We start from the raw sequence: 57,671 nt of genomic DNA, 5'->3' as shown, positions 1-57,671 counted from the left end.
GCTGGACCGTCATGACCGATTCCCGCATCGCCTCGTTGCAGCAGGCCTGTCCCGGCCTGAAGCTGAAGACCGACCCTGCCGACCTGGAGCATTACGGGCGCGACTGGACCCGGCGCTGGACGCCGGCGCCCTTGGCTATCGCGTTGCCGGCCACGGTGGAAGAAGTGCAGGCAGTGATGCGCTGGAGCGCGGCCGAGGGCGTGGCGGTGGTTCCGTCCGGTGGCCGCACCGGCCTGTCCGGCGGCGCGGTGGCGGCCCATGGCGAGCTGGTGCTGAGCCTGGAGCGGATGAACAAGGCGCTGGACTACGACGCCGTCGACCGCACCCTGGTGGTGCAGGCCGGCATGCCGCTGGAGGCGCTGCACAACGCCGCGCTGGAGCACGGCCTCATCTATCCGGTGGACTTCGCTGCGCGCGGCTCGTGCTCGATCGGCGGCAACATCGCCACCAATGCCGGTGGCATCCGGGTGATCCGTTACGGCAATACCCGTGAATGGATCGCCGGACTGAAGGTGGTCACTGCCACGGGCGAACTGCTCGAGCTCAACAAGGGCCTGATCAAGAACTCCAGCGGCTACGATTTCCGCCAGCTGCTGATCGGCTCGGAAGGCACGCTGGGCGTGATCGTCGAGGCCACGGTGAAACTTACCGACCCGCCGCCGGCCAGCAACGTGATGCTGCTGGCGCTGCCCAGCTTCGACGTGCTGATGCAGGTGTTCGCCGCCTTCCGCGCGCGACTGCAGCTGCAGGCCTTCGAATTCTTCACCGACCGTGCGCTGGAGCACGTGCTGTCACACGGCGCGCAGGCACCGTTCGATGAAGTACACCCCTATTACGTGGTGACCGAATTCGCTGCCGGCGATGAAGCGCAGGAAGCTGCGGCAATGGCCGCCTTCGAAGACTGCATGGGCAATGGCTGGGTCAGCGACGGGGTGATCAGTGCCAGCGATGCCCAGGCGGCGCAGCTGTGGCGCCTGCGCGAGGGCATCACCGAGGCGCTGGCGCGCTACAAGCCCTACAAGAACGATGTCTCGGTGCGGATCTCGTCGATGCCGGCGTTCCTGGCCGAGACCCAGGCGCTGATCGGCGACGCCTACCCGCATTTCGATGTGGTCTGGTTCGGCCATATCGGTGACGGCAACCTGCACATCAATGTGCTCAAGCCGGATGACACCAGCGATGCCGACTTCGTGACCCAGTGCGAGCACGTGACCAAGCTGCTGGCGCAGGTGCTGGCGCGCTTCAATGGCAGCATTTCGGCCGAGCACGGTATCGGCCTGGTCAAGAAGGGCTACCTGGACAGCACCCGTGGCCCGGCCGAGATCGGGCTGATGAAGGCGGTCAAGCGCGCGTTCGATCCCGAAGGGCGGCTGAATCCCGGCAAATTGTTCGACCTTTGACACGGGCAAAGACTTCACCCAGCCGTTACGCTCCATCCACCCAATCGATGAACTCCCTGACCATGATCCGTCCGCTTCTGCTGCTTGCCCTGTTGTCCCTGCCGCTGGCCGGCTTCGCTTCGAGCTTTGCCGGCACCTCGGCCGGGTCGGCGACGGGCGCCTCTTCGGGTTCCTCGGGCAGCAGCTCGGGCGATGACAAGGTGGTGCTGGCTGCACGCGATGATGCGGCGGCTTTTGTCGCCAGCGATGGCCAGATCCGTGGCGCACGCCTGCAGGCGGCACTGGTGCATCTGCGCGAGCACGATGCAGCTGCACAGCAGCAGAGTGATATGGAACTGGCCCGCGCGCTGCTGGCGCGTTGATCCGGGCAGCATGACCTCCGCGTCATCGCTTTCTGTAGAGCCGAGCCATGCTCGGCTGAATGCGAAGCGCAGACGGGCGATCACAGCAGCCACGCATGGCGTGGCTCTACTGCTGATCGCTCACGCTGCGCATGCGGCTGAGCGCCTGCAGCTGGACCCGACCGGGCTGAGCCCGGCGCAGCAGCAGGTGGCGACGCAGACACTGCGTGATGTGCAGTCGCTGCTGCCCGACGGCCTGCTGCGTGCATTGCCCGCGCAGGTGCAGGTCGGCTGGCGTGACGACCTGCCCGCGAACGTGCATGGCCGCGCCTTCGCCGGGCGCATCGCGCTGCGCCGCGACCTGCTGGATGACGATGTGGCCGGTGCCCGTCGTGCCCGCCGCAGCGCGCTGGTGCACGAACTGACCCATGTTGCTGACCGCAACAGTGCGCACTGGTCGCGCAGCGCCCGCTGGCGTGACCTTGCCGGTTGGCAGCGCAAGCCGTGGCATCTGGGCCGCGGCGACAATGCCTTCCGCGACCGCAGCCCCGATGCCTACGAGCTGACCGACCCGGCCGAGTACCTGGCGGTGAACGCCGAACACTTCGTGCTGGATGCAGAGTTCGCGTGCCGCCGCCCGGCACTGGCGCAGTGGTATCAGGCGCACTTCGGTACGCCGCCATCGTTGCCTGCGCCGCACTGCGCTGGCACCGTTCCACTGCTGCAGGCCGATGCGGAAGAGGGCGCGGCGTCGCTGCTGCAGCTTGATCCGTCGCGTGTGTACGCCGTGGACTATCTGTTCGCCGAAGGCAGTGCGCAGCCGATGAGCCGTTGGGGCCACAGCATGCTGCGGCTGGTGATCTGCCGTCCCGGCCGCGCACCGGGTCCGGACTGCAGGCTGGACCTGGAGCATCACCGGGTGCTGTCCTTCCGCGCCTTCGTCGGCGACGTGCAGATTTCCAACTGGCGCGGCCTGACCGGTGGCTATCCATCGCGCCTGTTCGTGCTGCCGCTGCAGCAGGTGGTGGACGAGTACACCAAGGTCGAGCTGCGCGGACTGGCCTCGCTGCCGCTGCAGCTGGACCGCAGCGAGATCGCCAGCCTGCTCGAGCGCACTGCACAGGTGCACTGGAGCTATGACGGCCGCTATTACTTCGTCAGCAACAACTGCGCGGTGGAGACGGCAAAGCTGCTGCAGGCAGGTGTTCCACGTCTGGGCGAAGCCGGCCTGGCGCAGCTGAGCCCGCGCGGGTTGCGGCGCCGGCTGGCGCGGCTGCATGCCCTGGACGAGCAGGTGCTGGCCGATTCCGCGCAGGCCCAGGCGCAGGGCTACTACTTTGCGTCTGCGCGCGACCACTACCAGCAGTTGTTTTCGGTTGCCGCCGCGCAGATGGCATTGCCGGCGCGCGATGTGCGCGCATGGCTGGCGCTGCCGGCGCAACAGCGGGCGCCGTGGTTGCTGCGCGGTGATGTGCGCGCCAGTGCCGGCCTGCTGCTGTTGGAACAGGCGGCGCAGCGGCGCGCGGAACTGCGCGCACGCGACGCATTGAAGCGGCGGTTGCTGGCTGACCCTGACAGCAGCGCCACCCGTTCACTGCGCGCTTTGCTGGAACAGAGCGGGCAGTGGTTGCGGCCCGGCCAATTGCTGGCCGACGCCGGCTACGGCCTGCCGCAGGCGGAAGAACAGGCAGAGGTGGCACGCGCAGTGGCCGTCGCCAGCGCACAGGCCATACCCGCCTGGCAGGCACTGCGCGTGCAGCTGCGCGCGCAGTTGCCGCCATCGCAGCGACGTGAGCTGGATGACATCGACAACAATCTGGCGGCGTTGGGTGCGCGCGTGCGTGAGCAGGCGGCTGAAATACCTCCTACTGGCGCGGCAGCTCGATGACGAAGCGACTGCCTCCGGCCGTGCCCGGCGTGCAGTAGACCTGGCCGCCGTGCGCATCGGCGATGGCCTTGACCACGGCCAGGCCGAGGCCGCTGCCACCGCCCAGGCGCGATCGTGAGCCGTCGCCGCGCATGAACGGATTGAAGATGTCCGCGTGCAGGGCCGGGTCGATACCCGGGCCTTCGTCCTCGATCGCCACCTGCACATGGGCCACGGTGTCATGCACGGCGATGCGTACCTTGCCCGGGTTGGCATAGCGGCGCGCGTTCTCCAGCAAGGCCAGCAACGCCTGCCGCAACCGCGTCGGATCGCAATGGGCGGGGTGCTCCTCGCGGCTTGTCTCCAGCTCCAGCACGAAGCCGGCACTGCGGAAAGCGGGATCGACCAGGGTCATCACCGAATGCACTTCGGCCACCACATCGGTGCGGGCGCGGCGCACATCAAGGCGGGCATTGTCGGCCAGGCTCAGCACCCGCAGGTCCTCGATCAGCCGTGACAGGCCCTCGACCTGCGCCAGCAGACTGCGGAACTGCGACTCATCGGGCTGGAACACGCCTTCGGCCAGGCCCTGCAGGCGGCCGCGCAGGATCGTCACCGGCGTGCGCAGTTCGTGGGCGATGGCCGCGTGCCACATCACCCGTTCGCTTTCCATGTGCTGCAGGCGGCGCGCCATCGCGTTGAAGTCGTCCACCAGCGCTGCGACCTCGCCGGGGGAGTTGGCCTCGGCCGTGGCGCGCGCGCCGAGATCGCCGCCCGCCAGCGCACGTACGCTGTCCACCAGTGAATTGAGCGGCGACAGGATGCGATGGGCCAGGCGGAACGAGGCGGCGATCGCCAGCGCCAGTCCGGTCAGGATCACCCCGACCATCCACGCCAGCTCGGGTCCAGTCGGCAGCCAGCCTTCCGGCTCTTCGGCGCTGGCCGGGAAAAACTCGATCAGCACCGCATACAGCAGCCACGAAGAGAGGATCACCATCACGATGACGCCGACGACCATCAGCGACATCGACACGATGATGTGCCGGCTGAGCCCGGAGCGGCGCATCAGCGGTCGGCCATCAGTCGGTAGCCGACACCGCGCACGCTGGCCGGAATCTGGGTGAGGCCCACTTCGTCCAGTTTGCGCCGCAGCTTGCTGACATGGCTGTCCACGGTGCGTTCCAGTGCTTCGCTTTCCGGCAGGCATTCGTGCATCAGCTCGCTGCGGCTGAAGATCCGTGACGGCGCCAAAGCCATGCAATGCAGCAGCTTGAACTCGGTCAGGGTCAGCAGCAGCTCGTGACTGTAGCCGTCGCCTTCCACATGCACGGCGTGGGTGGCGGTGTCGATCAGCAACGGGCCGACGCGCAGGGCACTGGGCGCATCCGCCCGCGGACTGCGCAGCGTACGCCGCAGTACTGCACGCACGCGCGCCGCCACCTCGGCGGGGTTGAACGGTTTGACTACATAGTCATCGGCGCCCATCCGCAGTGCGGTCAGCTTGTCCAGATCCTGGTCCAGCGCGGTCAGCATGATGACCGGCGTTTCGCCCCGCTGGCGCAGCTGGGTCAGCACGCTCCAGCCATCCAGCCGCGGCAGCTGCACGTCCAGCAGTACAAGGTCCGGGCGCATGCTGCGATGCATGTCCAGGGCAATCTGGCCATCGGCCGCACGCAGGGTACGCAGGCCCTCGCGTTCAAGGTAGGCGGCAAGGATGTCGGCGATCTCGGCTTCGTCCTCGACGATCAGGACCAGCGCCGCGAGGGCAGGGGAGGCATGCATGGCAAGGCGAGGCCGGAAGGTGCTTGCCCTCCATCGTATCTCCACAGTTCCTCCATCGAAACCCCATCATCGGCACGCACACTGCGCGCTTCATGATTCGTCAGCCGCGTCTGCGGCACTGTGCACAGCAATGAGAACCTTCAGGACTCCGGTCGCGCTGGTCGCGACCTTCGCCTTGGCCATGACGGCCTGCTCCCGCCCCGAACCCACCGTCGAAGCCGTGCCGCGCGTCAGTGTGGTCACCGTCGGCCCGCAGGTGGTGCAGCGCGATGATGAACTGCCCGGTCGGGTGGCGGCGGTGCGCACCGCGCAGATCCGTGCGCAGGTCGGCGGCATCGTGCAGCGCCGGATGTTCGAGCAGGGCGCGGAAGTACACGCCGGGGAGCCACTGTTCCAGATCGACCCGGCGGCGTTCCGCGCCGACGTCGATTCGGCGCTGGCCGCCCTGCAGCGCAGCGAGGCCGCCCTCGGCCGCAGCCGTTTGCAGTCACAGCGGCTGCAGGCGCTGGCCGCTGCGCAGGCGGTCAGCCAGCAGCATCGCGACGATGCCAGCGCCGAGCACGAGCAGGCCCGCGCAGCGGTCAACGAAGCACGCGCGATCCTGGCGCGACGCCAGCTCGACCTGCGCTATGCGACGGTCAGTGCACCGATCGATGGCCGCATCGACCAGGCATTGGTGACCGAAGGCGCGCTGGTCGGCGTCGCCGATGCCGAGCCGATGGCGGTGGTGCAGCAGATCGACCAGGTCTATGTGGACGTGCGCCAACCCGCATCGCAGCTGCAGTCCCTGCGGCGTGGTGCGGTGGACGGCGAGCTGCCGGTGACGATCATCGGCGCGGCGGGTTCGCCGCTGCCCGAGCGCGGCCGGCTGTTGTTCTCCGGTGTCAATGTCGATGCACGCACCGGCGATGTGATCCTGCGCATCCTGGTCGACAACCCTGAGCGGCAGCTGTTGCCGGGCATGTATGTGCGTGCCAGGGTGCCACGCGGTGCGCCGGCCAGCGCGCTGCTGCTGCCACAGCAGGCGGTGCTGCGCAGCGCCGGTGGCCAGGCCTATGCCTGGGTCATCGCCGCCGATGGCAAAGCAGTGATCCGCACACTGGAGGTGGACGGCAGCGTCAACCGGCAATGGCTGGTGCGGCATGGCCTGAAGGCGGGCGAGAAGGTCGTGGTGGAAGGCCAGGAGCGCCTGCAGGAAGGCGTGCTGGTCGACCCGCGCGACTGGCAGGTCCCCGTTGCCAGCGCCAGTGCACCGCCGACATCCGCAAGCCAGGGCTGAGCCCTTCCAGGAACCTACGACATGGCTCGTTTCTTCATCGATCGCCCGGTGTTTGCCTGGGTGCTGGCGATCTTCGTCATCCTGGCCGGCGTGCTGGCCATCCCGCGGCTGGCGGTCGAGCGCTACCCGGCGGTCGCACCTCCCAGTGTCAGCATCTATGCCAGCTATCCCGGCGCCAGCCCGCAGACGTTGAATGATGCGGTAGTCGGGCTGATCGAGCGTGAGCTGTCCAGCGTCAAGCACCTGCTGTACTTCGAATCGTCGGTGGACACCTCCGGCGAAGCGTCGATCACCGCGACCTTCAAGCCCGGTACCGATCCCGAGCTGGCACAGGTGGACGTGCAGAACCGGATCAAGGCGATCGAACCGCGCCTGCCACGCAGCGTGCGCCAGAACGGCCTGTTCGTGGAGGCTGCCGACTCGGGGTTCCTGATGCTGGTGGGCCTGCGCTCACCCGATGGCAGCGTCAGTGAAGCGGCGCTGGGCGATTTCATGGCGCGCAACATCATCGAAGAGCTGCGGCGCATCGACGGCGTCGGCCGCGTGCAGTTGTTCGGTGCCGAACAGGCGATGCGGATCTGGCTGGACCCGACCCGGCTGACCGGCTACGGCCTGACCATGGGCGATGTGGCCAGCGCGATCGAGCAGCAGAACCTGGAGATCTCGCCGGGTCGTATCGGCGATTCGCCAGGTGTTCCCGGCCAGCGCATCACCGTGCCCTTGAGTGCCGAAGGCCAGCTGTCCACCCCCGAGCAGTTCGCGGCGATCGTGCTGCGCGCCGGTGCCGATGGTTCGCGGGTGCTGCTGGGTGACGTCGCCCGGGTCGAACTGGGTGCGCAGAGCTATGCCTGGGGCACGCGCGAAGACGGCTATCCGGCGACGGCCGCCGGCGTGCAGCTGCGCCCCGGTGCGAACGCAGTGCGTACCGCCACGGCTGTGCGCGAACGCATGGCCGACCTGCAGCCGCTGCTGCCGCACGGTGTTGAGTCCAGCATTCCGTTCGATACTGCGCCCTTCGTCAAGGTCTCGATCCAGAAGGTGCTGCAGACCCTGATCGAGGCGATGCTGCTGGTCTTTGCGGTGATGTACCTGTTCCTGCAGAACTGGCGCTACACGCTGATCCCCGCCCTGGTCGCGCCGATCGCACTGCTGGGCACCTTCGCGGTGATGCTGGCGCTGGGTTTCTCGATCAACGTATTGACTATGTTCGGCATGGTGCTGGCGATCGGCATCATTGTTGACGATGCGATCGTGGTGGTCGAGGGCGTGGAGCGGATCATGGCCGAAGAGGGCCTGCCGCCGCGCGAGGCCACGATCAAGGCGATGCGTGAGCTGACCGGTGCGGTGATCGGCATCACCCTGGTGCTGACGGCGGTGTTCATCCCGATGGCGCTGGCCAGTGGCTCGGTCGGTGCGATCTACCGCCAGTTCAGTGTGGCGATGTCGGTGTCGATCCTGTTCTCGGCACTGCTGGCGCTGAGCCTGACCCCGGCGCTCTGCGCGACGTTGCTGCGGCAGGGCACGCGTGGTCACCATGGCCGCGGGGGTGTGTTCGGTGCGTTCAACCGTGGCTTCGAGCGGATGACCGGGCGTTACCAGCAGGGCGTGGCGGCGGTCCTTCGGCGCAGTGGCCGGGTGATGGGCCTGTTCGCTGCCTTGCTTGTGGCGCTGCTGATTGGCCTGCATTGGTTGCCGGGTGCGTTCCTGCCGGAAGAGGACCAGGGCTATTTCATGACCTCCATCCAGCTGCCGGCCGAAGCAACCGCCGAACGCACGCTGGCGGTGGTCGAAGCCTACGAGCAGCACGTCGCCTCGCGGCCGGCGATCGCGTCCAACCAGGCCATCCTCGGCTACAGCTTCTCCGGTTCCGGCCCGAGCGCCGCACTGACCTACACCATGCTGAAGGACTGGGGTGAGCGCGGCGGCAGCACTGCAGCGGACGAAGTAAAGGCGGCACAGCAGGCGATGGCGACGGTCTCGGAAGGCGAGGTGATGAGCGTCATGCCGCCGGCCATCGACAGTCTTGGCCGTTCCTCCGGGTTCTCGTTGGCGCTGCAGGCACGTACCGGGCAGGGCCAGGCCGAGCTGCGCGCCGCCCTGCAGCAGCTGCTGAAACTGGCGGAAGCCAGCCCGTTGCTGGCCGAAGTGCATGCCGATGGCTTGCCGGCGGGCAGCAATGTGCGGCTGGACATCGATCGCGCCAAGGCGGAGGCGATGGGTGTGGCGTTCGCCGACATCAGTGCAACGCTGTCGGCGGCGATGGGCTCGCAGTACGTCAACGACTTTCCCAATCGCGGGCGCATGCAGCAGGTGATCGTGCAGGCCGATGCGCCGCACCGCATGCAGCTGGAGGATGTGTTGAAGCTGTATGTCCGCAACAGCGAGGGCGGCATGGTGGCGTTGTCCGAGCTGGTCACCGCGCACTGGACCGAGGCGCCGCTGCAGCTGCAGCGTTACCTGGGGTTCCCGGCATTGAACCTGTCCGGCGCACCCACCAGCGGGGTCTCCACCGGTCAGGCGATGATCGAGATGGAGCGCCTTGCACAGCAGCTGCCCGCGGGCTTTGCCCTGCAGTGGACCAGCCAGTCGCTGCAGGAGCGTGAGTCCGGCGCCCAGGCGCCGTGGTTGCTGCTGCTGTCGATGCTGGTGGTGTTCCTGGTGCTGGCGGCGCTGTACGAGAGCTGGTCGATTCCGCTGGCGGTGATGCTGGTGGTGCCGTTGGGCCTGCTCGGCGCCGTTGCTGCAGTGCTCCTGCGCGAGATGCCCAATGATGTGTTCTTCAAGGTCGGCATGATCACGGTGATCGGGCTTTCGGCGAAGAACGCGATCCTGATTGTCGAGTTCGCCCGCCAGCTGCAACAGCAGGGACGCGGTCTGGTCGAGGCGACCATCGAAGCGGCACGCCTGCGGCTGCGGCCGATCGTCATGACCTCGCTGGCGTTCGCGCTGGGCGTGGTGCCGCTGATGCTGGCGCAGGGTGCTTCAAAGGAAACGCAACAGGCCATCGGTACCGGCGTGTTCGGCGGCATGGTCAGTGCGACCGTGCTGGCCGTGTTCTTCGTGCCGGTGTTCTATGTGGTGGTGCAGGGGGCGCAGCAGTGGCTTGCGCAGCGCCTGCGCCGACGCCGGCCGACGCCGGGAGGAAGCGTGGATGGAAAGCAGGTGGATGGAAAGCAGGAGCCCTGAGGGCCTGTACGAGGCGCAGCTGCGCGTGTTGGAGCAGCAGCTGTGGGACGCGCTGCTGGACGGTGACCATGGTGCAGCAACGGCACTGCTGTCACCGGTGTTGTTCATGATGGACGGGCAGGGCGGCCGGATGCTCGACCTGCCCTGGCTGAGGGACTGGCAGCAAGGCCGCCTGCAGATTCTTGCGCTGCAGGTGCATGCGGTGGAAACGCTGCTGTGTGGCCACCTGGCGTTGTTGTCCGGCGATGTTCAGCTGCATGTGCACTGGCTGGGACGCGAACACGTGCAGCGCTTTCGCCTGTTGCGCGTCTGGACAAGTGCTTCCAGTGCCAGCGGCGCGCAGCTGCTGTCGATGGCGGTGCTGGCAGGCTGAACACGGTCATGCAGCTTTCAGGCCCCGTTTGCGTGCAGATGGTAGGGTCCAAGATCTCTGTAGTTTCGACAAGGAGTCGAGCCATGCGTGTAATTCCCAGTCTGTTGGCGGCTTCCCTCGGCCTTGCGCTGAGCGCCTGCCAGCCGGCGCAGACGCCGGCCTCCGATGGCGCAGCCGATGCGGTCGCAACGCCGGCACCGGAGCCTGTGGCCGCCGCTGTTGATGGCGGCGGCAACGAAACCCTCTATCGCTGCGGCGACCTCGACGTGCGCGCGACCTTCAACGGCGAAGACGCAGCGACGGTTGTGATCGGCGAGCGCAGTTTCGCGATGTCCTCCCAACGCGCCGCCTCCGGAGCGGAATATGCCGATGGCAAGGGCAACAGCTTCTGGACCCGTGGCAGTGACGAAGCGCTGCTCAGCCTGAAAGGCGAGGCGGACCGTGAGTGTGGCGCGGTGGAAGCGACCGAAGGCGATGGCAGTGCCGGCAACGCCGCGTTCCGTGCCACCGGCAACGAGCCGGGATGGCTGGCCGTCGTCGATGGTGATGCACCGGGCCTGCAGGTGGAGGTCGACTACGGCGAGCGCCGCTTCGCAGTCGCCAAACCGACCGAGGGCGCAGACGGCTGGGTCGGCAAGGCCGCCGATGGCACCGACATCAAGCTGAGCTTCCAGCGCACCACCTGCCAGGACGACATGAGCGGTGAAGCGTTCGAGGCCAAGGCGATGTTGACCGTGGGCACGCGCCAGTACCACGGCTGCGGCAACTTCGGCGCGAAGTAACGCGTGGTTCCGCGGATCGGTAGCGCCGGGCCATGCCCGGCGTTGATCGGTCAGACCTCACAGGGCTTCAAGTCCAGCTCGAACACCAGGTCGTAGCGGCTGTTGATCCCGATCAGCGCCGTGCGGATCGCACAGTCACCGCGATGGCGCGCGACCAGATCGGTGAAGATCTTCTCGCGACCCTCGCAGTATGTCGCGCTGGCCTCTTCGAGCTCTCGACGGCGCTCGTCGTCGTAGGCTTCTTCGCCGGCGAAATGCTGGCAGGTGTTTTCGCGCGCGAGAAACGCCTGCACGTCGTCGGGCATCTGACAGTAGATGCGTATGTCTTCGATGTCGTACACGTCGTTGGAGACCGCACAGCCAGCGGCAGCACGGGCCTGTTCCAGTTCCTCGTAACTCGAGGGCAGGCTGGTAGCGGAGGGCTCCTCGGCGGGTTCCTGCAGGGCCGCGGGCGACGCCGCTGCCGGTGCGGTGGCAGCCACCGGATCGACCGCTACGGCCTCTGGCGTGGCACCACCTGCGCCGTTGTCCGTTGCCTGCGGCGAGCACGCCGCAAGCAGGGACAGGCAGGCGATCAGTGCCGCACGCCTAATCGGCACGGCCGGCAAATTCGCCGGTGGCGGTGCTCACCAGCACACGCTCGCCGTTGACGATGTACTCCGGCACCATGATCTCGATGCCGGTGTTGAGCTTGGCCGGCTTCGGGCGCTTGGTGGCGGTGCCACCCTTCAGTTCCGGCGGCGTCTCGATCACTTCCAGCACCACCGAGGCTGGCAGCTGGATGGCCACCGGCTGCTCGTCGATCACCTGCACGTAGATGCCGGTCAGGCCGTCGGTGATGTAGCCGGCGTCATCGCCGATCACGTCCGCGTCCAGGGTGTAGGGGGTGTAGTCCTCGTCATCGAGGAACACGAACGCATCGCCGTCCTTGTACGAATAGGTGGACTGGCGGCGCAGCAGTTCGACTTCGACCAGGTTGTCGTCGGCATCGAAGCTGGCATCGAGCTTGTTGCCGCCCGGCACGCTGTACATGATGAAGCGGAAGCGGACGTTGCCGCCTCGACCCTGCGGCGAGCTGCGCTCGATGTCGCGGATCTGGTAGACGCCGTTGTTGAACTCGACGACGTTGCCCTTCTTGATGTCGTTGGCTTTCATGATGATGTTGGTCGTTGGGGGAGGGCGCCGTCCCGGCGCCCGGGGGGAATCACTTCGGAGCGAGCCGGGTGGCGCCGTCCAGGCGGATGGTCTCGCCGTTGATATAGGTGTTGCCGAGGATGTGGCCGACCAGGCTGGCGAAGTCTTCCGGCTTGCCCAGGCGCGACGGGAACGGGATCGATGCGGCCAGCGATTCCTGCACGGCCTCGGGCATGCCATCGACCATCGGCGTCCAGAACACGCCCGGCGCGATGGTGTTGACGCGGATGCCGAAGCGCGACAGCTCGCGGGCCATCGGCAGGGTCATTGCCACCACGCCACCCTTGGAGGCGGAGTAGGCGGCCTGGCCGATCTGTCCTTCGTAGGCGGCAACGCTGGCAGTGTTGATGATGACACCGCGCTCGCCGTCCACCCCGGCCTCGTTGTGCTGCATGCGATTGGCGGCGGCCTTGGCGACGTTGAAGCTGCCGACCAGGTTGACCATCACCGTGCCCTGGAACCCGGCCAGCGGCATCGGGCCCTCCTTGCCCAGCACGCGGCCAGCGCCGAGGATGCCGGCGCAGTTCATGGCGACATTCAGGCCGCCGAGAAAATCGAAGGCCTGGTCGATGGCCGCCGACACGGACGCTTCATCACTGACGTTGACATTGAAATAGCGGGCGTTGTCCTGTCCCAGCCCGGCAACAGCGGCCGCGCCCTTGGCGTCGTTGAGGTCGAACAGGGCGACCTTGCCGCCCTGGGCAACCAGGTGCTGGGCCACGGCCAGGCCGAGGCCGGAGACGCCGCCAGTGATCACGGCACGTACGGAAGACAGCTGCATTGCACGGTCCTGCAGGTTCAAGAACCGCCGATTCTAACGGAAGCGGCGGCAGCCGCCGTTGTGCACTGCGCCGCCGGCCTCAGCCCAGTTCGCGGGCGCGCCGCAGGCGACGCTCGAAGTCTGCGGCGGGCAGGCCGTGGGCGAACAGGAAGCCCTGGCCGACGGTCACCCCAAGGTCGAGCAGGCATTGCCGTTGCGGCTCGGTTTCCACGCCTTCGGCGACCACGCCCAGGCCGAGGCTGCGGGCAATCGCGCAGACCGCCTCGCAGACCGCCACATCCGAGCGGTTGCGGGGGATGCCTTCGACGAACAGCTGGCTCAGTTTCAGCCCATGGATGGGCAGCCGGCGCAGGTAGTTCAGGGCGCTGTAGCCTTCGCCGAAGTCGTCGATGGTCAGCATCACCCCCATCTCGCGCAGGCGGGCAAAGGTGCGCAGGGTGTCCGGCGCATCCTCGATCAGCACCCGCTCGGTGAACTCCAGTTCAAGCACGCTGCCGGGCAGGCCGAACTCGTCCAGCACCTGCCGCACCCAGCGGGCGAGATCCTCCCCGACGAACTGTCGCCAGGACACATTGACGGCCACCCGCACCAGGCCGAGCCCGTCGTCCTGCCATTGCCGCACCTGCCGGCACGCTTCGCGCAACGCCCATTGACCGATGCGCACGATGTCGCCGGTGTGCTCGGCGTGGCGGATGAACAGGTCCGGGCGCATCTGCCCCAGCTGGGTGTTGTGCCAGCGCATCAACGCCTCGCAGGCGATGGTGGCGCCGCTGCGCAGGTTCACCTGTGGCTGGTAGACCAGATGGAACTCGTCGCCATCGAGGGCCTTGTGCAGGCGGCTCTCGATCTGCAGGCGGTCATGCTGGCGCTGTGCCAGTTCCGGGGAGAACACCTGCCAGCCGTTGCGGGTGCGTCGCTTGCACTCATACATCGCCGTGTCGGCGTTCTGGATCAGCTGCTGCGGCCGGTCGCCATCGCGCGGTGCACGGGCGATGCCGATGCTGGCGGTGACCGGGAACTCGTCGCTGCCCAGCTGGAACGGCGCCGAGAAGGCCGCAGTGATGCGCTCGGCCAGCTGTTCGGCCTGGTCCGGCTGGTCGCGCAGGTCACAGATCACCAGGAATTCGTCGCCGCCAAAGCGGGCAAGCAGGCCCTCGGTGCCGATCGCGGTGGCGATGCGCCGGGTCGCTTCGATCAACAGTTCATCACCGGCGTTGTGCCCAAGCAGGTCGTTGACCACCTTGAAGCGGTCCAGGTCGATGTACAGCACCGCCACGCGGTCGTGGCTGGGGCTGTCCATGCGCACGCCGAGGTCGCTCAGCACCGCATCGCGGTTCATGATCCCGGTCAGCGGGTCGGTGCGGGCCTGCACGCGCAGCGTTTCCTCGGCCTGCTTGCGCTCGGTGATGTCCTGCACGGTGCCGGTGATGCGCGCGGCATCGACATCGCCGGCCGAGACCTCGCCGATCATCCGGATCCAGAACGAGTGGCCATCGCGGCGCTGGCCCTGCAGCTCCAGGCCGAAGCTGCTGCGGTGTTCGATGGTGTCGGCCAGTGCCTGCTGCAGGGCGGCGCGGTCGTCGCTGCGCAGGCAGTCCAGCAGGTCCGGCATGTCCTCAAGATCGGCCGGCTGGCCGACGATGCGCCGCGCCTCATCGGTGAGGTACAGGCGCGGCAGGCCGCGATCCCACTCCCAGCCGCCGATGTGGGCCAGTGACTGCGCGCGCGCGAACAGGGTGTTGTTGCGCTTCAGTTCGGTGATGTCACTGAACATCGCATAGACATGGTCGGCCTGGTCGCAGCCGGTGCCGAATACCGGCACGTTGGTGGTGGACAACCACAGCATGCGTCCGCGTGGTCGGTGGTACAGGCCGATGATGGTGCTGCGGATCATCCGCCCGGCCTGGAAGCAACGGCTGGTCGGCCACTGTGACTGGGTCAGCGGGTGGCCATGTTCGTCGACAACGATCCAGGCTTCGGGATCGAGCATCGAATTCAAGCCTACGCCTCCACCGGTGAGGCCGAGGATGCGATGCGCTGCCGGGTTGGCAGACAGCACACGCAGGCTGCGGTCGAACAGGATCACGCCCTTGTCGATCGACTCCATCAACAGGCGATAGCGGGACTCTGCGCGCCAGCGCCCGCTCAGGTCGCGGGCGACGGCGACGATGCAGGGCTGGCCCCGGTCCTGGAAGCCGGCCGAATGCACCTCCACCGGAAAGCGACTGCCATCGCCGCGCATGTTGGTCACTTCGATGACGTAGGTGTCGCCGCGGTTCAGCGCTTCCCACACCGGTTGCAGGTGGTCGCTGGGCAGGTCCGGGTTGAGCAGTTCGATGGGCTGGCCGACGATGTCTTCGCGCGGGCGGTCGTAGGCGACGATGCCGGCACGGTTGACGTCCAGCACCACGCCTTCGGCGCTGAGGATGCTGACCGGGTCGGGTACGGCGTCGAACAGCGCGGCATAGCGGGCCTGGGTATCCAGTTCGCGCTGCTGCGCATCGGCCAAGGCCTGTCGCGCCTGGCGCAGCAGCCTGGCCTGGGCTGGCGATGGAGAAGCGGCCAACGCCGCGTCCAGAGCGGCCAGCGCGTCGTCGGTTGCGGCGGAAGCATCGCCGATGGCCGGACGGTCGCGCGGGCCGCTGTCGTTCATGTCGCCGCCAGCGCCTGCCCGACGCGGCTGGCGGTAGCGCGGCCGAGCAACCCGGCCAGCCAGCGGCCGGTCTCGGCCAGCGATGGCAGGTCGACACCGCACTCCAGGCCAAGGCCCTGCAGCAGGTACACCACGTCCTCGCTGGCCACGTTGCCGCTGGCGCCCTTCGCGTACGGGCAGCCGCCGGCACCGGACACGGCGCTGTCGACCACGCGCACGCCTTCTTCCAGGCAGGCCGCGATGTTGGCGATGGCCTGGCCATAGGTATCGTGGAAGTGCACGGCCAGTGCGCTCATCGGGATCTCGGCGGCCACTGCCTGCAGCATCGCGCGGGCCTTGCGCGGCGTACCGACGCCGATGGTGTCGCCCAGCGAGATTTCGTAACACCCCATTTGATGCAGGGCACGGGCCACACGCACAACGTCGGCCAGCGGCACCTCGCCCTGGTACGGGCAGCCGAGCACCGTGGAGACGTAACCACGCACGCGCACGCCATCAGCCGCCGCACGGCGCAGGATCGGCTCGAAACGGGCCAGTGATTCATCGATGCCGGCGTTGGTGTTGGTGCGGTTGAAGGCTTCCGATGCAGCGGTGAAGACCGCGATTTCCTGCACGCCGACGGCGCGCGCACGGTCGTAGCCCTGCTCGTTCGGCACCAGTACCGGATAGGCGATGCCCGCGCGGCGCTGGATGCCGGCATAGACCTCGGCCGCGTCGGCCAGCTGCGGGACCCAGCGCGGGCTGACGAAGCTGGTCGCCTCGATGGTACGCAGGCCGGTGGCCGACAGACGATCGATCAGGGCGATCTTGTCGGCGGTGGCCACTGCCTGCTTTTCGTTCTGCAGGCCATCGCGCGGGCCGACTTCGACGATGCGGACGAAATCGCTCATCGCGGCACCCCCACGACAGGTGAGGCGGGACGGGCAGGGCGGATGGGATCGACTGGGGTCACGGCGGTTCCTGGGAAACGGGGGCGGCCCGGTCTTCGCCGGGCTGCCAGATGAGATACGCAGGCGGGTCGCACAAGCGGCCACGCCTGCGCCTGGTTGTGGCGGAAGGGCCTACCCGGGCAGGTGGCAGACCGCCTCGATGTTGTTGCCATCGGGGTCGATCACGAAGGCGGCGTAGTAGTCCGGGTGGTACCACGGGCGCAGGCCGGGCACCCCGTTGTCGCGGCCACCTGCGGCCAGCGCGGCGGCGTGGAACGCATCAACCTGGGCGCGTTCGCCGCAGACGAAGGCCACGTGCACACCCTGGCTGAGGGGTGCCGCATTGCCCAGCCAGAAGAACGGCTTGCCGTGGTTGCCGAAACCCACGTGGTCGTGGGCGCCGGTCTGTTCGGCACTGACCTCCATCACCAGGCCGATCTGCAGCGGTGCCAGCGCCTGCAGGAAGAAGGCCTTGCTGCGCGGCAGGTCGCTGCTGTTCAAACCGATATGATCCAGCATGTCAGGCCTCCGTGACCCAGTGCGGCGCGCGCTTGTCGAGGAACGCGCCCAGGCCTTCCTGGCCTTCGGCGGACACCCGCAGGCGGGCGATCAGGGCGGCATTGTCACGGTCCAGGCTGTCGCGATCATCGGCGTCGCGCACCTGCCGGACCAGCAGCTTGGCCGACGCCGAGGCGATCGGCCCGGCCTTGTCGAGCAGGGCCAGCTGCCGCTGTACCGCCTCGTCCAGGCGTTCGGGCTCCACCAGATGGTGGATCAGGCCGATGCGCAGGGCGGTGTCGGCGTCGAAGTGTTCGCCGGTAGCGAACCAGCGACGGGCCTGGCGGCTGCCGATGGCCTCGATCACATAGGGCGAGATCACTGCCGGCAGCAGGCCCAGCCGGCTTTCGGTCAGGCCGAAGCGGGCGGCGCTGGTAGCGATGGCGATATCGCAGCAGGCCACCAGACCGACACCGCCACCGAAGGCGGCGCCGTGGACCCGGGCCAGGGTCGGCTTGGGCAGCTCGTCCAGGGTGCGCATCAGCCGCGCCAACGCCAGGGCGTCCTCGCGGTTGTCCGCCTCGCTGGCCGTGGCCATGCCGCGCATCCACTGCATGTCGGCACCGGCGGAGAAGGAGGCGCCGTGGCCTGCCACCACCACCGTGCGCACCGTGTCATCGCGGCCGGCTGCTTCCAGGGCGGCGGTCAGCCGGGCGATCAGGCCGGCATCGAAGGCGTTGTGCAGCTCCGGCCGGTTCAGCCAGAGGGTCAGGACAGCGCCATTGCGCTCGATCTGCAAAGCATCGTTCATGGGATTCCGGGGGTTGCTCCATACCTGTATGGATCATAGCGGGCCATTGGTCATGGGCCATGACGCGACGCGGGAATGTTAGAATCGAGAACCATTTACATCCAGCAGAGAACACGCTAGATGACGCTGTCCGAACTGCCCCTGCACACCTCGGCCGTGGTCGATTCCGTGCAGGACCTGCATGCCAACGATGCCATCGCCCGGCGCCTGCGCGAGCTGGGCTTCGTCAAGGGTGAGGAAGTGCGCCTGGTGGCGCGGGGTCCGGTCGGCGGCGAGCCGCTGCTGGTGCAGGTCGGGTTCACCCGTTTCGCGCTGCGTATCAGTGAGGCCCGGCGCGTGGTCATCGACCCGGCAAGCCAGGAGCGACGCGCATGAGTGCCACCGCAACCGCCGCACCGCTGCGCATCGCGCTGGTCGGTAATCCCAACAGCGGCAAGACCGCCCTGTTCAACCAGCTGACCGGCAGCCGACAGAAGGTCGCCAACTACACCGGCGTCACCGTCGAGCGCAAGGAAGGCCGCCTGCGCGCGCCGTCCGGCCGCGAGTTCGCCGTGCTCGACCTGCCGGGCGCCTACAGCCTGCATCCGGCCAGCCTCGACGAGGCGATCACCCGCGACCTGTGCCGGGGCTTCTACCCGGGTGAGGCCGCGCCGGATGTCCTGTTGTGCGTGATCGACGCCACCAACCTGCGCCTGCACCTGCGTTTCGCCCTGGAGCTGCGCGAGCTGGGCAAGCCGATGATCATCGCCCTGAACATGGTTGACGCCGCGCAGCGTCGCGGCATCCAGATCGATGTTGCCGCGCTGGAGCGCGAGATCGGTGTGCCGGTGGTGGAAACCGTGGCGGTGCGCAAGCAGGGCGCGCGTGCGCTGGTGGAACGCCTGGACACGATGGTGCCGCATCTGGATGCGCCGCTGGCCGGTGTTGAAAAGGACGTGGATTACCACGCGCAGGTACGCGCGATCCTGGCCGCCGCCGTACGGATGCCGGCGCGGACCGCGAAGATCGACGACACGCTCGACCGCTGGCTGCTGCATCCGGTGTTCGGCCTGATCACCCTGGTCGTGGTGATGTTCCTGATCTTCCAGGCGGTGTTCGCCTGGGCGACGCCGCTGATGGATGGCATCGAGGCCGGCTTCGCCTGGCTGGGTGAACTGGCCGCCAGCGTGCTGCCGGCTGGGCCGCTGACCAGCCTGCTGACCGACGGCATCATCGCCGGCCTGGGGGGCGTGGTGGTGTTCCTGCCGCAGATCCTGATCCTGTTTGCCTTCATCCTGGCACTGGAGGAGTCCGGTTACCTGCCGCGCGCTGCGTTCCTGCTGGATCGCATGATGGCGGCGGCGGGCTTGTCCGGTCGTTCGTTCATCCCGTTGCTGTCCAGCTTCGCCTGCGCGGTGCCGGGCATCATGGCCACCCGCAGCATCCAGGACCCGCGTGACCGCCTGGCCACGATCCTGGTGGCACCGCTGATGACCTGCTCGGCACGCCTGCCGGTGTATGCGCTGCTGATCGGCGCGTTCATTCCGGCCGGCAAGATCGGCATCTTCAACCAGCAGGGCCTGGTGCTGTTCGGCCTGTATGTAGCCGGCATCCTCAGCGCGCTGGTGATGTCATGGGTGATGAAGAAGTGGCGCCGCGACAAGAGCGAGCACCCGCTGATGCTGGAACTGCCGTCGTACCGCATTCCGCATCCGCGCGACCTCGCCGTCGGCCTGTACGAGCGCGGCATGATCTTCCTCCGGCGCGTCGGCGGCATCATCCTGGCGCTGACCATCCTGCTGTGGTTCCTGCTGTCGTTCCCGGGCGCGCCCGCCGATGCGACGATGCCGGCCATCGACTACAGCTATGCCGGCCAGATCGGCCATGCGATGACGGCGATCTTCGCGCCGCTGGGCTTCAACTGGCAGATCTGCATCGCGCTGATTCCGGGCCTTGCGGCGCGCGAAGTAGCGGTATCGTCGCTGGCGACGGTGTATGCGCTGTCGGCAGCCGATGACGATGCGGCGATCTCCGCACTGTCGCCGGTGGTGGCCGACGGCTGGTCGCTGGCCACCGGCCTGGCCTTGCTGGTGTGGTTCATCTATGCGCCGATGTGCATTTCGACGCTGGCCACCATCAAGCGCGAGACCAACTCGTGGAAGACGATGGGCTTCTCGGCGTTCTACCTGTTTGCTGCGGCCTATGTCGCGGCGCTGATCACCTACCAGGTGACCGTGGCGCTGGGAGGCGGCTGATGGAAGCTGGCCTGCTGGTCCAGTACCTGATCATCGCGGTGGCCGTGCTGGTCAGTGCCTGGGTGGTGCTGAAGAAGCAGGCGCCCGGCACCGTGCGCAAGCTGCGTGGCGCGCTGGCACTGGCGCTGCTGAAGCCGGGCCGCGCGGCCTGGTTGCAGGCGCTGGGCCGGAAGATCGCGCCGCCGGCCACTGGCGGTGGCGGCGCATGCGGCGGCTGTGACAGCTGCGGACCGACGCCGCCGAAGCAGCACTGAGGCTGCCTTTCCTGCGTTGCTGGGTGCGAAGCTTGGTTCTTTGGTGGGTGCGAACCTTGGTTCGCACGCCCTTGATCCTTATCCACGCATGGCGTGGATCTACTCATCTCCTGCGCCGCCCTCCAGCGGCGTCGGAATTGATCATCGACGCATGGCGTGGATCCACGTTGCGGGCCGGACGAGGCGGGCCGTTCGCCGCGACGCGTCAACGCGCCTGCGCACCCAGCTCGGCCGCTTGAGCCAGCCAGCGTTCGCGCTGTTGCGGGGTGCTGCTGCGCACGGCGCCCAGGCGGCTGACCCGCACCGGGCGGATGCCGCAGAATCCCAGGATGGTGCTGCGGATCTGGGTGATGCCCGGGTCGCGGTAGATCCACCGGTAGTACCAGGGCGGCGTGTCCAGGGTGGTGATGACCCGCGCGCTGCGTCCAGCCAGCAGCCGGTCCCACCACACCGAATCGCGCCGGTAGCGGAAGGCGAAGCCCGGCAGCAGCACGCGGTCGAAGAAGCCTTTCAACAGGGCAGGCATCGCGCCCCACCAGGTCGGGTAGACCAGCACAAGGTGATCGCAGGCCTGGATCGCGTCGGCGACGTCCTGCAGGTCGGCTTCCAACGGCTGGATCTGGCGATAGCCGTGGCGAAGTACCGGGTCGAACTGAAGGTCGCCCAGGGCGATCAAGCGCACGCGGTGGCCGGCGTTGCTGGCGGCGGTTGCGTATCGCTGGGCGAGGGCGCCGCACAGGCTGTCGCGGTCGGGATGGCCAAGCAGGATCAGGATGGAGCGGGGCACGGCAGTCTCGGAAGCTGGAAAACCGCGACCGTGCGCTATGCCCCAGGGGCAGAGTCAAACACCGGCGGGGCAGCCAGCGGCAGCCAGAACGCAAAGACCATCGCCCTGCTGCAGCCATTGCCGCAGCTCGTCCGCCACCTGCTGCAGTTCGACCTCGATGCGGGCAAGCCGCTCGCGCTCGGAAGCAATCGCAGCGCGCTGGCGCTCCAGCAGGACCAGCACTGCCGGCCAGTCGAGCTGACCGTCGCTGCGCTGCAGGCCGGTGATGGCGGCCAGTCCGATGCCCAGCCCCAGCGCCTGCCGGATCAGCTGCACCCACGCCACATCCTGTTCGCTGTAGTCGCGGTAGCGGTTCAGGCGCGGCACTGGCGGCAGCAGTCCGCGTGCCTCGTACAGGCGGATCGCCTTGGCGCTGGCACCGGTGCGGCGCGCGACCTCGGAAATGCGCATGCGCTCAGTCCCTGACCAGCCCGCCATCCACCACCAGGTTCTGGCCGGTGACCGCCCGCGACCACGGGCTGGCGAAGAACAGCACGGCATCGGCGAACTCGGCCGGGGTGGTGACGCTGCGCAGCGGCGTGTTGGCGGCGATGTAGTCGAATACGGTTTCCGGTGTAGCTGCACTGGCGTCGGTCGTGCGCAGCAGGCCGCCGGACAGCATGTTGACGGTGATGCCGTGCGGGCCGAGGTCGCCGGCCAGGGTGCGGGTGAGCGACAGCAGCGCGGCCTTGGCGGCGGTGTAGTCGTGGTAGGGCACCACCGGGTTCTGGAACAGGTTGGTGCCGATGTTGATGATCCGGCCGAAGCGCCGCGCCTGCATGCCGGGCAGGGCAGCCTGCACGGTGTTGAGGGCGCCACGCACGCTGCCTTCGAACTGCGCCTGGAAGGCCGGCCAGCCGATGTTGGCAGCGTTGTCGCGGGCATCGCCATTGAACGAGAACGAAGCCAGTGCGTTGTTGACCACGGTGGTCACGCCCTGGCCGAAGTGCGCCAGTGCGTGCTGCAGCAGGTTGTCGACCTGGGCGCGGTCGGTGACGTCGGCCTGCAGGGCGATGGCCTGGCCGCCCAGCTCGCTGGCCAGTGCACGTGACGCTGCTTCGCTGCGGTGATAGTTGATGACAACCCGCGCGCCCTGCGCAGCGAAGGCGCGGGCGATGTGCTGGCCAAGGCCGCGACCGGCGCCGGTGACCAGTACCAGCTGTTCGCTGATCTGCATGATGGTCAGGCAATCCATGGCAAAAGGGCAGGCAGCGTAGCAGCGACAGCGCTTGCCGGACCATGCGTGCTGCCGCTAGCCTGCGTGCATGAACCAGACTCCCCTGCGATTGCTTATTCACGGCGCCTCCGGGCGCATGGGCCAAGCCCTGTTGCGGCTGGCTGCCGAACACCCTGATTCCCTGCAGATCGTCGCTGCGGTGACCGGCCGCGCGCCGGCCCAGCGGGTGATCGATGGTGTGCCGTTCTTCGCCGCCAGCGAGTTGCCGGGGACGCCGGTGTTCGACGTGGCGATCGATTTCAGCCTGCCGGAGGGCTTCGATGCACTGCTGGCACAGTGCGTGGAGCGCGGCGCAGGCCTGGTGTCGGGCACCACCGGCATTTCCACTGCGCAGCGCCAGGCGCTGGAGGCGGCGGCGGTGAAGATCCCGCTGGTGTGGGCGTCGAACTTCAGCCTGGGCGTGGCGGTACTGGACGAGCTGGTGGAGCGTGCGGCGCAGGCGCTGGCCGGCTGGAACTGCGACATCGTCGAATCGCACCATACGCAGAAGAAGGACGCGCCCTCGGGCACGGCGCTGACCCTGGGCGCCGCGGCGCAGCGGGGCGGGGCCGAGCCGCAGTACGCCAGCCTGCGCGCCGGTGACATCGTCGGCGAGCATCTGGTGCAGTTCACCGGCCTGGGCGAGCGCATCGAGCTGGTGCACCGGGCCACCAACCGCGACATCTTCGCCCGCGGGGCACTGTTTGCCGCTCGCCAGCTGCAGGGCCGGGCGGCGGGCAGCTACCGGGTACGCGACCTGCTGGACGGGCCCGGGTAACGGGCCCGGGTCGATGGTAGATGCCAACCTTGGTTGGCAGCCGTTGCTGAACGCGCCAACCAAGGTTGGTGCCTACCGGAGCCGGGCAGGTGGGATGGCAGCGGCCCGGTCATCGGCCTGCATACGCCCCCGGATTGAAATGAATGCGCAATCGCCTGTTCATGAATGGCGATAACCGCTGGCGCGCGCGCCCCGGCACCGCTACAATTCGCACTCGCCGAATCACGAAAGCCGGACCGGTCCCAGACCGTACGTCCGCGCTTTTTTGCAACCGGATTTCCGTGAAGCGCAGGCGTGACTTCGGCACCCCCTCGGTAGCCAAAGTGAGAATTCCGTGACCCAAGCCGCAATCCTCGTCCTCGAAGACGGCACCGTATTCGAGGGCGAATCCGTAGGCGCGCCCGGCCTGTCCGTCGGTGAGGTGGTGTTCAACACCGCCATGACCGGCTACCAGGAAGTGTTGACCGACCCGTCCTACGCCCGGCAGATGGTCACGCTGACCTATCCGCACATTGGCAACACCGGCATGACCGACCAGGACAATGAAGCGTCCAAGGTGTGGTCGGCCGGCCTGATCGTGCGCGACGTACCGCGCCGCCCGAGCAGCTGGCGCAGCCAGGTGTCGCTGCAGGACTGGCTGATCCAGCGTGGCGTGGTCGCCATCGCCGGCATCGACACCCGCAAGCTGACCCGCATCCTGCGCGAGAAGGGCGCCCAGAACGGCGCGCTGATGGCCGGCGACGGCATCGATGTGGAAAAGGCACTGGAAGCGGCCCGCAAGTTCCCCGGCCTGAAGGGCATGGATCTGGCCAAGGTCGTCACCACCGACAAGACCTACGTCTGGACCGAGGGCCAGCTGGACCTGGATGCCAATGCCTTCGTCAGCGTGCCGGCCAAGTACAAGGTCGTGGCGTACGACTTCGGCGTGAAGACCAACATCCTGCGCATGCTGGCCGAGCGCGGCTGCGAGGTCTCCGTGGTGCCGGCGCAGACCCCGGCCGCGGAAGTGCTGGCGCTGAAGCCGGACGGCGTGTTCCTGTCCAACGGCCCGGGTGACCCGGAGCCGTGTGACTACGCGATCGCCGCGATCAAGACCTTCATCGACGTGAAGATCCCGACCTTCGGCATCTGCCTGGGCCACCAGCTGCTGGGCCTGGCCTCGGGCGCGAAGACGATCAAGATGGGCCATGGCCACCATGGTGCGAACCACCCGGTGCAGGACCTGGACAGCGGCCGGGTGATGATCACCTCGCAGAACCACGGCTTCGCAGTGGACGAAGCCACCCTGCCGGCCACCCTGCGGGTGACCCACCGTTCGCTGTTCGACGGCACCAACCAGGGCATCGCCCGCACCGACGTGCCGGCCTTCTCGTTCCAGGGGCATCCGGAAGCGTCGCCGGGCCCGACCGATGTGGGCCCGTTGTTCGACCGTTTCGTGGCACTGATGGAACAGGCCAAGGCGTGATCAGTACGCCGCCGGTTCGCCGGTGGCGTCGCGATGGACCGTAAGCCTCCGCATCGCGGCTGCCGCTGGCGCGGCGCTGCGGATCAAGATTCCTGATCGACAGCGTGCGATCACCCCCCTTGTCACGCTGTACTGACTTAGAGAAGAAAATGCCCAAGCGCACTGACCTCAAGACCATCCTCATCATCGGTGCCGGCCCGATCGTCATCGGCCAGGCCTGTGAGTTCGATTACTCCGGCGCCCAGGCCTGCAAGGCCCTGCGTGACGAGGGCTACCGCGTGGTGCTGGTCAACAGCAACCCGGCCACGATCATGACCGACCCGGAGATGGCCGACGCCGTCTACATCGAGCCGATCAACTGGCAGACGGTCGAGAAGATCATCGCCAAGGAAAAGCCTGACGCGCTGCTGCCGACCATGGGTGGCCAGACCGCGCTGAACTGCGCGCTGGACCTGGCCGACAACGGCGTGCTGGAGAAGTACAACGTCGAGCTGATCGGCGCCAAGCGCGAAGCCATCATGATGGCCGAGGACCGCGAGCTGTTCCGCGTGGCGATGAGCGAGATCGGCCTGGAGTGCCCGACCGCTGCCGTTGCGCACACTCTGGACGAAGCGCTGGAGATCCAGACCCGCGTCGGCTATCCGACCATCATCCGCCCCAGCTTCACCCTCGGCGGCAGTGGCGGCGGCATCGCCTACAACCGCGAAGAGCTGATCGAAATCGTCAACCGCGGCCTGGAACTGTCGCCGACCACCGAAGTGCTGGTCGAAGAGTCGGTGCTGGGCTGGAAAGAGTTCGAGATGGAAGTGGTCCGCGATACCGCGGACAACTGCATCATCGTCTGCTCGATCGAGAACCTGGACCCGATGGGCGTGCACACCGGTGACTCGATCACCGTGGCCCCGGCGCAGACCCTGACCGACAAGGAATACCAGCGCCTGCGCGATGCCTCCATCGCCGTGCTGCGCAAGATCGGCGTGGATACCGGTGGTTCGAACGTGCAGTTCGGCATCAACCCGGACACCGGCCGCGTGGTGGTGATCGAGATGAACCCGCGCGTGTCGCGATCCTCGGCGCTGGCCTCCAAGGCCACCGGCTTCCCGATCGCCAAGGTCGCCGCCAAGCTGGCCGTGGGCTACACCCTGGACGAACTGAAGAACGAGATCACCGGCGGCCTGACCCCGGCCTCGTTCGAGCCGTCCATCGACTACGTCGTCACCAAGATTCCGCGCTTCGCATTCGAGAAGTTCCCGGCCGCCGATGCACGCCTGACCACCCAGATGAAGTCGGTGGGCGAGGTGATGGCGATGGGCCGCACTTTCCAGGAGTCGATGCAGAAGGCCCTGCGTGGCCTGGAAACCGGCAAGGTCGGCTTCGACCCGACCGGCCTGGACCTGACCAGTGAAGACGATCTGCAGACCCTGCGCCGCGAGCTGAAGGCGCCGGGTCCGGAGCGCCTGTTCTTCGTGGGCGATGCGTTCCGCGCCGGCATGAGCGTGGAGGACATCTTCAAGCTGTCCTACATCGATCCGTGGTTCCTGGACCAGATCGAAGAAATCATCGCCGCCGAGACCCAGGTCGCGGCCGATGGCATCGACGCACTGGATGCGGCGCGCCTGCGCAAGCTCAAGCGCGCCGGCTTCTCCGACGCCCGCCTGGCCCAGCTGACCGGCACCAACGAAGCGGCTGTGCGTGCGCTGCGTCGCGCGCACAAGGTGCGCCCGGTGTACAAGCGCGTGGACTCCTGTGCCGCCGAGTTCTCCACCGGCACCGCCTACCTGTACTCGACCTACGAGGAAGAGTGCGAAGCCGCGCCGAGCAACCGCGACAAGATCATGATCCTCGGCGGTGGCCCGAACCGCATCGGCCAGGGCATCGAGTTCGACTACTGCTGCGTGCACGCGGCACTGGCGCTGCGCGAGGATGGCTATGAAACCATCATGGTCAACTGCAACCCGGAAACCGTGTCGACCGACTACGACACCTCCGACCGCCTGTACTTCGAACCGCTGACCCTGGAAGACGTGCTGGAAATCGTCGAGCTGGAGCAGCCCAAGGGCGTGATCGTGCAGTACGGCGGCCAGACCCCGCTGAAGCTGGCACGCGCGCTGGAAGCCAACGGCGTGCCGGTGATCGGCACCAGCCCGGACTCGATCGACCTGGCCGAAGACCGCGAGCGCTTCCAGCAGCTGGTGGACCAGCTGGGCCTGAAGCAGCCGCCGAACCGCATTGCCCGCAACGATCAGGAAGCGCTGCTGCTGGCGCGCGAGATCGGCTACCCGCTGGTGGTGCGTCCGAGCTACGTGCTGGGTGGCCGCGCCATGGAAATCGTCTACGGCGAATCCGACCTGGCCCGCTACGTGCGTGATGCGGTGAAGGTGTCCAACGATTCGCCGGTGCTGCTGGATCGCTTCCTCGACAACGCCGTCGAGTGCGACGTGGACATCATCGCCGACGCGCAGGGCAACGTCCTGATCGGTGGCGTGATGGAGCACATCGAAGAGGCCGGCGTGCACTCGGGCGATTCCTCCTGCTCGCTGCCGCCGTACTCGCTGTCGGCTCAAACCCAGGCAGAGCTGCGTCGCCAGGTGGTCGAGCTGGCCAAGGCCCTGAACGTGGTGGGCCTGATGAACACCCAGTTCGCGATCCAGACCGACGAGGAAGGCAACGACACCATCTTCCTGCTGGAAGTGAACCCGCGCGCCTCGCGCACCGTGCCGTTCGTGTCCAAGGCCACCGGCATGCCGCTGGCCAAGATCGCGGCCCGCTGCATGGCGGGCAAGACCCTGGAAGAGCAGGGCGCCACCAGGGAAATCGTGCCGGACTACTACTCGGTGAAGGAAGCGATCTTCCCGTTCGCCAAGTTCCAGGGCGTCGACCCGATCCTTGGGCCGGAGATGCGCTCCACCGGTGAAGTGATGGGCGTGGGCCGCAGCTTCAACGCCGCCTTCGCGCGCGCGCAGGAAGCAGGTGGCATCAAGGCACCGCCGGTCGGCAAGGCCTTCGTGTCGGTGCGCGACCCGGACAAGAAGCGCGTGCTGCCGGTGGCCAAGGCCCTGCTGGCACGTGGCTACAGCCTGGTCGCCACCCGTGGCACCGCAGCATGGCTGCAGCAGCACGGCATGGACTGCGAGATCATCAACAAGGTGGTCGAGGGTCGCCCGCACATCGTCGATTCGATCAAGAACGGCGAGATCGTCTATATCGTCAACACGACCGAAGGCCGTGCCGCGATCAACGACTCGTTCTCGATCCGTCGCGAGGCGCTGCAACATCGCGTCACCTATTCGACCACCATTGCCGGTGCCAAGGCGCTGGTGGATTCACTGGAATTCCGCGGTACCGGCCCGGTCTGGTCGCTGCAGGAACTGCACAAGGAGTTGAACGCATGAGAGCACCCATCACGATGAAGGGCGCGCAGCGACTGCGCGATGAACTGGATCACCTGAAGTCGGTCAAGCGCCCGAAGGTGATCGCCGCGATCGCCGAAGCGCGCGAGCATGGCGACCTGAAGGAGAATGCCGAGTACCACGCCGCGCGCGAGGAACAGGGCTTCATCGAAGGCCGCATCAAGCAGCTGGAAGGCGAGCTGTCGCACGCCGAGATCATCGACGTGAGCAAGCTCAATGCAGGCTCCAAGGTGGTGTTCGGCGCCAGCGTGACCCTGGCCGACGTGGAATCGGACGAAGAGAAGAAGTACCAGATCGTTGGCGATCTGGAAGCGGACATCAAGCTGGGCCTGATCGCCATTTCCTCGCCGGTTGCCCGCGCGATGATCGGCAAGCTGGAAGGTGACTCGATCGTGATCGATGCGCCGGCCGGCCAGCGCGAGTACGAGATCGTCAGCGTCAGCTACCAGGACTGATCCGTGGCGACGGCGACCCTGCTGTTGCCGGCACGCAGCCGCTTTGCGGTGGCTGCATTGCCGGATGACGTGGCGCGTGCCCTGGGCCGCGCCACCACCTCGCAGGGCGACGCCGGTGAACGGGCGCAGCTGCTGCGTCACTTCACGGTCGCCGCGCCGCACTGGCCGGTGGCCGCGTTGACCCGCCAGCGTGACGTCGGCGATGCCGCCGGCGCCTGCTGGCTGCGTGCCGATCCGGCCTGCATGGTGCCGGACATGCATGGCGCGCGCATGATGGGCCACGGCGAAACGCTGCGGCCCAGCCTGGCCGATACGTTGGCCTTGCTGCCTGTGTTGCAGCCCCTGTTTGCGGATGCAGGCTTCGTGCTGGATGCACCCGACCCTTCGCGCTGGTACCTTCGGCTGCCGATCGGTACCGAACTACCGGAGTTCGACAGTCCGGACGAGGTGCTGGGCGATGATCTGTTCTCGCACCTGCCACCGGGCGAGGCGGGCCGCCGCTGGCGCGCATTGATGACGGAAGCGCAGGTGCTGCTGCATACCCATTCGTGGAACCAGCAGCGCGCCGCACAGGGGCAGCAGCCGATCAATTCGCTGTGGTTCTGGGGCGGTGGCGTGATGCCCATATCGGTTGCCACGCCGCATGCGCAGGTGCGCAGCCGCGATGCGTTGCTGCAGGGCCTGGCCCAGGCCGCAGGCGTAGCGGTGGATGGCGAACAGTCGGTCGATGCACTGGTTGATCTGCGCCAGCTGCGCTCGTTGCAGCAGCTGGGTAATGATGCGATCCGGCCGCTGCTGGCCGCACTCAAACGTGGTGAGCTGCAACGGCTGGTGCTGGATTTCGAGGATGGCCTGCGGTTCCAGCTGGACAAGGGCCAGCGCTGGCAGTTCTGGAAGAAGCCGCGGCAGCTGCACGACGGTTGAGGCAAGGCGGTAGCGCCGGGCCAAGCCCGGCGGATGTGCTATTGAACATCGGTGACGTAGGTCGGCAACTGCCAATGCCTGCGGCTCGGGCCGGTGCAGTAGTGACCGACGTACTCCGCACTGAGGATCAGTCGACTTCCGTCCCACGCCCAGTGCCGGTTCGTGCCGCACGCATCCTGGTCTGTCGCAAGGCCTTCTTCAAGAAACACGGCGTGCGGGTAGAGCGGAAACAGCGGGGTTGACGAGAGCAGCTTGGGTGCGAATGGCGGACGGTCGCGGATCAGCCAGGTACCCGCTGGCACGATGTGGCGGTCGGTTGCACAGCTCAACATGGCAAGGACATGGGTGGCATCTACCCGTTCGATGCGTAGTTGGCGCGACGACATCTGTTCGCAGGCGTTCCGCGCGGCGGCCACCGGCTGCAGTTGCTGAAGCAGGTCTGTCCGCTCAGCCAGTTGTCCATCCGTGTCATGTGCTTCGACCAGCAGGGGCGGTGCCTTCAGTGGTGGCGCGGCTACCGCGGCCGGCACCTTCGATTCCGGCTGTGCGCCCTTGCGCACCAGTGCGCCTGGGGTATCCAGCCGACCCTGTGCTTCGTCCATCTTCAGCAGCAACATGCGAATGCCGCGATCCGACAGCGACCAGGCGTGGCCCGAGGCATCGCTCATCTCGATGCGTTTGTCACTCACCAGCGCATCGATCATCGCTGCCACGTAGCGCGAGGGTAGTTCCAGGCCAAGGTCGAGCGCGTCGCTGTGGCCGATGGCACCGAGGTCCCTTCCGTCCACGCGCAGCCGCAACGTCCCTTCGGGTGCCACCGCCACAGGGGTACGCGGCGCGTCCTCGGCGCCCTCGGCCATTGACAGCCGTGCGGTGACCGCGGTCTGCGGCCCGCCGACACGTTCGAGCAGCACGCTCAGCATCAGCGGTGCCAGCGGGCCGTAGGCGGTCAGCCGGCAGGTGCGGGTGTTGTCGCAGGCCATCACGCCGTCGCCCTCGACGAACGATGTGCCGAGCGATTCAGTGGCCGAGGCAATCGGCGCCAGAGTGAGGGAGGCCAGCAGCAGGGGTGTCCGCAATAGTGAGGAAGCACGCATTCAACGAACCTCGCTGACCAGCGTCGGCAGGGTCCAGTGCCCACCCGGCATGCCACGGCACAGACCGGTGCTGAACGCACTGCTTGGCTGGAATCTGCGGCCATCCCAGGTCCAGTCCGAGCCGGAAACGCAGTCGCCGATGCCGCGGCCCTTGTAGCGTGCGTAGAGCGTGCGCTCGACGCGCGAGAAGCCCTCTGCTTCCAGCGTGACCGTCTGCGGGGCAAACGGCGGATGATCGCGCGCGATCCAGAAACCATTGCTGTAGTTGTACGCACCCATCTGGCACAGCGCCTGCACCAGCACATGGTGCTCGTCCAGCCGCTCGATCACCATTTCCGGGGTTCCCTTGTACTCGATCAGACGCGGGCAGTCGTCGCTGTCGCCGAGCGTGGCAATCAGCGCGTCGCGCAGCGCTTCGCTGCTGCCCAAGGCGCTGTCTTCAGAGCGTGGCGCCGTCAGCGCCGCGCTCACGATCACAGGCCTGGCGCGCGCAGCCGGCACGCTCGCTTCGGCACGCGCGCCATGCCGTATCAGGGCGCCGGGCGTGCCCACGCGCCCTTGTGCTTCGTCCATTTTCAACAGTACGGCGGCGGCACCACGATCGGAGATCGGCCAGCGCGTGCCCCTGCTGTCGATCACTTCGATGCGGGCCTGGCCGGGCAGGGCGGCGAGCAGGGCTTCAACCTGCGCTGGTCGCAGCGTCACTGCTTCGTCTGCCCCGGTGTCCTGCACAGCGCCCAGATCACGGCCGTTCACCTGCAGGCGCATCGCACCTTCAGGCATTGCACTTTCGCCATCCTCACCGACCCGCAGCCGCGCCTTCACTGCAGTGCCGGGACCACCGGCACGTTCCAGCATCAGGCCCAGCAGGCTGTCTGCATTCTCCGGGCCATAGCCGGCCGCACGGCAGGTGCCGCTGTTGTCGCAGGCCAGGAACCAGTCGTGGTGCACGAACTCGATACCGGGTTCCAGCGGCGTGTTTCCGGCGTGGGAGGCAAGTGGTAGCAGGAGGCTGGCTAGCAGTACGGACAGCGGGCGATACATGGCGAATTCCATTTCAGAAGCGAACAAGCATGGGCGATCACCCCGCCTGCGCCAAGCCCGCGCAGAGCCAGACAAGCCGAGCGGGGTATCATGCGCCTGTCTTCCGTAACCCGGCGATGCCGATGTCCCTTGCCGCCGATGCTGCGCAGCCGTCTTCCGATACCCCGATGATCCGCCGCCGCGATGTCGCCGTACCCGGTGTCTGGCCGGACGGCACGCTACCGCTGTTGGCACGTCTGTATGCCGCGCGTGGTGCGCACACCCCGGAGCTGGCGTTGCCCAAGCTGGGCAACCTGCACGCGCCGGAGCTGTTGACCGGAATCGATGCGGCCGTGGACCTGCTGGTCGAAGCCATCGCCGCTGACAAGCGCATCCTGGTCGTCGGTGATTTCGACTGTGACGGCGCAACCGCCTGCGCGGTTGGTGTGCGTGGTCTGCGCTTGCTCGGCGCGCAGCATGTCTTCCACGCCGTGCCCAACCGCATGGTGCACGGCTACGGCCTGTCACCGTCGCTGGTGGACGAGCTGGCTGCGCTGCAGCCGGATCTGCTGGTCACCGTCGATCACGGCATTGCCTGCCACGCCGGCGTGACTGCAGCCAAAGCGCGGGGCTGGCAGGTACTGGTGACCGATCACCATCTGCCCGGTCCGCAGCTGCCACCGGCCGATGTCATCGTCGACCCCAATCTGGACGGCGACGCCTTCCCCAGCAAGTCGCTGGCCGGCGTCGGCGTGATCTTCTACGTGCTGATGGCGCTGCGCCGAAGGATGCGCGAAGCGGGTGTATTTGCCGATGGCAAGGGGCCGGACCTGACCACGCTGCTGGATCTGGTGGCGGTGGGCACCGTGGCCGACCTCGTTGCGCTGGATGCCAACAACCGCGCCCTGGTCAGTGCGGGTCTGCGTCGGCTGCGCAACGGCCAGGGCTGCGTCGGCCTGAAGGCGCTGATCGAGGCCAGTGGCCGCGACGCCGCACGCCTGACCGCTACCGATATCGGCTTCGGGCTCGGCCCGCGCTTGAATGCGGCCGGTCGGCTGGAAGACATGGCGCTGGGTATCGCGCTGCTGCTCACCGAAGATCCGCGGCAGGCCCGCGACATCGCGCAGACGCTGGAGCAGATCAACGCCGAGCGGCGTGCGGTGCAGCAGTCGATGACCGATGACGCCGAACAGGCGCTGTCGCGGGTGGTGCTCGATACCGCCGGGCAGCGTCCGGTGGCGGCCTGCCTGTTTGATGCGGATTGGCACCCCGGTGTGGTCGGCCTGGTCGCTTCGAAGATGAAGGATCGCCTGCATCGTCCGGTGATCGCGTTCGCGCCGGCCGAGCCGGGCGCCGATAACCTGCGAGGTTCGGCGCGCTCGATCGCCGGCCTGCATATCCGTGATGCGCTCGCGCTGGTGGATGCACGCCATCCCGGCTTGATCGAGCGCTTCGGCGGTCACGCGATGGCTGCCGGCTTGAGCATGCGCCTGGATCATCTGGCCGACTTCGAAGCCGCCTTCGTCGCCACCGTGCTGGAAATGCTCGACCCGGCGGCACTGCAGCAGCAGGTGCTCAGCGACGGCGAACTGGCAGCGGACGAACTCGATCATCGCCATGCCGATGCGCTGCGCCTGGCCGGACCCTGGGGACAAGGCTTCCCCGAGCCGCTGTTCGACGGCCACTTCGAGGTGGCCAACTGGCGCGTGCTGAAGGAGCGGCATCTGAAGCTGGAGCTGCGCCTGCCCGGCGTACCGGGCACGATCAACGCGATCCATTTCGGTGGCTGGCACGGCAACGCGCCCGGCAAGCATGTCCACCTGGCCTACCGCCTGGCCTGCGATGACTATCGCGGTGGCGCCGCGATCCAGCTGATCGTCGAGCACTGCCTGCCCGCATGAAGAAGGGAGGCGTCAGCGGACCTCGCTTACCCGTGTCGGCAGTTCCCAGGTTCCGCCGGGAACGCCACGGCACAGACCGCCACTGATCGCCGAGGTCGCGACGAAGCGCGTGCCATCCCAGGTCCACGTTTCATCCGACACACAGTCGGCCAGACCACGGCCCTTGTGCGAGGCGACAATCTGCCCGTCGCCGTAGTCGATCGCATCGCTGGTCACCCACTGCGGCTGGTAGGGCGCCTGCTCGCGGATGACCCAGTAGCCATCGCCGGTGTTGTAGGCCGCGCGCCAGCAGGGAACGTTGACCAGCAGGTGCTTGGCATCCAGACGTTGGATCTGCAGTGGCGAATTGCTGATCGAAACATCCGGGTCGGCGTCGAGCAGACCTTCGCAGCTGGGTTCTTTCAGGGTGGCGCGCAGCGCTGCACGCAGCGCCGGTGAGGCGGCCAGCTTGGCGAACGCCGGGTCGTCCGGCGGCGTCGACAAGGTCGCTGCCTTGCGCACCACGGGTTTGGCAACGGCGGCAGGCACGCTGCTTTCGGCCGCAGTACCCTTGCGCATCACCGCGCCCGGCGTACCGACGCGGCCCTGGAACTCGTCGGTCTTCAACAGCACCGCTGCTGCGCCCTTGTCCGACAGCGGCCACGCATGGCCGGCGGTATCGACAACGGTGATGCCGCCATCGCGCACCAGCGCCGACAGCACTGCGGTGGTCTGCGTTGGGCTCAGCGCATAGGTGCCTGTGTCCTTGGCCGGCGCCAGCACGCCGAGATCACGCTGCTGGATGCGCAGGTGCAGTGCGCCCTTGGCCTGCGGCTGGTCATCGATCGGCTGCAACGACACGCGGCCGTTGATGGCTTGATCGGGGCCGCCCTGCCGCGTCAGCAGCACGCTCAGGGTGCTGTCGTCGTCGCTGGCATAGCCGGCCGCGCGGCAGGCGCGGGTGTTGTCGCAGGCCAGGACCCAGTCGTGATGCTGGAAATAGAGGCCTGCAGGCGCATCGACGGCGCTGGCGGCCAATGGCCAGGACAGCGCCAGCAGGGTGGGAAGCAGGGGAGAACGCATGGGCATCCTTGCGCGGGATCGGGAAGTCGCACATGGTGCGCCCAGGGGCGGCGAAGAGCCAGCATCGAATCGCGTTAACCCCATCCCTCCGTCTAGTGCGTTCAAGCAATCACGATCCCACTGGAGTCCTGTCATGGTCTTCGCCCGATGCTGCACCGTACTGCTGTTGGCCCTGGCAACCTGGCCGGCTTCGCCCCAGGCGACGCGTCGTCCGGCACCGCCGATCGCCTCCACGCCGCTGCTGATCGCACCCGCAGCAGAACAGCCCGTGAAGCTGCGACAGGCTCGCATCGAGGCCGAGGTGCAGGCCGGCATCGCCCAGACCCGGATCACCCTGGAGTTCCACAATCCCAATCAGCGCGTGCTGGAGGGGGAGCTGCAGTTCCCACTGGGCGAGGGCCAGCAGATCACCGGCTTTGCCCTGGACATCAATGGCGAGTTGCGTGAGGCGGTGCCGGTGCCCAAGGACCGCGGTCGCCAGGTGTTCGAGGAGATCGCCCGTCGTGGCGTCGATCCGGGCCTGCTGGAGCAGACCGCCGGCAACCAGTTCCGGCTGCGCGTTTATCCGTTGCCGGCCGGCAGCAGCCGCCGTGTGCAGCTGGTCGTACGCGAGCCGCTGGCATACGCCGGGCAGGGCTGGCGTTGGACGCTGCCGCTGCAGTTCGTCGCCGGTGCCGCTGCCGTTGAACTGGACGTGCAGGCACCGAAGGGTGCTGACACGGGCCATGCGCCGTTCCGCATCGCCGATGGTCGCCTGCACTGGCAAGGTCGAGGCGCGCAGTTGCCGACCCAGCTGCAATGGACGCTACCGGCCGAGCGCAAGGCACAGGTGCAGGTTGCACGCTGGCAGGACGGTCACTACCTGTTGGCACAGCTGCCGGTGCCGACGTCGGCCGCGCCACGCCGCGTGCCGTCGGAAGTGGGGCTGCTGTGGGATGGTTCCGGCTCCGCTGGCCAGCGTGATCGCACCCGCGAGTTCGCGCTGCTGGATCGCTACTTCGCTGCGATGGGCGAAGGCAACATCGCGCTGACGGTGCTGCGTGATCGTGCGGAGCCTGTGCGTCGGTTCCATATCCGCGGCGGCGACTGGAGTGAACTGCGCCGGGCGTTGATGTCGGTGCAGCCCGATGGTGCCAGTGCGCTGGCGCAGTGGCAGCCGCAGCCGGAGGTGAAGGAATACCTGATGGTCAGCGATGGCCTGCTGACCTATGGGCCGGAGGCGCTGCCGACGCTGGCCGCCGACCAGCGCCTGTTCGCGATCAGCAGTGCTGGTGCACGCACCGATGCCATCCGCCTGCGCGGTTGGAGCGAGGCGCATGCAGGTACTTTCGTGGCGCTCGGCAGCGATATCGATGCCGCCGCGCGGGAACTGCTGTCGGTACCGCTGGATGTCCAGATCGATGCCGGCCGTGGCGTGCAGGATGTGGTGATCGACCGCCGCAGCCAGGCCCAAGGCTGGCTATGGCTGCATGCGCGGTTGGCGGCCGAAGGCGTGCCGATGCGGGTGCGCGTGGCCGGCGGCGAGTGGCAGGCACTGCCCGCGGCGCAGAAGAACGAAGACGGTGATCTGCTGGCCGGCCTGTGGGCACAGGCGCGCCTGCAGCAGCTGTCGACCGACCGTCGTGGCAACCGCGAGGCGATGCAGCGCCTGTCGCAGCAGTTTGGTCTGGTGGGCCCGGACACCTCGCTGATCGTGCTGGAGACACTGGAAGACTACCTGCGCTATGCAATCCGTCCGTCGGGCAAGCTGCGCGCCGAGTACGACCAGCGCTTCGCTCGTCAGGTGGCAGACCGCGATGCGGCCGACCGCCAGCGCCTCGACAAGGTGGTGACGCAGTGGCAGCAGCGCCAGCAGTGGTGGAATCGCAGTTGGCCGAAGGGTGCACCGCCGCAGTCGGATTCGAAGGCACTGGAGGTGGCGACCGGCGCCCCGCCGGCACCCGTAGCGATGCTGGTTGCTCCGGCTCCCGCCGCGGCGGAGATGCAGTCGACTGCAGCCATGGCGCGCCAGCGTTCGGTTCCGCGCCCGGCACCGGCACCAATGCAGGAAGCCGCCGCCGATGCGATGGCGGCCGAGCCTGCGGCCGCCAATAACGGCCAGCTGGGAATCAAGCTGGCCGCGTGGCAGTCGGACTCACCGGTTGCCCGCCGCCTGCGCCAGGGGCCGCCGTCGCAACTGTATGACCGCTATCTGGCCGAGCGCGCTGCGAACGCCGACAGCAGCGCGTTCTTCCTCGACGTGGCCGACCTGCTGATCGAACAGGGGCAGCGCGATCTTGCCCTGCGCGTGCTGTCCAACCTGGCCGAGATGGATCTGGACAACCGCCATCTGCTGCGCGTGCTCGGCTACCGGTTGCTGCAGGCCGACGCTCCGGTGCTGGCGGTGCCGGTGTTCGAGCAGGTGCTGGCGATGGGTCAGGAGGAACCGCAGAGCTTCCGCGACCTTGGGCTGGCGCTGGCTGCAGCCGGCAAACCTCAGCAAGCGCTGGTGCCGCTGTATCAAGTAGTCGTACGGCCCTGGGATGCTCGTTTCGACGGTATCGCGTTGATCGCCCTGGATGAGCTGACCAACCTGGTGGCCGGCAGCAAGCCGCGTCTGGATACCAAGGAAATTGACCCGCGCCTGCTGCAGGCGATGCCGTTGGACCTGCGCGTGGTGCTGGCGTGGGATGCCGACAACAGCGACATGGACCTGTGGGTGACCGACCCGAACGGTGAGCGCGCGTACTACGGCAACCGCCTGACCTACCAGGGCGGGCAGATGTCACAGGACTTCACCGGCGGCTATGGTCCCGAGCAGTTCTCGCTGCGCAACGCCAAGCCCGGCAGGTACAAGGTGGAGGCGAACTACTTCGGCAGCCGCCAGCAGCTGGTGACCGGTGCGACGACGCTGATGCTGCGCCTGACCACCCATTGGGGTACGCCGAAGCAGAAGGACCAGATGGTGACGATGCGGCTGAAGGACCGCGCCGAGACCGTGCTGGTGGGCGAATTCGAAGTGAAGTAGAGCCACGCCATGCGTGGCTGTCGCAGCCCTGACCTTGCAGAGGTAGAGCCGAGCCTACGCTCGGCTCTACAAGGGGCCAGAACTCACTGTGCTGGCACAACACCCTTGAATGCTGGTGAGGGCGCTTCTTTTCGCAACCCGAACAGCGGCCGCAGCCAGCGCACACGGCGCACCAGCAGTTCGTGGATGAGAAGGCAGCCGCCGACGGTACCGACCAGTAGCAGTGCCGGTTCGGCCCACGGTCCCAGCTGCAGGGGCTTGAGCCAGAACAGCAGGACGATGATCAGGCTCTGGTGCAGCATGTACCAGGGATAGATCGCCTCCGTGCAATACGGCATCCAGCGGAACGGGCGGTCCAGGAAGACCTTGCCCCAGCCCAGGATGGCAAGCAGCGCGGTCCAGACATACAGCGACTGGCTGGTCCTGACCTGCAGGTCCCAGAACGGTTCGGGCCATTGGCGCAGCGGTGAGTCCGCCGACAGCACCTGGCCGAGGATGCGCAGGCCCATGTACCAGCCGACGGCGGCCAGTGCCAGCCACATGGTGGTACGGCGCAGTGCGACCACGCGTTCCCAGAACACCGGCTCGCGACCGAGCAGGTAACCGGCCAGGAACACCGTCGCGTACTTGGCGTGCTGGTACCAATCGCCGAGCACGGCGTTGGTGGACGGGTAGATCGGCTCCAGCCACACGACCCAGGCCAGCAGCAGGGCAGAAGGGATGCCGATCAGCAGCGTCGGTGATGCCGCCATGCGTTCGATCCCACGGCGCACCACTGCCGTCCGCAGCAGTGGCATCAACAGGGCCAGCACGAGGGTGTAGTTCCACAGATAGGCCAGGTACCAGAGATGGTTCCAGGTGATGCCGTACTGCCAGCCGGCGAAGCTGCCTTCCGGCCATGGCCGCACCTGCCAGTAGCGCAGCAGGAAGTGGCCGAAACCGGGCGCCACGTGGCCGTTGGCCACGCCCTCGCAGTAGGGCTGGATCGGCACGATCACGAACATGCCGAACAGCAGGGGCAACAGCAGCTTCCAGGTACGCAGGCCGGCGAAGCGCAGCAACCTGGTCTCCGGCCGCATCAGTGCGATGGCGACGCCCGAGATCAGGAACAGCAGCGACATCCGCCAGCGGTTGACGAACACCATGGGCCACTGCAGCCATTCGGCGGTGTGCACGCTCTTGAGGTGGAAACCCCAGTCGTCCACATAGGCCATACCGGTGTGGTAGAGGATGAGCAGGGTAAAGGCGAATACGCGCAGGGCGTCGATGTCGTGGCGTCGATTCATGGTCGTGGCGGGTCGATGGGTGAGGCCACGGTGAGCGTGTATCGGGGTGTCATCCATCGGCAGGGGGCAGCCGGGACCGATTCAGTGACCAATGGCGGACGCCGCGGGACGAATGGAGCCGCTACCCTCGAACCCTTGATGCACGCTGGAGCGCCCGTACGACATGGATGCAGCAATGGCCAAAGGCAGCCCCACGCGTTGGCGTACGTCCACCCGTCTGTTGGTGTGGGCGGCGATCCTCTCGGCCTCGGCCGTGACCAATGCCTTGGTCGAAGTGATGGATGCCAGCCGCCGCGGCGCGGATCTCAGCCTTTGGGAGCCGATGATCTGGGAGTTCAGCAGCCTCAGCCTGATTCTGTTGACCCTGCCGCTGTTGTGGTGGGGATGCGAACGCTGGCCGCTGCACGCCGATACCTGGAAGCGGCGTTTGCCGCTGTATCTACTGGCCAGCGTGGGCTGGTCGTTGCTGCATGTGGTGGGAATGATGTTGCTCCGGCACCTTGCCTATGCGGCGCTGGGCTATCGCTACCAGGACGATGCCGGCTGGTTGGAGCGCTTTGCATACGAATACTTGAAGGATGTGCGCACGTTCGCGATGTTCGTGGCGCTGGAGCACTTTGCCAGCTGGTTCGGTCGGCGCAGACAGGGCGAGGCGAGCCTGCTGGCCGAGCCCGACGTCGGCCCCCCGGTCGAACCGGTCGATCGTCCCGACCATTTCCTGGTGCGCAAGCTGGGCAAGGAGTTCCTGGTGGCCACGGCCGACGTCGAGTACGCCCAGGCCGCTGGCAACTACGTCAACCTGCGGGTGCGCGGCCATGACTACCCGCTGCGGATCACCATGGCGGTACTGGAGCAGCGGCTGGACCCGGGCGTGTTCCTGCGTCCGCACCGCAGCTGGCTGATCAACCGCGACCAGCTGCGCTCGATCGAACCGCTGGATGGGGGTGAGGCGCTTCTGCATATGGCCGATGGCGCCAAAGTGCCGTGCAGTCGGCGACAGCTGCCACTACTGCGCCAGGCCCTCGCGGGAACATGAGCGGGCGGACCGGTCGGCCCGCCCGCGCAGGGATTACTTCTTGTCTTTCTTGATCATCGCGTCGATGCGCGCGGCGCGGGCTTCCGAGCCCGGATGCGAGGACATCAGGCCGCCGTCGCTGGACAGTTTGCGGAACATGCTGGCCAGGGCCGCCGGATCGTAGCTGTGGCGCTTCATGAACTGGTAGCCGTACTCGTCGGCCGCGCTCTCTTCCTTCTGCGAGAACTGCGCGTTGATGAAGCCTTCGGCCAGTTCGCCGAGCTGGCCCTGGCTGAGCTGGGTCAGGTTACCGTTGCCGGATGCGGCAAGGCCTTCGCGGCCGGCCGAGGCGAGCAGGGAGGTGCGCATCTTGGTCTTGCTGTGACCCAGCTTCACGTGGCCGATTTCGTGGCCGATCACGCCGCGCACTTCGTCATCGCTGGCCATGTCCATCAGGCCGGTGTAGACGCGGACGCAGCCGTTGGCCATCGCCCAGGCGTTGACGTCGGCGGTGCGGTAGACCTTGAAATTCAGGTTCAGTCCGTCCTCGTTGGCCAGGCCCTGGGTGATCTTGGCCAGGCGCTGGGCGTACGGATCGTTGCCGGCCACCACCTGGTTCTCCTTGTCCATGTAGGCGCAGGCCTGGTCGGCTGCAGCCGAGACTTCCGCGTCGGACAGGGTCAGCGCCTTGCCGGCCTTCAGGCCGGTGCCGGTCAGGCCCTTGAGGTCGAGGGCAGAAGCATTGGCGGCCAGCAGGCAGGCGGCCAGGCACAGGGTGGAACGCATGATCGTCATTGAATTGGTGCTCCTTGAATGGGAATGGGCCGCGCGTCCCCCTGTTCCCGCGGCGGTGCGGAAGTCTACCGGTATCGCGTGGCCGGGTGTGCAGCCGGGTCCGGGACTGCCTCGCCGCCGGGTGGACGCCTGCGGTATCATTCGCAGTCATCTTTTGAATGCATAGCCGCCGACATGATCGAACTGAATCCTGTCCGCCAGCGCATCGCCGATCTGACCGATCGCGTGTTGTCGCTCCGGGGGTATCTTTGACTACGACGCCAAGAAAGAGCGTCTTGAAGAAGTAACGCGGGAGCTGGAAAGCCCCGACGTCTGGAACAACGCCGAGTACGCCCAGAACCTGGGGCGCGAGCGCTCGACCCTGGAAAAGACCGTGGGCGGCATCGCCGCGGTGCTGGAAGGCCTGAGCGACGCCACCGAACTGCTGGAGCTGGCCGAGTCCGAGCAGGACGAGGACACCGCGCTGGCCGTGGTGGCCGACCTGGACAAGCACCAGGCGCACGTGGAGAAGCTGGAGTTCCAGCGCATGTTCTCCGGCCAGATGGACACCGCCCCGGCGTTTGTCGACATCCAGGCCGGCGCCGGTGGCACCGAAGCCCAGGACTGGGCCGAGATCCTGCTGCGCATGTACCTGCGCTGGTGCGAATCGCGTGGCTGGAAGACCGAGCTGATGGAAGTGTCCGGTGGCGACGTCGCGGGCATCAAGTCGGCCACGCTGCGTGTGGAAGGCGACTACGCCTATGGCTGGCTGAAGACCGAGACCGGCGTGCATCGCCTGGTGCGCAAGTCGCCGTTCGACTCGGACAACCGCCGCCATACCAGCTTCACCTCGGTGTTCGTGTCGCCGGAAGTGGACAACAACATCGAAATCGACATCAACCCGGCCGATCTGCGTACCGATGTGTACCGCTCGTCCGGTGCGGGTGGTCAGCACGTCAACAAGACCGAGTCGGCGGTGCGTATCACCCACATTCCGACCAACACGGTCGTGGCCTGCCAGACCGGCCGCAGCCAGCACCAGAACCGCGACAACGCGATGAAGATGCTGGCCGCCAAGCTGTACGAGCTGGAAATCCAGAAGCGCAATGCCGAGCGTGATGCGGTGGAAGCCACCAAGTCCGACATCGGCTGGGGCAGCCAGATCCGCAACTACGTGCTCGACCAGAGCCGTATCAAGGACCTGCGCACCGGCATCGAGCGTTCGGATACGCAGAAGGTGCTCGATGGTGACCTGGACGAATTCGTCGAGGCCAGCCTGAAGGCCGGCCTGGCGGTTGGCTCCAAGCGCATCGATGCCTGATGCGTGCCCGGCGACAGCGGTACCGTCCGCTGCCCGGGCCCTGTATTGCGGGACGTCATGGGCGTCCCGCAATGCTGTTGAAACCTGCAGGGCAGGGTGATGATGCGCAGTGAAGCCGAACGCAAGGAACTGGGTGGCTTTCTCAAGGCCTGCCGCGCGCGGGTCGAGCCAGCAACACTGGGGCTGCCCGCGGGGCGCAGGCGCACGCCGGGCCTGAAGCGCGAGGAAGTCGCGCTGGCGATCGGGGTCAGCGTCAGCTGGTACACCTGGATCGAGCAGGGCCGCGAAGTGCGGGCCTCGCCCGAGGTGCTGGAGCGTCTGGCGCAGGTGCTGCGGATGAGCGACGACGAGCGCGCCTACGCGTTCGCGCTGTCCGGCTACGGGGTGCCGCTGGAGTCCCCCGACGAGACGGTGACCGACGGCCTGCGCCAGCTGGTGGAGGCGATGCAGCCGATCCCGGCCTACGTGCGCAATACCCGTTTCGACATCCTGGCCTGGAATCCGGCCATCGCCGACCTGTTTGTCGACTACGGTCAGTTGGCGCCGCATGAGCGCAATACGCTGCGGCTGATGTTCCTGTATCCGCCGTACAGAACGTTGATCCTCAACTGGGAAGAAATGACCCGCGGCCTGCTGGCCAGCTTCCGCGCGGCGATGGCGCAGGCACCGGACAAGGCGCCGTTCCTGGCGCTGGCCGAGGATATCGGCACGCACAGCGAGCAGTTCCGTGAGTGGTGGCCGGAGCACGATGTGCGTCGTTTCGACGAAGGTGCCAAGAAGCTGAACCATCCCACGCGCGGGCTGCTGGACCTGCAGTACGTGGCGCTGGTGCCGGAGAGCCGGCACGACCTGTCCCTGGTGACCTACCTGCCGCGCAGGTAAGGGGTTGTTCGGCAGGGCTTGCAGCCCTGCACCTGCAGAGGCCAGAGCCGAAGCAACAGCAACAGCAACAGCGGGCTTTCCGTGGGTTGGCGGGGCGGTGTCGGATTGCGGGGACGCCGTGAACCCGTCCATGGGGGCTTGGCCGCGGCATCCATGCCGCGGACACCCCGCAATCCGACACCGCCCCACCTCTGACAGATCCCCGTGATCGGGTAGATCCACGCCATGCGTGGATGCTTCTCGGTTTCAATTCGAGATATTCGATCTCGATGGAGATTCATCCACGCATGGCGTGGATCTACCGTGTCGACCAAGGTCGACACCTACCAACAGCCGCGGGAAATTGTCGAAGGCGGGATGGGTCCGGTGACGGGAGTGTCCGCGGCATGGATGCCGCGGCCAAGCCCCCATGGATGGGTTTACGGCGTCTCCCGCCACCGGACCCACCCCGCCATCCCACGGAGTGCCGCTGTTGCTGTTGCTGTTGCTTCTGCCGTTGCTGTTGCCTCTGCGGGTGCAGGGCGCAGCCCTGCCGGGAACCCCACCCTATTCAGGCAGGTAAGTGCAGGTCACAGGATAAACAGACGCCTTGTTGCCTTTGCCGATCGGGTCCACATTCCTTGTCAGGAAACGGGCAGCCGCCCGTTGTCGAGACAACAGGAGACCTGCATGTCCGCTTCCCCCGCAGCCCCCGCTGCCATTTCCCGCGATCCGGCCACCGGCCAGCAGATCGCCAGCCATCCCTTCGCCACTGCCGCCGAACTGGAAGCGATCCTTGATCGCGGCCAGGCCGGCTTTGCTGCCTGGAGTGCGCAGTCACTCGAACAACGCGCGAGCGTGCTGCGTGCGATGGCGGCCGTGCTGCGTCGTGACCGTGAGCCCCTGGCCGCGCTGGCCACCGCCGAGATGGGCAAGGTCCACGCCGAGTCGCTGGCCGAGATCGAGAAGTGCGCGGTGCTGTGTGACTGGTACGCCGACAACGGCGCGGCCTTCCTGCGCGACGAGCCGACCGCGGTGGCCGACAACAAGGCCTATGTCTCCTACCTGCCGCTGGGCGTGGTGCTGGGCATCATGCCGTGGAACTTCCCGTACTGGCAGGTGATGCGCGCGGCCGTACCGATCCTCATGGGGGGCAATGGTTTCCTGCTGAAGCCTGCCGAGAACATCGTCGGCACCGCCGCGCTGCTCGCCGCTGCGTGGCGCGATGCGGGCCTGCCGGAGGGCACCTTCATCGCCGCCAACATCAGCCGCGAGGGCACCAGTGCCGCCATCGCCGATGACCGCATCGCGGCAGTGACCCTGACCGGCAGCGTCGCCGCCGGGCGCAGCATCGCCGCGCAGGCCGGACAGGCGCTGAAGAAGGTGGTGCTCGAGCTGGGTGGCTCGGATCCGTTCATCGTGCTGGCCGACGCCGACCTGGACGCCGCAGTCGATGCCGCCGTCGCCTCGCGCTTCCAGAACACCGGGCAGGTGTGCATTGCCGGCAAGCGCATCATCGTCGAAGAGGCCGTGTATGAGCGTTTCGTGGCGCTGTTCTGCGAGCGTGTGCAGGCGCTGACCGTCGGCGATGGCCGCGAAGCCGGCAACCGGATCGGCCCGATGGCCCGCCAGGACCTGCTTGAACAGCTTGATGCGCAGGTGCGCGCTTCGGTCGAGGCCGGTGCGCAGCTGCTGGTGGGCGGCAAGCAGCTCGATCGCCCGGGCAGCTTCTATGCCCCCACCGTGCTGGCCGGCGTCGAGCCCGGAATGCAGGCGTTCGATACCGAGACCTTCGGGCCGGTGGCGTCGATCAGCCGCGCGCGCGACGCCGACCATGCGGTGGAACTGGCCAACCAGAGCGAGTTCGGCCTCAGCGGCAATCTGTGGACGGGCGACCACGCCCGCGCGATGCAGCTGGCGCGCCGGCTGCAGACCGGTGGCGTGTTCGTCAACGGTTTCTCGGCCTCCGATCCGCGCGTGCCGATCGGCGGCGTGAAGAAGAGTGGCTTCGGCCGCGAGCTGTCGCACTTCGGTATCCGCGAATTCGTCAACGCGCAGACGGTGTGGTTCGACCGCCGTTGACACGGGCCATCCACGCCTGCTGTCAGCATCCCTGCAACGTTCCATCATCACGTACTGCGAGAAGGACGTCATTCCATGTCCAAGGGTTCCGATCTGCTCGTCGCCGCACTCGAAAACGAGGGCGTCGAGCGCATTTTTGGCATTCCCGGTGAAGAGAACCTCGATGTCGTCGAGTCGCTTCGCCACTCCAGCATCGAGCTGGTCATCACCCGCCACGAACAGGCTGCCGTGTTCATGGCCGCCACCTATGGCCGCCTGACCGGCAAGCCGGGCGTCTGCCTGGCCACGCTCGGCCCGGGCGCACTGAACTTCACCACCGGTGCGGCCTATGCACTGCTCGGTGCGTGGCCGGTGATCATGATCACCGGGCAGAAGGGCATCGTTGCCAGCAAGCAGGCGCGCTTCCAGATCGTGGATATCGTCGGCACGATGAAGCCGCTGACCAAGTCCGCACGGCAGATCGTCTCGGCACGCACCATCCCGATCATCGTGCGCGAAGCGTTCCGTACCGCGCAGGAAGAACGCCCCGGCCCGGTGCTGCTGGAATTGCCCGAGGACATTGCGGCGATGGAGGTCGAGGACGTCGCAATGATTCCGCCGCACCCGGTGGATCGGCCGATTGCCAGCCCCGAGGCATTGGATCGTGCGGCGCAGATCATCCGCGACGCCAAGCGGCCGTTGCTGGTGATCGCGTCGGCGGCATCGCGGCCACAGTCCAGCGAGGCGCTGTCGGCCTTCGTGCTGCGCGCCGGTATTCCGTTCGTCACCACGCAGATGGGCAAGGGCGCGGTGGCCGGTGGTTCGGGCCTGTACATGGGCACGGCGGCGCTGAGCGAGCGCGACTACGTGCACATGGCCATCGACCAGGCCGACGTGATCGTGACCATTGGCCACGAGGTGACGGAGAAGCCGCCGTTCGTGATGCGCCCGGGGGGGCGCACGGTCATCCACATCGGCTATTCGCAGGCGGCGGTGGAGCAGGTGTACTTCCCGCAGGTGGAGGTGATCGGCGATATCGGCCGTTCGCTGACCCTGCTGGCCGACCGTATCGAAGGCAAGATCGACAACGCCGCGGCGCTGCTGCCGCTGCGCGCGACGATCCTGGAGCACATCGCCGATCGTGCCGATGAAGCGGGCTTCACCCCGCAACGGCTGGTGCATGACGTGCGCCAGGTGATGCCGCCGGACGGCATCGTGGCGCTGGACAACGGCATGTACAAGATCTGGTTCGCGCGCAACTACCGTACCCAGGTGGCGAACACGCTGCTGCTGGACAACGCATTGGCGACGATGGGTGCAGGCCTGCCGTCGGCGATCATGGCCTCGATCCTGTACCCGCAGCGCCGCGTGCTGGCGGTGTGTGGCGATGGCGGTTTCATGATGAACAGCCAGGAGCTGGAGACCGCGCGCCGGCTGGGACTGAACCTGGTGGTGCTGATCCTCAACGACGGTGCCTACGGCATGATCCGCTGGAAGCAGGCGGTGGACGGCTTCGCCGACTACGGCATGACCTTCGGCAATCCGGACTTCGTCAAATACGCCGAGGCGTATGGCTGCCAGGGGCATGAGGTGACCGCGATCGAGCAGTTCATTCCGACGCTGGAAGCGGGGTTCACGGCGGGCGGCGTGCATCTGGTGTCGGTGCCGATTGATTATTCGGAGAACCAACGGGTGCTGGTGGACGAGCTGCGGCAGGCGTTCCCCGGGAACGGGTGAATCCGGGGCATGGCCCGGTAGATGTCGACCTTGGTCGACACGGGGGCGCCAACCAAGGTTGGCGGCTACCGGGGCGTCGGTGCCGCGATATCCGGTAGGTGTCGACCTTGGTCGACACGGGGGCGCCAACCAAGGTTGGCGGCTACCAGGGCGTCGGTGCCGCGATATCCGGTAGGTGTCGACCTTGGTCGACACACGATGATTCGCCAGCCAAGGTTGGCGGCTACCGGAGCCGGGGCGGCCCAAGGCCAGGGCGCTGTCCAGCGGCCGGGGAGGGGCGCTTTTGGTATGCTGGGCAACCGGCTGTGCCGGGCGCAAGACTCCCCCTCACTACACGATTCCCGCAGATCCATGAGCGAAGCTACCGATACCCCCCCCGTCGACGAAAACAAGTTGATCGCCGAGCGCCGTGAGAAACTCAAAGCGCTGCGTGGGCAGGGCATCGCGTACCCGAACGACTTCCGTCGCGAGGACTTCGCCGGCAGCCTGCAGGAAGAATTCGCCGACGCGGAACAGTGGACCGCCGAAACCCTGGAAGGCAACGGCCGCCAGGTGAAGATGGCTGGTCGCCTGATGGCCAAGCGGGTCATGGGCAAGGCCAGCTTCGCCCAGATCCAGGACGAATCCGGCCGCATCCAGCTGTTCCTGCAGGGCAGCGTGCTGGGCGATGCCTACACCGCCTTCAAGGGCTGGGACGTGGGCGACATCATTGCGGTCGAAGGTGGCCTGACCCGCACCAAGACCGGCGAGCTTTCGGTCAAGGCCGAATCGATCCGCCTGCTGACCAAGTCGCTGCGCCCGCTGCCGGACAAGTGGCATGGCCTGGCCGACGTCGAGCAGCGCTACCGCCAGCGCTATGTCGACCTGATCGTGACCCCGGAGTCGCGCGCGGTCTTCATCAAGCGCTCGAAGATCATCCGTGCGATGCGTGCATGGCTGGACAACCGCGACTTCCTCGAAGTCGAGACGCCGATGATGCATTACATCCCCGGTGGCGCGGCGGCCAAGCCGTTCACCACCCACCACAACGCGCTGGATCTTGACCTGTACCTGCGCGTGGCGCCGGAGCTGTACCTCAAGCGCCTGACCGTCGGTGGCCTGGAGCGCGTCTACGAGATCAACCGCAACTTCCGCAACGAAGGTGTCAGCACCCGCCACAACCCGGAATTCACCATGATGGAACTGTACGAGGCGTATGCCACGTACAACGAGATCATGGACCTGACCGAAGGCGTGATCCGTGACGTGGCGCAGTCGGTGAACGGCTCCACCACGGTTGAGTGGGACGGTGCCAACATCGACCTGGGCCCGGCGTTCCGCCGCTGGCGCATGGACGAGGCGGTACGCCACCACAACCCCGAAATCTCCGCGGCCGACTGCACCGACCGTGATGCGCTGCTGCGCCATTGCGAGCGCTTGAAGATCCGCGTCAAGCCGTCCTACGGCTGGGGCAAGCTGCTGCTTGAGATCTTCGAAGCCACCGTCGAGCACACCCTGATCCAGCCGACCTTCATCACCGATCACCCGGTGGAGGTCTCGCCGCTGGCCCGCGCCAACGACAACGATCCGGGCTATACCGACCGCTTCGAACTGTTCGTCAACGGCAAGGAGCTGGCCAACGGCTTCTCCGAGCTGAACGACCCCGAAGACCAGGCCCAGCGCTTCCAGGCGCAGGTGGCGGCGAAGGAAGGTGGCGACGACGAGGCCATGCACTACGACGCCGACTACATCCGTGCGCTGGAGTACGGCATGGCGCCGACCGGCGGCCTCGGCATCGGCGTCGATCGCCTGGTGATGCTGCTGACCGGCAGCAGCTCGATCCGCGACGTACTGCTGTTCCCGTACATGCGTCCGGAGCAGTAACCGGCATTTTTCGGCGTCTGTTTGTGCGCGCCGTCTCGGTTTGAGACGGCGCGATTGACGCGTCCCGCACTGGGCGTATCGTTATTGCACAACCTTGACACCGGCTATGGCTTGATGGCGTCAGGGGAGGCCGCAATGTGGAGAATCCGCTTCACATTGTGACGACGATCATGAATCGGGGGGCTTGTGACGGGAGTCGAGCCGATGCAGGGTGCCAGCGTGCACAGCGGCGGGGTATCCTCGGCCGCTGACCTTTCAGCATGGTCGAGAAAGCAGGCAGAGAACGCCTTGAACATCGTCATCGTCGATGACCAGACTTCCGCACGGACGATGCTTCGTCACGTCATCGAGGACATCGCGCCGGAACTGAGCGTGCATGACTTCGGCGATCCGTTGACCGCGTTGGCCTGGTGCGAATCGTATCCGGTCGACCTGCTGCTTCTTGATTACCGCATGCCGGAGATGGACGGGCTGGAATTCGCCCGCCGCTTCCGCCGGCTGCCCAAACATCGCGATATTCCGGTGATCCTGATCACCGTGGTCGGCGACGAGCCGATCCGCCAGGCGGCGCTTGAAGCCGGCGTGATTGATTTCCTGGTCAAGCCGATCCGCCCGCGCGAGCTGCGCGCACGCTGCTACAACCTGTTGCAGTTGCGCCAGCAGACCGAGAACGTGAAGCAGCGCGCCCTGTCACTGGAGCAGCGGCTGCTGGCCAGCATGCATGAGGTGGAGGAGCGCGAGCGTGAGACGCTTTCGCGGCTGGCACGTGCGATCGAATTCCGTGATGCCGGCACCAGTGCCTACCTTGAACGGATGGCGCGCGTGGCTGGCCTGATCGCCGAGCAGCTGGGCCTGCCGGAGGACGACGTCAAGCTGATCGAAATGGCTGCGCCGCTGCACGACATGGGCAAGATCGCCATTCCCGATGCGGTGCTGCTCAAGCAGGGCAAGCTCAATGATGAGGAGCTGGCGATCATGCGTCGGCATCCGCGCATTGGCCACGAACTGCTCAGTGGCAGCCAGAACCGCTTCATCCAGGTCGGTGCATTGATCGCGCTGCGCCACCATGAGCGCTACGACGGCAGTGGCTACCCCGATGGCCTGGTCGGCGACGCGATTCCGCTGGAGGCACGCATCGTCGCCGTGGCCGACGTGTTCGATGCGCTGATCTCGCCGCGCCCCTACAAGGAAGCGTGGACGATGGAAGCCACCATGGCCTACCTGTATGCCCAGCGCGGGCGTCTGTTCGATCCGCGTTGCGTGGATGCATTGCTGCGCGGCCGCGAGCAGCTGGAACAGATCTGCGCCGAGCACTCCATCGCCTCTGCACGGCCGGGACTGGGCGCGTGAAACGCCTGCTGTCGCGATTGCGGCTGCGCCTGTCCCAGCGGCAGGACAGTGAGCACGGGCAGCAGATCGTCCGCATCATCCTGATCAGCCTGATTCTGGCGTACGTGCTGCTGCCTTCGGCACGGCATGAACTGCCGCACACCCAGTATGTCGGAGTGCTGGCGATCGTGCTGACCGGCCTGAGCCTGTCGCTGCTGTTGTTCGGCTGGCTGCTGTGGCGACCGCAGCGCTCCGATCCCCGGCGCGTACTGGGCATGCTGGCCGACTACGGGTTGATCGCCGCCGGCATGATCCAGATGGGTGAGCCGCTGTCGTGGGTCTACATCGTGGTGATGTGGGTGACGGTGGGCAACGGCATGCGCTTCGGCAACCACTACCTGTATGTGGCCGTGGCGATGGCGATGGTCAGCTTCGGCAGTACCGCACTGTCCACTCCGTACTGGCAGCAGAACGCGCGCCTGGCCATCGGCCTGTGGCTTGGCCTGGCCGCGGTTCCCCTGTATTTTTCCACGCTGCTGCGGCAGTTGACCGAAGCGATGGCCGAGGCGCGGCGCGCCAGCGAAGCCAAGAGTCGATTCCTGGCCAACATGAGCCACGAGTTTCGCACGCCACTCAATGGATTGAATGGCATGACGGAAGTGTTGGCGACCACGCGCCTGGATGACGAGCAGCGTGAGTGCGTGAGTACCATCCAGGCGTCATCGCGCAGCCTGCTGGCGCTGGTCGAGGAAGTGCTGGACATCTCGGCGATCGAGGCCGGCAAACTGCGCGTCGTTGCCGAGGATTTCGTTCTTTCCGAAGTGATCCAGGCCATCGGCCTGATCCTGTTGCCGCAGGCCAAGGCCAAGCGCCTGGACTATCGGGTGAAGGTGGCCGAGACGGTCCCGCCGACACTGCGCGGCGATGTCGGGCATCTGCGGCAGATCCTGCTCAACCTGGCCGGCAACGCGGTCAAGTTCACCGATCATGGCCGGGTCGAGATCCGTGTCTGCGTTGTCCATGCAGACACCCAGGGTGGGGTGCGGCTGCGCTTCGACATTCTCGATACCGGCATCGGCGTCGCACCGGCGATGCGCCCGCGTCTGTTCGAGGCCTTCGAGCAGGCCGACGTCAGCATGGCCCGTCGCCATGAAGGTACCGGCCTGGGGACGACGATCGCCAAGGGACTGGTCGAAGCGATGGACGGCGAGATCGGGTACCTGGACAACCCGCCGCAGGGCAGTCACTTCTGGGTGGAACTGCCGTTCGCGCCGCCGCAGCCGGTGGTTCCGGGTGCGGTGCCGACCCTCGCTGCTGGCGACGAAGCCGGTGCCGGTGGCAACGTCATCGCGTTCGCCGATCCGTTCCTGCGCCATCGCGCACGGGTGCGCAGCATGCAGATCCTGGTCGCCGATGACCACGAGGCCAACCGCATGGTGCTGCAGCGTCTGCTGCAGAAGGCCGGGCACAAGGTGCTGTGCGTCGATGGTGGCGAGGCGGTGCTGGATGCATTGGCCGAAAGCGAGTTCGATGCGGCCATCGTCGATCTGCACATGCCGGGCATGAGTGGCCTGGACATGCTGAAGGAACTGCGGGTGATGCAGGCCGGTGGCGGCCCTCGCACGCCGGTGCTGGTGCTCAGCGCCGATGTCACTCCCGAAGCGATCCAGCACTGTACCCAAGCCGGTGCACATGCGTTCCTGGCCAAGCCTGTGGTGGCCGTGCGCCTGCTGGACACCCTGGCCGAGATCGCCAACAACGCCCAGCTCAAGACCAGTGCGCCGCCGATCGTGCGCACGGTCACCAATCTCGATGGCGTCCTTGATACCGGCGTGCTTGATGAACTGGCGTCGCTGGGAATGGGCGAGGGTTTCGAACGCGAGTTCATTCGCCAGTGCCTGGATGATGCCGAGTCGTGCCTGCGCAAGGCCGAAGGCGATGGCGAAGCGGCACGCTGGGACGCTTTCCGCGAGCAGTCGCATGCGATCAAGGGTGTGGCCAGCAACCTGGGCCTGGTACGCGCGTCCAACCGCGCCGGTGAATTGATGCGGATGGCCGACTGGCAGCTCAAAGCCGAATGGCGGCAACGTCTTGCGGTGCTGCAGGGTGCGATCAAGGAAGGTCGGCTGGCGCTCGATGCGCGCGCCGAACGCAAGGCGCGCGGCGTGGCCGACGACGGCGAACGCTAGCGCCGGGTCTGCCTGGCCTGCGCGGCGGCTTGCCCATGCTCGCACGTGCCATTAAAAAAAGCCCGGTGGCCAGCCGGGCTTGAACCCTGCGGGGGAGGGGGACGTATCAGGCCACATCCAGATTGGCGCGTCGGGTCTGCGCCTTGATCAAACGGTCCATGGTGCGCAGCGAACGGTCGCCCAGGGCGAGTGCCGAATCGACCCAGACCTTGGTGATTTCCAGCAGTTCGTCATAGCTGACCGCCTGCGCCAGGTTGCGCGCGGCATTCATCGCCAGGTACGACTGCGGCAGGCGCTGCTGCTGGCGGATGATCTCTTCGACTGCGCTGCGACCTTCACCTTTCCTGACCAGCACGTCGACCACGCCCATCGCGTGCATCTCCTCGGCGCTGTAGACACGGCCGTCGAGGATGATCTTCTCGGCCAGCTGCGGCGCCACCCGGCGGCACAGGAACGAGTAGGCGCCCATGCCCGGGAACAGGCCGAACAGCACTTCGGGCAGGCCCATGCCGCAGCCTTCCTCGGCCACGATGGTGTGGCAGGCCAGGGCCATTTCCAGGCCGCCACCCAGTGCATCGCCCTGGATCAGGGCGATCGAGCGGACATCGCCGCCAAAGCCGGTGTGCAGGTGGTGCACGCCCTCCACGCAGCGTTGCGCGTAGGTCAGCAGCAGGTCGCGGTTGCCTTCGCGGATCAGGCGGGTGAACAGGTCCAGGTCGCCGCCCAGGTTGTAGGCGGCGGCGTCGGAGGCCAGCACGAAATGGCGCAGCTGGCCGCTGTGGCGCTGCGCCGGGCCCCGCGTGATGGCGCTCATGTAGCTCCACATCTCGTCCAGCATGTCCTTGCGGCAGCAGGGACGCACGCCGGTGGAGGCATCGGCGTGCATGAACAGCCAGTGGGCCGCGCCGTCGGCGCTGTCCTGGGTGCGGATGGTGGCATAGGGCGAGCCGCTGCTGGGCAGCTTTTCGATGGTACTCATGGAAGGGTCCTCGGCGATGCGGCCCGCAGATAAAGGTGGTGGCCGGCGGGCCGAACGGTCCACTCACGCGGCGATGCTACACCGGCCCCGGGCCTACGCACGCGAAAAGGCCCGGGTCGTTGCCGACCCGGGCCTGAGCGCGTTCAACTTTCCAGAAACCCTTACGGGGCGGGCGTATCGCGAAGTTCGCGACGCAGGATCTTGCCGACGTTGGTCTTCGGCAGCTCTTTTCGGAATTCAACGATTCTCGGGTGCTTGTAGCCGGTCAGGTTGGCCCGGGCGTGTTCCTTGACCATCTCCGCGGTCAGGTTCGGGTCCTTCTTGACGATGACCACCTTGACCACCTCGCCGGACTTCTCGTCCGGTACGCCCACGGCGGCGACTTCCAGCACGCCCGGCATCATCGCGATCACGTCTTCGACTTCATTCGGGTACACGTTGAAGCCGGACACCAGGATCATGTCCTTCTTGCGGTCGACGATGTAGAAGAAGCCGTGTTCGTCCATCTTCGCCATGTCACCGGTGTGCAGCCAGTCGTCGGCGTCGATGGCCTTGGCGGTTTCCTCCGGGCGCTGCCAGTAGCCCTTCATCACCTGCGGGCCGCGGATGCACAGTTCGCCCACTTCACCCAGCGCCAGGATGTTGCCGTTGTCGTCCTTGATGCAGGCATCGGTGGACGGAATCGGCAGGCCGATCGAGCCGTTGTACTCGGCCAGGGTCAGCGGATTGATGCAGGCCGCCGGCGAGGTCTCGGTCAGGCCGTAGGCCTCGACCAGGGTGACGCCGGTGGTCTTCTTCCAGCGCTCGGCCACCGCACGCTGCACGGCCATGCCGCCGCCCAGGGTCACCTTCAGCGAGGAGAAATCGACGGTGTCGAAGCCGGGGGTGTTGAGCAGGCCGTTGAACAGCGTGTTGACGCCGGTGATCGCGGTGAAGCGCACCGACTTGAGCTCCTTGACGAAGCCCTTCATGTCACGCGGGTTGGTGATGAGATGGTTGCAGCCACCGAACTTCATGAAGACCAGGCCGTTCGCCGTCAACGCGAAGATGTGGTACAGCGGCAGGGCGGTGATGATCCATTCCTTGCCCATCTCGATGCCCGATGCGCTGATCCAGGCCGAGGCCTGCTGCATGTTGGCGATCAGGTTGCGGTTGGTCAGCATCGCGCCCTTGGCTACACCGGTGGTGCCGCCGGTGTACTGCAGGAACGCCACGTCGTCGTGGTCGATCTCGACCTTCGGCAGGGTGTGGCGGCTGCCCAGCTTGAGCGCCTGCTTGAAGCGGATCGCGCCCTTCAGATGGTAGTTGGGCACCATCTTCTTGATGTACTTGAGCACGAAGTTGACGATCGCGCCCTTGGCGCCGAGCAGATCGCCCAGGCCGGTGGTGATGACCTGTTTGACCTGGGTATCGGCGATGACCTGTTCGACGGTGTCGCCGAAGTTGTCCACCACCACCAGTGCGGTCACGCCAGCATCGACCAGCTGATGCTTCAGCTCGCGCGCGGTGTACAGCGGGTTGACGTTGACCACGGTCAAGCCGGCACGCAGCACGCCGAAGGTGGCCACCGGGTACTGCAGGCAGTTGGGCATCATCAGGGCGACGCGGTCGCCCTTCTTGAGCTTCAGTTCGCCCAGCAGGTAAGCGGCGAACTGTTCGACCAGGGCATCGGTCTCACCGTAGGTGAGGGTCTTGCCGAAACTGGAGTAGGCCGGTCGGTCGCGGTACTTCGCGACGGACGCGTCGAAGACCGAAACTACCGAATGGAACTCGTTGACGTCGATTTCGGCGGGAACGCCTTTCGGATAGCTCTGCAGCCAGGGACGATCCAGACTCATATTCCCCCTCCAGGAATCGTGATGATGGGTGCGGCGCGGACAGTATCCGCCAGAACCGCTCTCCGCAGCATACCGTCCCGTAGGGAAAACGCGAAGAGGCGTGCCGCGTAGTGGCTGGATGCGGCAGAAGACGCCGGGCATGGCCCGGCGCTGCCGATGGGGGCAGAGGTAGCGCCGGGCCATGCCCGGCGGAGTAGCCGCGTCAGCCGCGGCTGCGTACCGGTGCGCCGTTGGCCTTGTAGTACGGCGCGGTGCTGCGCGGCAGCGGGGTGCGGCCACGGATCACGTCGGCCAGCTTCTCGGCGATCATGATGGTCGGTGCGTTGAGGTTGCCGGTGACCACCTGCGGCATGATCGAGGCATCGACGATGCGCAGGCCTTCCAGGCCATGCACGCGACCCTGGCCATCGACCACCGCCATCGGATCATCGGCGTGGCCCATCTTGTTGGAGCAGGACGGGTGGTACGCGGTCTCGGCATGCTCGCGCACGAACGCATCGATCTGCGCATCGGTCTGCAGCGCGCTGCCCGGCGAGATCTCGCGGCCGCTGTACGGTGCCAGCGCCGGCTGCGCGAAGATCTCGCGGGTGATCCGGATCGCCGAACGGAATTCGCGCCAGTCCTGGTCGTGCGACATGTAGTTGAACAGGATGCTGGGATCTTCGCGCGGATCCTTCGAGCGCACGTGGATGCGGCCACGGCTCGGCGAGCGCATCGAGCCGACATGCATCTGGAAGCTGTGCGCCTTGATCGGGTTGGAGCCGTTGTAATTGATCGCCACCGGCAGGAAGTGATACTGCAGGTTGGGCCAGTCGAATTCGGCATCGCTGCGGATGAAACCGCCGGCTTCGAACTGGTTGCTGGCGCCGATGCCGGTGCCCAGGAACAGCCATTCGGCGCCGATCGCCGGCTGGTTGTACAGCTTCAGTGCCGGGGCCAGCGAGACCGGCTTCTTGCACTCGTACTGCAGGTACATTTCCAGATGATCCTGCAGGTTGGCGCCAACGCCGGGCAGGTGATGCACCAGGTCGATGTCCAGGCTGCGCAGCAGGTCGGCCGGGCCGACGCCGGAGCGCTGCAGGATCTGCGGCGAGGCGATGGCGCCGCCGCACAGCAGCACTTCGCGGCGTGCGGTGGCGCGCTGCGGCTGGTCGTTGTGCAGCCACTGCACGCCCACGGCGCGCTTGCCCGAGAACAGGATGCGGTCGGTCAGCGCGTGGGTGACGATGGTCAGGTTCGGGCGCGGTTTGGCCAGGTCCAGGTAGCCACGGGCGGTGCTGGAACGACGGCCCTTCGGCGTGACCGTACGGTCCATTGGGCCGAAGCCTTCCTGCTGGTAGCCGTTGAGGTCGTCGGTGCGCGGATAACCGGCCTGCACACCGGCCTCGACCATTGCTGCGAACAGTTCGTTGTTGCCGGCCTTGGGCGTGGTGACGCGCAGCGGGCCGTCACCGCCGTGGTAGTCATTGGCGCCGATGTCGCGGGTTTCGGCCTTGCGGAAATACGGCAGGCAGTCCAGGTAGGTCCAGTCTTCCAGGCCCGGCATGCCGGCCCAGTTGTCGTAGTCCATTGCGTTGCCGCGGATGTAGCACATGCCGTTGATCAGCGACGAGCCGCCCAGGCCCTTGCCACGACCGCAATCCATCCGGCGGTTGTTCATGAAGGGCTCGGGATCGGTCTTGTACGCCCAGTTGTAGCGGCGGCCCTGCAGCGGGAAGGCCAGTGCGGCAGGCATCTGGGTACGGAAGTCGAGCCGGTAGTCCGGGCCACCGGCTTCCAGCAGCAGCACGCTGACATCGGCATCTTCGGTGAGGCGGGTGGCCAGCACGTTGCCGGCCGAACCGGCGCCGATGATGATGTAGTCGTACTCGTTATGGGTGCTCATGGTTGCTCTCCTGCAGGCCGGGCGCGCTGCATGCAGGCGTCCCGGCGGAATCTCGGATCGGCGCGGTGGCCGGACGATGGGCGGTGCTCGGGGCGCGCCGGTCAGAACACGCTGGCGTAGTCGCCCAGTTCGACCTGCACCGACTTGATGCGGGTGTAGTGGCCGAGGGTGGAGATGCCGTTCTCGCGGCCGACGCCGGACTGCTTGTAGCCACCCACCGGCATTTCGGCCGGCGACTCGCCCCAGGTGTTGATCCAGCAGATGCCGGCTTCCAGGCGATGGATGATGCGATGTGCGCGGCTGATGTCCTTGCTGACCACACCTGCGGCCAGGCCGAAGGTGGTGTCGTTGGCGCGACGCACCACTTCGTCCTCGTCGTCGTAGGCGAGGATGCTCATCACCGGCCCGAAGATTTCTTCGCGGACAATGGTCATGTCATCGCGGCAGTCGGAGAACACCGTCGGCAGCACATAGGCGCCATCAGCCAGGGCAGCATCGGTGGCACGACCGCCGCCGGTCAGCAGGCGCGCGCCTTCGCTCTTGCCGCTTTCGATGAAGCGCAGCACGTTTTCCATGTGCGGGAAGCTGGTCAGCGGGCCGAAGTTGGTCTCGGCGGCCATCGGGTCGCCGATGCGGATGCGGTTGACACGCTCGACCACGGCGGCCTCGAACGCGGCCAGCATGCTGCGCGGCACGAACACGCGGGTGCCGTTGGTGCAGACCTGGCCGGAGCTGAAGAAGTTGGCCATCACCGCGATGTCGGCGGCACGGTCCAGGTCGGCGTCGTCACAGATCACCAGCGGCGACTTGCCGCCCAGTTCCATCGTCACTTCCTTCAGCGACGACGACGCGGCGCTGGCCATGACCTTCTTGCCGGTGGCGACGCCGCCGGTGAAGGAGATCTTCTCGATCACCGGGTGCTCGGTCAGCCAGTTGCCGATCTCGCGGCCAGGGCCCTGCACGACGTTGAACACGCCGTCGGGCACGCCGGCTTCGGTGTAGATC

At 66.9% G+C, this 57,671-nt stretch carries 46 protein-coding genes; 25 read left to right on the top strand and 21 right to left on the bottom strand.

The window, feature by feature from the left end:
* Positions 1–11 precede the first annotated feature (11 nt).
* From GIW57_RS13245 to GIW57_RS13235, 3 genes are all read left to right on the top strand, one after another.
* Complete coding sequence (locus GIW57_RS13245) at positions 12–1,400, top strand: FAD-binding oxidoreductase (RefSeq protein ID WP_100465227.1); 1,389 nt, start codon at positions 12–14, stop codon at positions 1,398–1,400.
* Between the two features lie 62 nt (positions 1,401–1,462).
* Positions 1,463–1,762 carry a DUF2388 domain-containing protein gene (locus tag GIW57_RS13240; protein WP_100465738.1) on the top strand — a complete coding sequence of 100 codons (300 nt, stop codon included), beginning with the start codon at positions 1,463–1,465 and terminating at the stop codon, positions 1,760–1,762.
* A 100-nt stretch (positions 1,763–1,862) separates the two neighbouring features.
* Positions 1,863–3,629 (top strand): DUF4105 domain-containing protein, encoded by a 1,767-nt coding sequence (locus GIW57_RS13235; protein WP_236511435.1) that lies wholly within the window; start codon positions 1,863–1,865, stop codon positions 3,627–3,629.
* On the opposite strand, the gene GIW57_RS13230 is transcribed toward GIW57_RS13235, so the two are convergent.
* Both GIW57_RS13230 and GIW57_RS13225 read right to left on the bottom strand, forming a co-directional pair.
* Complete coding sequence (locus GIW57_RS13230) at positions 3,607–4,674, bottom strand: ATP-binding protein (RefSeq protein WP_100465229.1); 1,068 nt, start codon at positions 4,672–4,674, stop codon at positions 3,607–3,609. The two genes, GIW57_RS13235 and GIW57_RS13230, sit on opposite strands and share 23 nt — an antisense overlap.
* Entirely contained in the window at positions 4,674–5,390 is a 717-nt protein-coding gene (locus GIW57_RS13225) for a response regulator (protein ID WP_025874768.1), read from the bottom strand. The genes GIW57_RS13230 and GIW57_RS13225 overlap by 1 nt, the downstream gene beginning before the upstream one ends.
* Before the next feature lie 130 nt (positions 5,391–5,520).
* On the opposite strand from GIW57_RS13225, the gene GIW57_RS13220 reads away from it, so the two are divergent.
* The 4 genes from GIW57_RS13220 (at position 5,521) to GIW57_RS13205 (ending at position 11,010) form a co-directional block, all read left to right on the top strand.
* On the top strand, positions 5,521–6,669 hold the full coding sequence (locus GIW57_RS13220; RefSeq protein ID WP_236511434.1) for an efflux RND transporter periplasmic adaptor subunit: 1,149 nt from the start codon (positions 5,521–5,523) through the stop codon (positions 6,667–6,669).
* A 21-nt stretch (positions 6,670–6,690) separates the two neighbouring features.
* Positions 6,691–9,855 carry a multidrug efflux RND transporter permease subunit gene (locus GIW57_RS13215; protein WP_236511432.1) on the top strand — a complete coding sequence of 1,055 codons (3,165 nt, stop codon included), beginning with the start codon at positions 6,691–6,693 and terminating at the stop codon, positions 9,853–9,855.
* Entirely contained in the window at positions 9,836–10,228 is a 393-nt protein-coding gene (locus tag GIW57_RS13210) for a nuclear transport factor 2 family protein (protein WP_236511430.1), read from the top strand. Before GIW57_RS13215 ends, GIW57_RS13210 begins: the two co-directional genes overlap by 20 nt.
* Positions 10,229–10,311: 83 nt before the next feature.
* Positions 10,312–11,010: an MliC family protein gene (locus GIW57_RS13205; RefSeq protein WP_100465234.1), complete on the top strand. Its 699-nt coding sequence runs from the start codon at positions 10,312–10,314 to the stop codon at positions 11,008–11,010.
* 50 nt (positions 11,011–11,060) lie between these two features.
* On the opposite strand, the gene GIW57_RS13200 is transcribed toward GIW57_RS13205, so the two are convergent.
* The 7 genes from GIW57_RS13200 to GIW57_RS13170 form a co-directional block, all read right to left on the bottom strand.
* Positions 11,061–11,609, bottom strand: a complete 549-nt coding sequence (locus GIW57_RS13200) for a hypothetical protein (RefSeq protein ID WP_236511429.1) — start codon at positions 11,607–11,609, stop codon at positions 11,061–11,063.
* On the bottom strand, positions 11,599–12,165 hold the full coding sequence (yeiP, locus tag GIW57_RS13195; RefSeq protein ID WP_099818338.1) for an elongation factor P-like protein YeiP: 567 nt from the start codon (positions 12,163–12,165) through the stop codon (positions 11,599–11,601). Before yeiP ends, GIW57_RS13200 begins: the two co-directional genes overlap by 11 nt.
* Before the next feature lie 49 nt (positions 12,166–12,214).
* A complete protein-coding gene (locus GIW57_RS13190) occupies positions 12,215–12,985 on the bottom strand; it encodes an SDR family NAD(P)-dependent oxidoreductase (RefSeq protein WP_100465235.1) in 771 nt (256 codons plus the stop codon).
* Between the two features lie 79 nt (positions 12,986–13,064).
* Positions 13,065–15,638: an EAL domain-containing protein gene (locus tag GIW57_RS13185; RefSeq protein WP_236511419.1), complete on the bottom strand. Its 2,574-nt coding sequence runs from the start codon at positions 15,636–15,638 to the stop codon at positions 13,065–13,067.
* Positions 15,635–16,528, bottom strand: coding sequence for a hydroxymethylglutaryl-CoA lyase (locus GIW57_RS13180; RefSeq protein ID WP_180831208.1), 894 nt, complete (start codon positions 16,526–16,528; stop codon positions 15,635–15,637). The genes GIW57_RS13185 and GIW57_RS13180 overlap by 4 nt, the downstream gene beginning before the upstream one ends.
* Positions 16,529–16,699: 171 nt before the next feature.
* On the bottom strand, positions 16,700–17,086 hold the full coding sequence (locus GIW57_RS13175; RefSeq protein WP_236511416.1) for a VOC family protein: 387 nt from the start codon (positions 17,084–17,086) through the stop codon (positions 16,700–16,702).
* 1 nt (position 17,087) lies between these two features.
* Positions 17,088–17,876, bottom strand: a complete 789-nt coding sequence (locus GIW57_RS13170) for an enoyl-CoA hydratase-related protein (RefSeq protein ID WP_099818343.1) — start codon at positions 17,874–17,876, stop codon at positions 17,088–17,090.
* A 120-nt stretch (positions 17,877–17,996) separates the two neighbouring features.
* Here GIW57_RS13170 and GIW57_RS13165 point away from each other — a divergent pair, with 120 nt between their 5' ends.
* The 3 genes from GIW57_RS13165 to GIW57_RS13155 are packed head-to-tail and all read left to right on the top strand — an operon-like array spanning position 17,997 to position 20,364.
* Entirely contained in the window at positions 17,997–18,251 is a 255-nt protein-coding gene (locus tag GIW57_RS13165) for a FeoA family protein (RefSeq protein ID WP_089240906.1), read from the top strand.
* The gene (gene feoB, locus GIW57_RS13160; RefSeq protein ID WP_236511413.1) at positions 18,248–20,110 is read left to right on the top strand and encodes a ferrous iron transport protein B; all 1,863 of its coding nucleotides are present in this window, start codon (positions 18,248–18,250) and stop codon (positions 20,108–20,110) included. The genes GIW57_RS13165 and feoB overlap by 4 nt, the downstream gene beginning before the upstream one ends.
* Complete coding sequence (locus GIW57_RS13155; RefSeq protein ID WP_100465240.1) at positions 20,110–20,364, top strand: DUF6587 family protein; 255 nt, start codon at positions 20,110–20,112, stop codon at positions 20,362–20,364. Before feoB ends, GIW57_RS13155 begins: the two co-directional genes overlap by 1 nt.
* Before the next feature lie 205 nt (positions 20,365–20,569).
* Here GIW57_RS13155 and GIW57_RS13150 read toward each other — a convergent pair whose 3' ends face one another.
* Genes GIW57_RS13150 through GIW57_RS13140 form a run of 3 tightly spaced genes read right to left on the bottom strand, consistent with a single transcriptional unit; the run spans position 20,570 to position 22,385 of the window.
* Positions 20,570–21,151 (bottom strand): NAD(P)H-dependent oxidoreductase, encoded by a 582-nt coding sequence (locus GIW57_RS13150; protein WP_236511411.1) that lies wholly within the window; start codon positions 21,149–21,151, stop codon positions 20,570–20,572.
* 54 nt (positions 21,152–21,205) lie between these two features.
* A complete protein-coding gene (locus tag GIW57_RS13145) occupies positions 21,206–21,601 on the bottom strand; it encodes a MerR family transcriptional regulator (protein ID WP_236511408.1) in 396 nt (131 codons plus the stop codon).
* Between the two features lie 4 nt (positions 21,602–21,605).
* Positions 21,606–22,385, bottom strand: a complete 780-nt coding sequence (locus tag GIW57_RS13140; RefSeq protein WP_236511405.1) for a 3-oxoacyl-ACP reductase — start codon at positions 22,383–22,385, stop codon at positions 21,606–21,608.
* Positions 22,386–22,503: 118 nt separating this feature from the next.
* Here GIW57_RS13140 and GIW57_RS13135 point away from each other — a divergent pair, with 118 nt between their 5' ends.
* The 5 genes from GIW57_RS13135 (at position 22,504) to GIW57_RS13115 (ending at position 29,438) form a co-directional block, all read left to right on the top strand.
* Positions 22,504–23,184 carry a 4-hydroxy-tetrahydrodipicolinate reductase gene (locus GIW57_RS13135; RefSeq protein WP_236511402.1) on the top strand — a complete coding sequence of 227 codons (681 nt, stop codon included), beginning with the start codon at positions 22,504–22,506 and terminating at the stop codon, positions 23,182–23,184.
* Positions 23,185–23,518: 334 nt separating this feature from the next.
* Positions 23,519–24,649, top strand: coding sequence for a glutamine-hydrolyzing carbamoyl-phosphate synthase small subunit (carA, locus tag GIW57_RS13130; RefSeq protein WP_236511399.1), 1,131 nt, complete (start codon positions 23,519–23,521; stop codon positions 24,647–24,649).
* A gap of 149 nt (positions 24,650–24,798) precedes the next feature.
* On the top strand, positions 24,799–28,041 hold the full coding sequence (gene carB / locus GIW57_RS13125) for a carbamoyl-phosphate synthase large subunit (protein ID WP_100465245.1): 3,243 nt from the start codon (positions 24,799–24,801) through the stop codon (positions 28,039–28,041).
* An 8-nt stretch (positions 28,042–28,049) separates the two neighbouring features.
* Complete coding sequence (greA, locus tag GIW57_RS13120) at positions 28,050–28,514, top strand: transcription elongation factor GreA (RefSeq protein ID WP_176022519.1); 465 nt, start codon at positions 28,050–28,052, stop codon at positions 28,512–28,514.
* Between the two features lie 3 nt (positions 28,515–28,517).
* A complete protein-coding gene (locus GIW57_RS13115; RefSeq protein WP_236511396.1) occupies positions 28,518–29,438 on the top strand; it encodes a phosphoglycerate mutase in 921 nt (306 codons plus the stop codon).
* Between the two features lie 38 nt (positions 29,439–29,476).
* Here GIW57_RS13115 and GIW57_RS13110 read toward each other — a convergent pair whose 3' ends face one another.
* Entirely contained in the window at positions 29,477–30,535 is a 1,059-nt protein-coding gene (locus GIW57_RS13110) for a DUF1176 domain-containing protein (protein ID WP_236511394.1), read from the bottom strand.
* A complete protein-coding gene (locus GIW57_RS13105) occupies positions 30,536–31,579 on the bottom strand; it encodes a DUF1176 domain-containing protein (protein ID WP_236511391.1) in 1,044 nt (347 codons plus the stop codon).
* A gap of 122 nt (positions 31,580–31,701) precedes the next feature.
* Between GIW57_RS13105 and recJ the strand changes: the two genes are divergently transcribed.
* The gene (gene recJ, locus GIW57_RS13100; protein ID WP_236511388.1) at positions 31,702–33,459 is read left to right on the top strand and encodes a single-stranded-DNA-specific exonuclease RecJ; all 1,758 of its coding nucleotides are present in this window, start codon (positions 31,702–31,704) and stop codon (positions 33,457–33,459) included.
* Positions 33,460–33,471: 12 nt separating this feature from the next.
* On the opposite strand, the gene GIW57_RS13095 is transcribed toward recJ, so the two are convergent.
* The gene (locus tag GIW57_RS13095) at positions 33,472–34,521 is read right to left on the bottom strand and encodes a DUF1176 domain-containing protein (protein ID WP_236511385.1); all 1,050 of its coding nucleotides are present in this window, start codon (positions 34,519–34,521) and stop codon (positions 33,472–33,474) included.
* Positions 34,522–34,654: 133 nt separating this feature from the next.
* On the opposite strand from GIW57_RS13095, the gene GIW57_RS13090 reads away from it, so the two are divergent.
* Positions 34,655–37,528 (top strand): VIT domain-containing protein, encoded by a 2,874-nt coding sequence (locus tag GIW57_RS13090; protein ID WP_236511382.1) that lies wholly within the window; start codon positions 34,655–34,657, stop codon positions 37,526–37,528.
* 83 nt (positions 37,529–37,611) lie between these two features.
* Here the strand turns inward: GIW57_RS13090 and GIW57_RS13085 are convergent, their stop codons facing one another.
* A complete protein-coding gene (locus GIW57_RS13085) occupies positions 37,612–38,814 on the bottom strand; it encodes an acyltransferase family protein (RefSeq protein ID WP_236511380.1) in 1,203 nt (400 codons plus the stop codon).
* 175 nt (positions 38,815–38,989) lie between these two features.
* Between GIW57_RS13085 and GIW57_RS13080 the strand changes: the two genes are divergently transcribed.
* A complete protein-coding gene (locus tag GIW57_RS13080; protein ID WP_100465252.1) occupies positions 38,990–39,850 on the top strand; it encodes a LytTR family DNA-binding domain-containing protein in 861 nt (286 codons plus the stop codon).
* Between the two features lie 33 nt (positions 39,851–39,883).
* On the opposite strand, the gene GIW57_RS13075 is transcribed toward GIW57_RS13080, so the two are convergent.
* Positions 39,884–40,624 (bottom strand): M48 family metallopeptidase, encoded by a 741-nt coding sequence (locus GIW57_RS13075; protein WP_100465253.1) that lies wholly within the window; start codon positions 40,622–40,624, stop codon positions 39,884–39,886.
* Between the two features lie 174 nt (positions 40,625–40,798).
* Between GIW57_RS13075 and prfB the strand changes: the two genes are divergently transcribed.
* From prfB to GIW57_RS13040, 7 genes are all read left to right on the top strand, one after another.
* A protein-coding gene (gene prfB, locus GIW57_RS13070) for a peptide chain release factor 2 (protein WP_099818762.1) occupies positions 40,799–41,924 on the top strand; the annotation gives its coding sequence in 2 pieces (ribosomal slippage) (positions 40,799–40,873 and positions 40,875–41,924; 1,125 coding nt in all).
* A gap of 99 nt (positions 41,925–42,023) precedes the next feature.
* Positions 42,024–42,806 (top strand): helix-turn-helix transcriptional regulator, encoded by a 783-nt coding sequence (locus GIW57_RS13065; protein ID WP_100465254.1) that lies wholly within the window; start codon positions 42,024–42,026, stop codon positions 42,804–42,806.
* 669 nt (positions 42,807–43,475) lie between these two features.
* A complete protein-coding gene (locus GIW57_RS13060) occupies positions 43,476–44,867 on the top strand; it encodes an NAD-dependent succinate-semialdehyde dehydrogenase (RefSeq protein ID WP_236511377.1) in 1,392 nt (463 codons plus the stop codon).
* Positions 44,868–44,942: 75 nt separating this feature from the next.
* Entirely contained in the window at positions 44,943–46,583 is a 1,641-nt protein-coding gene (locus tag GIW57_RS13055; protein ID WP_236511374.1) for an acetolactate synthase large subunit, read from the top strand.
* Positions 46,584–46,934: 351 nt separating this feature from the next.
* Positions 46,935–48,446, top strand: a complete 1,512-nt coding sequence (gene lysS, locus GIW57_RS13050; protein WP_100465258.1) for a lysine--tRNA ligase — start codon at positions 46,935–46,937, stop codon at positions 48,444–48,446.
* Positions 48,447–48,650: 204 nt separating this feature from the next.
* Positions 48,651–49,796: a two-component system response regulator gene (locus GIW57_RS13045; RefSeq protein WP_100465259.1), complete on the top strand. Its 1,146-nt coding sequence runs from the start codon at positions 48,651–48,653 to the stop codon at positions 49,794–49,796.
* The gene (locus GIW57_RS13040) at positions 49,793–51,964 is read left to right on the top strand and encodes a response regulator (RefSeq protein WP_236511371.1); all 2,172 of its coding nucleotides are present in this window, start codon (positions 49,793–49,795) and stop codon (positions 51,962–51,964) included. Before GIW57_RS13045 ends, GIW57_RS13040 begins: the two co-directional genes overlap by 4 nt.
* A gap of 106 nt (positions 51,965–52,070) precedes the next feature.
* Here GIW57_RS13040 and GIW57_RS13035 read toward each other — a convergent pair whose 3' ends face one another.
* The 4 genes from GIW57_RS13035 to GIW57_RS13020 all read right to left on the bottom strand — a co-directional run.
* Entirely contained in the window at positions 52,071–52,943 is an 873-nt protein-coding gene (locus GIW57_RS13035) for a crotonase/enoyl-CoA hydratase family protein (RefSeq protein ID WP_100465261.1), read from the bottom strand.
* Positions 52,944–53,104: 161 nt separating this feature from the next.
* The gene (locus GIW57_RS13030; protein WP_100465262.1) at positions 53,105–54,781 is read right to left on the bottom strand and encodes a long-chain fatty acid--CoA ligase; all 1,677 of its coding nucleotides are present in this window, start codon (positions 54,779–54,781) and stop codon (positions 53,105–53,107) included.
* A gap of 202 nt (positions 54,782–54,983) precedes the next feature.
* On the bottom strand, positions 54,984–56,666 hold the full coding sequence (gene betA, locus GIW57_RS13025) for a choline dehydrogenase (RefSeq protein WP_100465263.1): 1,683 nt from the start codon (positions 56,664–56,666) through the stop codon (positions 54,984–54,986).
* Between the two features lie 101 nt (positions 56,667–56,767).
* Positions 56,768–57,671: aldehyde dehydrogenase family protein (locus GIW57_RS13020; RefSeq protein WP_236511368.1), on the bottom strand; the 904-nt coding region annotated here is incomplete at its 5' end.

The organism is Stenotrophomonas sp. PA-6-5C, assembly GCF_021605635.1.
Classification (GTDB): domain Bacteria; phylum Pseudomonadota; class Gammaproteobacteria; order Xanthomonadales; family Xanthomonadaceae; genus Stenotrophomonas; species Stenotrophomonas lactitubi.
This window is presented reverse-complemented; position numbering and strand designations above follow the sequence as displayed.

What these genes read in the sequence shown, in the direction of transcription:
- GIW57_RS13225 (WP_025874768.1), bottom strand. Translation starts at nt 5,390, where the DNA reads ATGCATGCCTCCCCTGCCCTCGCGGCGCTGGTCCTGATCGTCGAGGAC.
- GIW57_RS13220 (WP_236511434.1), top strand. Translation starts at nt 5,521, where the DNA reads ATGAGAACCTTCAGGACTCCGGTCGCGCTGGTCGCGACCTTCGCCTTG.
- GIW57_RS13030 (WP_100465262.1), bottom strand. Translation starts at nt 54,781, where the DNA reads ATGAGTCTGGATCGTCCCTGGCTGCAGAGCTATCCGAAAGGCGTTCCC.
- GIW57_RS13105 (WP_236511391.1), bottom strand. Translation starts at nt 31,579, where the DNA reads ATGTATCGCCCGCTGTCCGTACTGCTAGCCAGCCTCCTGCTACCACTT.
- GIW57_RS13095 (WP_236511385.1), bottom strand. Translation starts at nt 34,521, where the DNA reads ATGCGTTCTCCCCTGCTTCCCACCCTGCTGGCGCTGTCCTGGCCATTG.
- GIW57_RS13075 (WP_100465253.1), bottom strand. Translation starts at nt 40,624, where the DNA reads ATGACGATCATGCGTTCCACCCTGTGCCTGGCCGCCTGCCTGCTGGCC.
- GIW57_RS13045 (WP_100465259.1), top strand. Translation starts at nt 48,651, where the DNA reads ATGCAGGGTGCCAGCGTGCACAGCGGCGGGGTATCCTCGGCCGCTGAC.
- yeiP (WP_099818338.1), bottom strand. Translation starts at nt 12,165, where the DNA reads ATGAAAGCCAACGACATCAAGAAGGGCAACGTCGTCGAGTTCAACAAC.
- GIW57_RS13230 (WP_100465229.1), bottom strand. Translation starts at nt 4,674, where the DNA reads ATGCGCCGCTCCGGGCTCAGCCGGCACATCATCGTGTCGATGTCGCTG.
- lysS (WP_100465258.1), top strand. Translation starts at nt 46,935, where the DNA reads ATGAGCGAAGCTACCGATACCCCCCCCGTCGACGAAAACAAGTTGATC.
- GIW57_RS13090 (WP_236511382.1), top strand. Translation starts at nt 34,655, where the DNA reads ATGGTCTTCGCCCGATGCTGCACCGTACTGCTGTTGGCCCTGGCAACC.
- recJ (WP_236511388.1), top strand. Translation starts at nt 31,702, where the DNA reads ATGTCCCTTGCCGCCGATGCTGCGCAGCCGTCTTCCGATACCCCGATG.
- GIW57_RS13135 (WP_236511402.1), top strand. Translation starts at nt 22,504, where the DNA reads ATGGGCCAAGCCCTGTTGCGGCTGGCTGCCGAACACCCTGATTCCCTG.
- carB (WP_100465245.1), top strand. Translation starts at nt 24,799, where the DNA reads ATGCCCAAGCGCACTGACCTCAAGACCATCCTCATCATCGGTGCCGGC.
- feoB (WP_236511413.1), top strand. Translation starts at nt 18,248, where the DNA reads ATGAGTGCCACCGCAACCGCCGCACCGCTGCGCATCGCGCTGGTCGGT.
- GIW57_RS13060 (WP_236511377.1), top strand. Translation starts at nt 43,476, where the DNA reads ATGTCCGCTTCCCCCGCAGCCCCCGCTGCCATTTCCCGCGATCCGGCC.
- GIW57_RS13080 (WP_100465252.1), top strand. Translation starts at nt 38,990, where the DNA reads ATGGCCAAAGGCAGCCCCACGCGTTGGCGTACGTCCACCCGTCTGTTG.
- GIW57_RS13065 (WP_100465254.1), top strand. Translation starts at nt 42,024, where the DNA reads ATGATGCGCAGTGAAGCCGAACGCAAGGAACTGGGTGGCTTTCTCAAG.
- GIW57_RS13085 (WP_236511380.1), bottom strand. Translation starts at nt 38,814, where the DNA reads ATGAATCGACGCCACGACATCGACGCCCTGCGCGTATTCGCCTTTACC.
- GIW57_RS13175 (WP_236511416.1), bottom strand. Translation starts at nt 17,086, where the DNA reads ATGCTGGATCATATCGGTTTGAACAGCAGCGACCTGCCGCGCAGCAAG.
- GIW57_RS13165 (WP_089240906.1), top strand. Translation starts at nt 17,997, where the DNA reads ATGACGCTGTCCGAACTGCCCCTGCACACCTCGGCCGTGGTCGATTCC.
- betA (WP_100465263.1), bottom strand. Translation starts at nt 56,666, where the DNA reads ATGAGCACCCATAACGAGTACGACTACATCATCATCGGCGCCGGTTCG.
- GIW57_RS13110 (WP_236511394.1), bottom strand. Translation starts at nt 30,535, where the DNA reads ATGCGTGCTTCCTCACTATTGCGGACACCCCTGCTGCTGGCCTCCCTC.
- GIW57_RS13245 (WP_100465227.1), top strand. Translation starts at nt 12, where the DNA reads ATGACCGATTCCCGCATCGCCTCGTTGCAGCAGGCCTGTCCCGGCCTG.
- GIW57_RS13185 (WP_236511419.1), bottom strand. Translation starts at nt 15,638, where the DNA reads ATGAACGACAGCGGCCCGCGCGACCGTCCGGCCATCGGCGATGCTTCC.
- GIW57_RS13180 (WP_180831208.1), bottom strand. Translation starts at nt 16,528, where the DNA reads ATGAGCGATTTCGTCCGCATCGTCGAAGTCGGCCCGCGCGATGGCCTG.
- GIW57_RS13145 (WP_236511408.1), bottom strand. Translation starts at nt 21,601, where the DNA reads ATGCGCATTTCCGAGGTCGCGCGCCGCACCGGTGCCAGCGCCAAGGCG.
- GIW57_RS13205 (WP_100465234.1), top strand. Translation starts at nt 10,312, where the DNA reads ATGCGTGTAATTCCCAGTCTGTTGGCGGCTTCCCTCGGCCTTGCGCTG.
- GIW57_RS13170 (WP_099818343.1), bottom strand. Translation starts at nt 17,876, where the DNA reads ATGAACGATGCTTTGCAGATCGAGCGCAATGGCGCTGTCCTGACCCTC.
- GIW57_RS13035 (WP_100465261.1), bottom strand. Translation starts at nt 52,943, where the DNA reads ATGAGTACCATCGAAAAGCTGCCCAGCAGCGGCTCGCCCTATGCCACC.
- GIW57_RS13215 (WP_236511432.1), top strand. Translation starts at nt 6,691, where the DNA reads ATGGCTCGTTTCTTCATCGATCGCCCGGTGTTTGCCTGGGTGCTGGCG.
- GIW57_RS13140 (WP_236511405.1), bottom strand. Translation starts at nt 22,385, where the DNA reads ATGGATTGCCTGACCATCATGCAGATCAGCGAACAGCTGGTACTGGTC.
- GIW57_RS13055 (WP_236511374.1), top strand. Translation starts at nt 44,943, where the DNA reads ATGTCCAAGGGTTCCGATCTGCTCGTCGCCGCACTCGAAAACGAGGGC.
- GIW57_RS13190 (WP_100465235.1), bottom strand. Translation starts at nt 12,985, where the DNA reads ATGCAGCTGTCTTCCGTACGTGCCGTGATCACTGGCGGCGTCTCCGGC.
- GIW57_RS13210 (WP_236511430.1), top strand. Translation starts at nt 9,836, where the DNA reads ATGGAAAGCAGGAGCCCTGAGGGCCTGTACGAGGCGCAGCTGCGCGTG.
- GIW57_RS13155 (WP_100465240.1), top strand. Translation starts at nt 20,110, where the DNA reads ATGGAAGCTGGCCTGCTGGTCCAGTACCTGATCATCGCGGTGGCCGTG.
- GIW57_RS13240 (WP_100465738.1), top strand. Translation starts at nt 1,463, where the DNA reads ATGATCCGTCCGCTTCTGCTGCTTGCCCTGTTGTCCCTGCCGCTGGCC.